Genomic DNA, 56,911 nt, shown 5'->3' with positions numbered 1-56,911 from the left:
ACGCGGCGCAGCGACCGCCCATACTGCCCCGGATCGGGCGAACCGAGGACGTAGCCCAGAATCTCGCCCTCAGATTCGGCCACCAGACAGGCGAACCCTCCGCCCCGAAAATAAGGCCCCACCCACAGGTGGGCAAACAGGCGTTCGTTGGCAAAGTACGCAGCAGCACTCTGCCCAAAAAACCCCGTCTGGTAGGCAATCCTTCCCACTGCCCTCTCATCGCTGGGCCGAATGGGACGAATCACCACGAGATCACTCACAGGGCGCAGTGTAGGTCAGCACTGGAAGGACGAACAGCGGCGTGTCCCAGCCCTGATGACCGTCCCGCGTCAGCGACCTGCCGTGTCAAGACAATTCTCTACAGGTACTCCTGCCGGTCCAGAGCGGAAAAGTACATCCTGCACATCTTTCTCAGTTATCACCGACTCATACCCGAAGTTCATTCAGCGGCTTGGCCTGTCGCTCAGGGTCACGAGTTCGTTTTCACGCACGAAGGCCTCCAGAAAGCGCGGCATCACCTCCATCTGGGTACGGTGGGCCTGAATCGCGGCCAGTTTGCCCTGTTGTTGCGCGGGAGTCAGGTCGGCCCGCAGCCAGTTCAGCCTGTGTCCTCTGGGCGGAATCAGCATGGGAAACCGGAGGTGCAGGCCCTTCGGCACAGGCCATTCCACGCCGCCGTGAACGATCCAGTAGCGTGCGCTCCCCAACAGGCCGCGCCGCGCCAGCAACTCCTGCATCACCAGACTGGTGGCGCGGTGATCGTGGTGAAAGTCGCTGGTGGTGGGGATCAGGGTCACGTCGGGCCGCACCTGATCCAGCACCCGGTTCAGGTCAAGCTCCAGGTTGGCCCGCGTGTAGGCCGCCCCCGGACGGAGGGCCTGCGGATACGGCACCTGGGTTGCGCCGGTATGGGGTGAGCGCACCGGGACGGCATTATTGGCCCGGAACATCCGGAGCAGTGCGCCGTCCGGGTAGCCCAGAAAGGTCAGGTGGCTGGCTGGTACGCCCAGAGCAGCGGCAGCGCGGGTGGCTTCTCCGATCCGGATGATCCCCAGACGCTCGGTGGCTCCGGCGCGGGGGCGGGGCGTGCGCTCCAGTAGGGCGGCGTCGAGTTCAAAGCCGTCGCCGCTGGTCAGCCACACGATAAACACCTGTGCGCCTGCCTCCACCGCCTGCTGAATTTGGCCCGCACAGTACAGACTTTCATCGTCGGGGTGAGGGCTGACCAGCAGGACCCGCATGCCCGCCGAGAACCCCGGCGCAGCAGGCAGCCGGGCCACCGCCGCCGACGCACGCGGATAAAACCACCGCAAAGCCGCTGGAGAATTGATGGCGAAGCCAGCCGCCACACTGAGCAAGACTGCGGCAGCAAAGGCCAGTTTCCTCGGCCTCGTCGCGCCCGACCGTCTAGAGAGGCCCAATCTCACGCCCCGCGCACCAACTCCTGCACTCCGTCCAGGCTCGCCACGAAGGCACGTTCAGCCATGCCCAGAAAGAACCCGGTTTCGATGACGCCCAGGGTGCCCTTGAGGGTGCGCTCCAGAGCCAGAACATCGCCTGAAGCGGGCAACTGCGCGTCGAAGATGTAGTTGCCGTTATCGGTCAGGTAGGGCTGTGCGCCGGGCTGCCGTAGCCGTCCGCCCAGGCCCAGCGCCCGTAGCCGTTCGATGGTGGACAGAAAGCCGAAACGGGCAATCTCTACTGGCAGCGGCGCTTTTTCGCCCAGCCGGGAGACGATTTTGGTGTGGTCGGCAATCACGACAAATCGCCGCGCCTGCACTTCAGTCAGTTTTTCGCGCAGCAGCGCCCCACCGAGGCCCTTGATCAGATTCAGATCGGGGTCGATTTCGTCGGCTCCATCGATGGCAAGGTCGAGCGGGCGGGGGTCCAGAGGCTCCACCGGAATGCCCACCTGCCGCGCCAGCACGTCGCTGGCCTCGCTGGTTGCCACACCCACGATCGCTGTCAGTTCGCCCGCCGCCAGCCTGCGCCCAATTTCTTCTATGGCGTATTTGGCGGTGCTGCCTGTACCGAGGCCCACGCGCATCCCGCTTTGCACCAGTGCCACGGCCCGGACCGCCGCCTCCCGTTTCAGGGCTTCGAGTCCGGACAGCTCAGGTGTTGGCCCGGATACCGACCCAGATGTTGGCTCAGGCATGGCGCACCCGGTCAGCTTCGATGGCGGCGGCAACGGCGTCGGCGTGGCCTTCCACCTTCACGGCCAGCCACGATTTCACCAGTTTGCCCTCAGGGTCGATCACGAAGGTCTGACGCTTCACACCGTCGCTGGTTTTGCCGTACATCGTCTTGGGGCCATACGAACCGATTTCCTTCATAAATGTGGCGTCCGGGTCGCTGAGCAACGGAAACGGCAGGCTGTATTTTTCAGCGAAGGCCGTATGGCTGCCCGCATCGTCGCGGCTCAGGCCCAGAATGGCCGCGCCCACCGCCCGCAAAGGCGCAGAGTCGCGGAAATCGCAGGCTTCTCTGGTGCAGCCGGGGGTGTCGTCTTTGGGGTACACGTACAGCACGACGTATTTGCCCGCGTAATCGGCCAGCGCGTGCGTTTTGCCGTCGGCACCGGGCAGCGCGAAGGCGGGGAAGGCCTCGCCGGGTTGCAGGCGGGCGACTTCGGGAGGCTGGGGAGCGTCGGGGGTGGTCATGGCCGTAGCCTAGAGCATCTGGCAAAAAGTGGAGGCTTGGTGGGGCGGAGTGACCAGGACAGCAGCGGCGCGACAGTCCTGTGTGGCAGAGCGCCTGCCGCGCCTTCCCGCCGCTCCACCCTCCCCCAGTCAGGGTAAGTCATTTACGTTTCTTAACCTCTGCCGCGTAACATGGGCAGTGTGAAGCTCGCCCCGTACATCGACCATACCTTGCTTAAAGCTACCGCCACCGCCGAAGACATCCGCACCCTGTGCGCCGAGGCCCGCGAACACAATTTTTATGCCGTGTGCATCAACCCCGTCTATGTGCCGATGGCCGCCTCGGAACTTGCAGGCAGCGGCGTGAAAGTCGCCACCGTATGTGGGTTTCCGCTGGGGGCAGTCAGCAGCGATCAGAAGGCGCTGGAAGCCCGCCTGAGTGTGGAAGCCGGGGCCGATGAAGTGGATATGGTCATCCATATCGGCGCGGCGCTGGAAGACAACTGGGACGCCATCGAGGCCGATGTGCGGGCAGTGCGGCGGGCCATTCCAGAACAGGTTCTGAAGGTGATTATCGAGACCTGCTACCTGACCGACGACCAGAAACGCGGCGCGACCGAGGCCAGCGTGCGGGGCGGCGCAGACTTTATCAAGACCAGCACCGGCTTCGGCACCGGCGGAGCCACTCCCGCCGACGTGCGCCTGATGCGCGAAGTCATCGCGGGCCGCGCTCAGATCAAGGCAGCGGGCGGCGTGCGCTCTCCTGCCGACGCTGCGGAAATGATCGAGGCTGGGGCGACCCGTCTGGGCACTTCAGGCGGTGTGGCGCTGGTGGCAGGCGAGAAAAGCGGCAGCGGGTACTAGGGTGGGACCGGACACTGAAATGACGCAGCGCACAGAAATGGCGGGGCCGAGAGTCATTCTGGCGTCGGGTAGCCCGCGCCGCCGCGAACTGCTGGGCAATCTGGGCGTGTCCTTCCAGGTGGTGATCAGCGGAGAGGCCGAAGATAGCCCCGAAACCGATCCGGCACGGCTGGCAGCGGAACTGGCGACACTGAAGGCCAGAGCAGTGGCGGCCCTCCACCCCGAGGCCGTCATCATTGCCGCCGATACGGTGGTCGCAGTGGACGGGCAGTTGCTGGGCAAACCCGCCGACGCCGCAGAGAACATGGCCTTTCTGCAAGCCCTGTCGGGCCGTACCCATCAGGTCCTGACGGGCGTGGCGGTGCAGTCGGCAGCGGGCCTGCGCTGCGAGGTCGAACGTACCGACGTAACCTTCCGGCCCCTGACCCCGCAAGAAATCGCCTACTACGCGCACACGGGCGAGGGGCTGGACAAGGCGGGCGGTTACGGCATCCAGAGCGTGGGCATGGCGCTCGTATCGGGCATAGAGGGCGACTATTCCAATGTGGTGGGCTTTCCGCTGACGCTGGTGATCCGGATGTTGCGGGCGGCGGGCATCTCTGTCTGGGGCCAAACGGGCCGCACTGATCTCGCTGCCGAATCCGCCGGGGTGTCTTCGGCGTGACCCGTGCGGGCTTTTCTTTCTCTGGACTGCTCTCTGGGCCGGGACTCTCTGAGCCGGAATTCTCTGGGCCGCACCTGGGCCAACCGGACACGGCGTGAAAAGCTGGCAGTCTCTGCTGCTGGTGTACGGCGGCCTGCTGCTGCTGAGCATGGTCGCGACCCGCTTGCAGGTGATCGTTCCCACCGCCATCTCTGGTTCGGTGGCTCCGGTCACGCGTATAGGCGTGGTGGCCGCCGATAACCTGCGCCGCGCTTACGTCACGGTGGTCAATGAGCGCAACCTGGCCGGGGAAGTCGGGAGCCTCCGCAAGCAAAACGACGTGCTGAGGCAGCGCAACGAACTGCTGACGCGGGAGGTGTCGCGCCTGCGTCAGGTGATGCAGATCACGGCCACACAGGCTCCCAACGCGCTGGGCATCGCGCAGGTGGTGGCCGTCGATCCGAGTCCTCTGCTGGCCCGCATCACGCTGAACCGGGGCACCGACGACGGCGTGCGCGTGCGGATGCCCGTCACAGTTCCCGGCGGTCTGGTGGGGCAGGTCACGGGAGTCAGCAGCAACCGCGCCACGGTGGTGGCCCTAGTAGATCCCGAAAGCAGCGTGGGCGTGACCTTGCAGGGCAATCGGGGCGGGCGCGGGCTGGCAGTCGGCGTGTCTCCAGACCGTCTGCGGGCGCAGTTTTCGCGCAGCGTGCCCGTCAAGGTGGGCGACGTGCTGGTCACCAGCAGTCTGGGAGGCGTATACCCGGTGGGCATCCGGGTGGGCACCATCGAAAGCGTAGTGCCGCTCGGCCCCAACGACGTGAACCGGACGGTCATCGTGAAACCTGCCATCGATGTGGGCGTCGTGGAAGACGTGACCATTCTGGAAGGACTATGAGCGCCGCCCAGAGGTCTGGAAATCGGCAGAGCTGTGCGCATGGATGCCCGCCTAGACCGCAATTTTCGGCGGCAGCGAGCGCTATCGTAGGTCAGATCTATGTTTGAGCTGCCTGTTCGGTCTGCCGTGGTCATCCGTGCCTCTTCTCCCCCCCTCTTCCACTCCCTGGCCGATTTACCCCGCACCCCACAGGCTCCCCGCACATGCTGAGACGTTCCGGCAGAAATACCGGATTGGCTTCCCGTGGGCCGGGACGCTGGGTGGGTGTGGTGGTCTACGTGCTGCTGCTGCTGATCGTGCAGGGCGTGTTGTCGCGGCTCCTTGACCCCCTGCGGATTCCTGCCCCCGACCTGTTTTTGCTGACTGGCGCGGCCCTGGCCTGGCGCTTACAGGCGGTGCGGGCGGTGGTGGCGGCCTACGGCGTAGGACTGATTCAGGACGTGTTGGGCGGCGGGGCGCTGGGACTACACGCGGCGGGCGTGGGGGCCGGAGCCTTGCTGGTGCTGTTGGTACGGCGCTACGTGGGCGATTCGGGCATCTTTCAGGCACTCTTCACGGTGCTGGCCGCCACGTTGGGACAATGGTTGGCCTTCCTATTCCTGACCTACTGGCTCCGCTCTGATCTGGTGACGGTCGAAACCCTGCGCCAGACCGTGCCCCTGGCGCTGCTCAGCACAATTCTGATCTATCCCTTCTGGAACCGTCTGGTGACGTGGGGCATGGGCGAGCGCCCCGGCCCCGAGGACGGCCTTTCATGAGTCGGGCACGGGCTGGAGACGTGATTGACCGCCGCAACCGCATTCGCAAAAAGGCGGGTGGGAGCGCGGTCGGGGCAGGCAGCAGCCGGGGCGGAGCAGCGCGGATCGGCACCAAGGCGCAGGTGAGCGGTGCCCCCGCCGTGCGCTGGGTGGCCTTCGGCTTCAGCGTGGCGCTGGCTGGGCTGGGCTTCCGGCTGTACCAGTTGCAGATCACGCAGCACAGTCAGTTTGCGGTGCAGGCCGCCAGCAACTTTCAACGTGACGAGGTCATTCCGGCCCTGCGCGGCGAGATCCGCACGCGGGACGGGGTGCTTCTGGCGACCAACCGGGTGGCCGTGGACCTGATCTATACCGGGCGGCGTGACCCCAAAGACCCGGTGCAGGCCATTCCGGCATGGGACAAAATCGTGTATCTGGCGGGCATCCGGCCGGATGTACTGATCGGCGGTCAGCCCCGCGAACCCGACCGAAACAAGGAAACTGAAACGATCCTGGCCCGCAATATCCCTCAGGAGAAGCTGTCGGCACTGTACGAATACACGGTGCTGATTCCCAGCCTGGAGCTGCGCGAACGCGTGGAGCGGGTCTACCCTGAGAACAAGTTGGCCGCCCACGCCCTGGGTTACGTACTGGAAGCCAACGAGGAACAGGTGAAGGAAGGCAACTACACGGTGGGCGATCTGGTGGGCGTCTCGGGATTGGAATACAGCCTCCAGCAGACCTTGCAGGGCAAGAACGGCCTGCGCCGCCGCGAGGTGACTGCCAACGGCAAACCGCAGACCGAGCGGGTGCTGAACCCCGGCCAGAAAGGGCAGGACGTGACCCTGACCATAGACAGCACCCTGCAACGTGCCGCCGAACAGGTGTTGCGCGAAGGGCTGGCCGACGTGAATGCGGGCCGACAGAAATACGGCCAACCCCCCGAACCCCTGACACGCGGCGCAGTGATCGCCATAGACCCGCGCACCAACGAGGTGCTGGCGATGGCGAGCAGCCCTACTTTCGACCCCAACTGGTTTTCCCGCGTACCCAGCCCCGACAACGCGGCCAAGACAGCGGCGCTGATGTCCAGCAGCGTGGACGCCGTGATGCAGAACCGCGTGGTGCAGACCTTCGATGCGGGCAGTGTGTTCAAGCCCGCCAGCACGCTGGCCTATATAGAACGCTGGGGCAACAAAACCTTCAACTGCCTGCCCAGCATCCGCTACGGTGGCCCCCGCTACAACTGGCACCGCAGCGGCAGCCTCGGCAATGTGGACGGTCGGCTGGCTATCGCCTTTTCGTGCAATACTTGGTACTACCAGGCGGCCATCGACGCCGACCCGATCACCTATGCCAACTATCTGGGCAAGAGGGCTGGAGAGCTGGGCTACGGGCGTCCGACAGGGCTGGAACTGGTGGGTGAAAAGAGCGGGTATCTGCCCACGCCGATCAATTTTGCCGAAATGTACAAGACGACCAATCTGCGCCGCGCCGCCGCCGGAGAAGAACCGCTGCGCTATTACCCCGGTCAGGCGCTCAGTTTTGCCATCGGTCAGGACAGCCTGCTCGTGACGCCTGCACAGGTCACATCGGTCCTGAGCACGATTGTCAATGAGGGCAAACGCCGCCCGCTGACGCTGGTCAAGGCAGTTGGCGGCAAGCTGTCACCCCACCCCCTGCCCGAACAGGTGCCCGGCAAACAGGCCGACTTCCGCATAGTCAAGGAAGGCATGAATATCACCACGGCTGGAACCACCCGCTGGGGCACCGCGCAGCACATTCTGGGGCCGCAGTGGTTCCCGGTTCGTACGGCAGGAAAAACCGGAACCGCCGAAAACGGCCTGAGTTTCCGCAAAGGCTACGCCTATACCAACGCCTGGTACGAAGGTTACGGCCCCATCGACAGCCCCAACTTTATGGTCGTGTCCTTCTTCCAGAACGGCGGCGAAGGCTCCGGCCCGGCCCTGAACGCCACCGCCAAGATGTTCGCCGCCCGCTGGTGCCTGACGCTGGATGAGCGCCACCACGCCACCGGGCCGCAGCAGCCCTGCATGGGCGAGCTGGAGAATATGCACAAGGTGATGAAGATTCGGGCACAGAGGGCCGCCGCCACCGCCGCGAAAGGAACCGATCAGTAAGAACCGGAACTGGGCGGGACCAGAAAGTGAAGCGGTAGGGCAACAGAAGCCCGCAAGCTTCATGCCCCACCGCCCCACTCCTGCACGACCGCCCAGTTGGAATGCTCAGCCAATCTGCGTTTCCAGCACAATATCGCTGCTGATGCTGGCCGCGACCGAGCAGTATTTTTCGTGGCTGAGGTGGGCCGCCTTGCTCAGCGCATCTTCGGTGACGCCCTCACCGCTGGCGATGTGGCGCACCGTGATGGTGGTGTAGCGCTTGGGGTCGGTGTCGGCCCGCTCGCCTTCAACCTCGATGCGGTAGCTGCTCAGCGGCGTGCGGCGCTTTTTCATGATCTCCACCACGTCGTAGGCGGTGCAGGTCGCCAGTGCGCCCAGCAGCGCTTCCATCGGAGAAACGCCGATCTTGGTGGGGCTGTTGTCGATCAGGAGTTGGTGGCCGCTCTCGCTGACGCCGAGGTAGCGTTGCTCGCCCAGCCAGGTCACGTTCAGGGTCTTCTTCATGGCCTCAGGCTAGCGCCTGGGCGGCGTAAGGCAAAACCGTCTGCCGAACCTTCAGAACAGAGCGGGGAGTCCAAACTTTTTTGTCAGTCTGGACTCCCCGCTCTGAAACAACTCCCTACAGCCCAGATAACGCTCCAGGCCTAGGCGTAACCATCGTCTTCTCCGTTGTCCTCATCGGGCATGGGCAGGCGCACGCGGAAAGTTGCGCCGCCGCCGGGAGTGTCCAGCACGTCGATGGTGCCGCCATGCGACGTGACCACCTGCTGGGCGATGGTGAGGCCCAGCCCCGCCGACCCCGCCTCCTTGCCCCGGTAGAACTTGTCAAAGATACGCGGCTTGATGGCGTCAGGCACGCCAGGGCCTTTGTCTACCACGCGCACCTCGATTTCTCCGGGACGAGGATTCACGGTGATGCTGACCAGATCAGCCGACCCGGACACGCGCACGGCGTTGCTGACCAGATTGACGAAAACCTGGGTGAGTCGGCCTGGATCGCCCACGATCTCCGTATCTGGCACCTCGGCCCGCACGCTGAAATCCCGGCCCACCTGCCGCAGCAGCGTACCCAGATTCATGAAGTGCATCTCGATGTTCTGCACCAGTTCGCCGCGTGACAACTGCAACAGGTCGTTTACCAGGCGGGTCATATTCTCGGCCACGCGCTGGGCATCTTGCAGCACCTGACTGCCGCCTGCCTCGCGCTCAGCGCGGCGCAGATAGCCCAGCAGGGCGGTCAGGGGCGTGCGGAGTTCGTGGCTGGTCTCGGCCAGAAAAGTCTTCTGAAGGTTCAGCGCCTCCTCCAGTTGCCGGGCCTGCACCTCCAGACGCTGGCTCTGGCGTTCGGCAGTATTCCGCAGCCGTTCCACTTCCAGCAGCCGGGCCTGCAACGACTGGTTCAGTTCATGGACCGCCTGCTCGGCACGGGCGCGAGAATCGCGGGCCTCGGCCTCGGCAATTGCGCGGCGCACACTGGGCACGAGGCGTTCCAGACGCTGTTTCAGGATGTAATCGGTCACGCCCTGACGCAGCGTATCTACCGCCACTTCCTCACCCATGGCGCCCGTGACGATAATAAAAGGCAGCAGCGGATCGCGGGCATGAACGGCATGAAAGGCGCTCAGACCGTCATAACCGGGGAGCGCAAAGTCGCTGAGCACCAGATGGGGCGGGTCGGTTTCCAGCGCGTGGATAAAGGAGGCCTCGTCTTCGACACGCTCCAGGCGCACCGTCCAGGGCAGGTCGTCGGCCAGATTCATAGCCACGAGTTCATGATCAAGTTCGCTGTCTTCGAGGTGCAAAATGTGCAGGATGTCACCGCGAGCAGGCATGGCACGTAGGGCGGGAATTGGCAGGGTCATTCGGTCTCCGGGCTGGGCAAGGGTGGGAAGGTGCCGCGTCAGGGTCAAGATTCAGAAGTGCTAGGAACGTGGCTTGAGGAGTGACTTAGAGGATGTGTGGGGAGAGGGTAGGAAAAGGGCAGCTGATTCTGTCAGATCGGTTCTGGGAAACTAGTTCAGGGGCGATTGTAGAGGCAGGGTCACCCGGAAAGTGGCCCCCTCACCGGGCGTGGACTCTGCCTGTACGCTGCCGCCGTGACGCATGACCACGCGGCGTACATTGGCAAGGCCGATGCCCGTGCCTTCAAACTCTTCGGCCCGGTGGAGGCGCTGAAAGACCCCGAACAACTTGTCGGCGTAGCGCCCATCAAACCCCACACCGTTGTCCTGAACCGTAATGATGGCGTGATTCTGGGTTGCCTTGCGGAGATCGACCCGGCCCGAATCGGCGGAACTGGAGGCCGAATGTGCAGTCTGCGGCCACTCCGCACTCACCTGAATCTGGGCATCAGGGCGGTTGCGCGTGTACTTGATGGCGTTGGACAGCAGATTCACGAACACCTGAGAGAGTAGCGCGGCGTCTCCGGGCACCGTGGGCATAGGGCCGACGGTCAGGGCGATGCTGCGCCCCTGACGGTCAGGTTCCAGCGTCTGCCACACGGTTTCCAGCAGTGGCCCCAGCGGAACCGGCCCGCTGCGGAGTTCTTGGCGGCCCATGCGCGAAAACTCCAACAGATCATCGATCAGGTGGCTCATGCGGCCAGCGGCGTCGGTCATCACGGTCAGGTATCGCTGGCTTTTTGGCCCCAGCGACTCTCCCGCATCCTTACGCAGCAGGTCGCCAAAGCCCACGATGTGCCGCAGCGGCGTTCGGAGGTCGTGGCTGACCGAATAGCTGAAGGCTTCCAGCTCACGGTTGGCCTCTTCCAGCTCCATCGTGCGGCGATGTACCCGCTCTTCCAGCGACTGATTGAGCACCTGTAAATCCTGCTGGGCGCTGATGGCCCGCACGCGCAGGGCGTCGTTATCGAGGGCGGTGGCAAAGCGTTTGGCGATTTCCTGTGCCAACTCCTGGTCACGGTCGGTAAGGGCCTGGCGGTAGGTCATGCCCAGCACGCCGCGTAGCGTTCCGTCACGGCCCATCAGCGGAAACAGCAGCACGCCCGTTGCGTTCACGGCATGCAGCAGGGGATGAGAAGGAATAATCAGGGCTTCTTCTGTGGCAGCCACCTGCTGCACGGCTGCAATGGCCGCCGCCCGCATATGGGGAGCTTCCCAGGCAGGCGCGACGCGGGACATCGCCAGCAGTTCGAGTTCGGGTGGAGCGCTCCACAGCGTCGCGCTCTCGGCCAACCGAATGGTCAGCAGATCCAGGGCCGCGTGATAATGCCCGGAGCGGGCCGCCAGCGGGTCTTCGGCGCGGGCACTGAGTTGCTCGGACACATCGGCAATCAGGCGCGAGGCGTTTTCGGCGTACACACTGTCGTCTACATCGGTGCTGGTGCCCACCCACTCGATGACTTGGCCCTGTGCATCATGAACGGGCAGGCCACGGGTCACGAAGGTTCTGTACCAGCCATCGTTTCCAAGCAGGCGGTGCTCGGCCTCAAAGGGGCGCGTGGCCCGCACTGCCGCCGCCCAACGCTGCTGATATTCGCCCCGGTCATCGGGGTGCAGCAGGTTCAGCAGGCCGGAACTGGCGCGTTCTCCTCCGACATATTCATCCCAGCGGCGGTTGAAATAGGTGGGCAATCCCGCTGGATCGGTGAGCCATACGATCTGCGGCATGCCTTCCAGAACGCCCCGGTAACGTTCCTCGTTGCGTTGGGCCAGCCGCTCGGCCTCCAGGCGGTCATGAATATCGGTGGCACTCGCCACCCATTCGGTCACGCTGTCCCCTTCATCCAGAATTGGGGCCACCCGCACCACGAACCAGCGGTAAGCGTCGCCCACATGCAGCCGCACCTCGCACTGAGCGCGGTCACGAATCTCATAGGCATTGCGCCACATGTTGTCGTAGGTCAGGAGATCGGAGGCCAACACCGCCTCACGCACACTGCCTTCCAGCAGACGTTCGCGGTGTTGTGCGTTGACGTAGGTCACGTCGCCCGCCGGACTGCTGGCCCACAAAATATGCGGGATGGCGTCCAGCACCCCCCGGTAGCGCCGCTCTCCGGCCTGTACAGCCCGCTCTGCCTGTACGCGGTCAGTAACGTCACGGATCACTTCCAGCAGGCCCAGCCGATCACCCCGCCCGTCACGAACTTCGCTGCGCTGGGCTTCACCCGAGAACACGCTGCCATCGGCCCGCTGATAGGGCGTGGTGATGGCCTGAAAGGTGGTGCGCCCCTCCAGGCGGCGGTCCAGATGCAGGCGGCTCAGCGGTTCTCCGATCAGGGCCGCGCCGTCCATCCGAAATTGCTCGGTCAGGGCGCGGTTGACCAGGCGTACACGTCCGGTATCGTCCGTGAAGGCGGCGGCATCCTGCATGGCCTGAAAAATCGCCTCAAATTCGGCCCGGTCACGCTCCTGGCGGGCCTGCACCAGCGTCAGGCGGCGGTTGATCCGCTCGGTGCTCTCGCGGGATTGCACCTGCACGTGGGTCAGCCGGAAGGCCAGCCCCGCCACCAGCAGTCCGGCCAGCAGCGTCAACAGCGGCAAATTGGCCGCCAGATCGCGCCCGAAGCCCATCGGCGCACCGTAATTCAGTGTCCAGACCTGTCCAGCTAACGTCAGCTTGGTATCCGAACGAAACGACAACAGGTCAGGCAAGGGGCGCGTTTCCAGTCGCTGTCCGGCCAGCAGGGTATTGATACTGAGGCCCGTGGGCGTACCGCCGTCATCCAAGCGGGTCAAAAACTCATCGGCGTGGGCCACCAGATAGATGAAGCCTGCCAGCGTGCCCCGGCCCCCCTGCGGATTCTGCTCGTCGTCTGTGGACTGTAATTCATTCCAGACGGGCAGAATCAGCAGGAATCCAGGATCGACAGGTTTACCCGGTGTACGCTGCAAATCCACACGGCCTGTGGCCTGCACCGTGTTGTTGAGCCGGGCCAGATCCAGTGCGGCGCGGCGGTCAGGGTCGCTGTAGAGGTCAAATCCCCATGCGAGCCGCGTAACATCGTTCAGCGGCGACAGGGTAATCACGGGCGCACGCATGGCCTGCGTGGACAGGGGCGGCGTGATCCGAAATTCGGAGCCTGCCCCAGCCCGGATGCCCGCTTCCAGATTGGCGGTATCGGCGGCAGGCACCCACGCGGCAAATCCCACCGCCGTGACCCCCGGATAGCGCCGACTCAGGTCGAGGCGGGTCACAAAATCACCGAACACAGACGGCAGTACCATGTCCTGATTGCTCATCCAGTAGGCGCGGGTGGCCCGCAACAGGTTCTCGTAATCACCGATCCTGTTTTTGAGGGCATAGGTATGCGCCGCACCCTCGCGCTCAAAGCGGGCTTCCTGTTGATCGCGCACAAAGCGGCCAATGGTGGACGCTGTCGCAACCGTCAGTAGCAGTACCAGCAACAACACGGCCAGCGGAATCCATCTGGACGTGCGGGCCAGCGTACTGCTGTCAGGATGATCGGTCAGCGTGTCCGTGACTGACACCGGTTCAGAAGGCCCACTCTCAGAAGACCTAGCCATGCTGCGCCGTTCCTTCCGGGACTGCGGCTTCAGGTTTCGGCGTCTGGGCCGCGTTCAGGGCGTCCAGAAATATTTGCACGGGAACATCTACTCCTGTCCAGGCCAGGAAGGCCAGCCGGGCCTGGTGGGCCAGCATGCCCAGTCCGTTTTCGGCCCGCAGGCCAGCGGCGCGGGCATCCCGCATCAGGCGGGTTTCGGCAGGTTTGTAGACCATGTCGTAGATCAGGGCTGATTGGGGCAACTGGGAAAAATCGAAGTCTGAGAGCGGGGATTCTTCAGGGGCGTTCAGTCCGGCGCTGGAAGCGTTGACGATCAACCTGATGTCGGCCCACTTGGAACCGTGCAGGTCGGCTGCCGTCCCTCCCAGATCGGCAGTGAGGCGCTCGGCTTTGGCACGAGTCCGGTTCACCACCCAGACCTCGCGCCCCTGTGAACGCAGCGCCCACACCGCTGCCCGCGCCGCGCCGCCTGCACCCAGCACCATTGCCGCGCCGTCCGGGGCCACTCCCGCATCTGCCAGAGCCGCCAGAAATCCCGGCGCGTCGGTGTTGTCTCCCTGCAACTGGCCGTGCCTGGAAATAATGGTATTGACTGCGCCGATGGCCCGCGCCGCAGGGGTCAGAGTGTCCAGAGACGCCAGGGCGGCTTCCTTGTGGGGCAGGCTCAGATTCGCACCCAGGATGCCCGGTTGCCTGAGTTCGGCAATCGCCCGGCCCAGATCGGTGGGGGGCACACGCACGGCCTGATAGTCGCCCGATAGCCCAGCCCAGGCAAAGGCGGCGCGGTGCATGGCCGGAGACAGGGAATGTGCGGCGGGGTCTGCATATAAAAAGGCACGCAGTGCGGCCTGCGCCCCGTCCGGATAGACGCCAGTGGAACTCACACTGCCAAGTGTATCCCGGCCCACGCCCAGGAAGACGAGGCGTTCTGAGAGCAGACACACCGAGATCAGACGGATCGGGACGAGGCCAGAGCAATTAGGGGCACTCTGGCCTCTCTAAGCCAATTGCGTCTGGCTGGCCCGTACCCCGTCTTTTAGGCTGAGTCCATGCTCATTCACGTTGACTTCTGGCTGCTGATCCCTCTGTGATGTTCTGACCGCTGTATATATTCTGCACATTCTGCCTTGAGAGTCTGCTGGCTCTCGTCCCAGAAACACCGCAGAATGTGCGGCGGGACACGCACCCTTCCCCTTTCCCGTCGGACAATGGGGCATCCGAATGACGAACCCACCCCTCTCCTCTCACCCGGACAAGTCGGGGAGAGCCTGCGCCTGTGCGGCGTGCTTGGAGCCAATCTCTTGACAGACCAGAAGCAAGGCCAGATGCCCGAACAGACGCCCGATTCTCAGAACCAGACTGCGGGCGCACAGGACGGCACACAACAGGGCGGAGTCACCCCCACCAGCAACCCAGTGACGGCCACCATTGCACTGACCAACCAGCGTGAAGCCTTTGCGCTGCTGGGCACGGGCGACGTGAATCTGCGCCGAATGCGTGAATTGACCCGTGCCCGCCTGATTGCACGCGGCGAAACCATGACCATCACGGGCGAGGAAGCCGACGTGCAGGCCGCCGAACGCATGATTAAAGACGCCCTGGACGTGGTGCGCGGCGGCGGAGAATTGACGCCCGACAGCCTGCTTCGCTCGGCCCGCATGAGCGGAGAAGGCCGCAGCCTCGCCGCCGAAACGCAGGTAGGTAGCCTGAGCCTGCCGCGCGGCATTCGGCCCAAAACACCGGGGCAAAAGGTGTATCTGGAGAAGGTCGAAAAGAGCGATATCACTTTCGGCATCGGCCCCGCCGGGACAGGCAAAACCTACCTCGCGGTGGCGATGGCCGTACAGGCGCTGCGAAATCGCCGGGTCAAACGCATCATCCTGACCCGTCCGGCAGTCGAGGCCGGAGAAAAGCTGGGCTTTTTGCCGGGAGACCTTCAGGCCAAAATCGACCCTTACCTGCGCCCGCTGTACGACGCACTTCAGGACATGCTGGATCAGGAAAAATTCGAGTCCTACCTGACGAGCGGCGTGATTGAAATTGCTCCGCTGGCCTTCATGCGCGGGCGTACGCTGAATGACGCTTTTGTCATCCTGGACGAAGCCCAGAACACCACGGGCGAGCAGATGAAGATGTTCCTGACCCGCATGGGCTTCAGCAGCAAGGTGGTCGTTACGGGCGACGTGACCCAGATCGACTTGCCGCGCCACATTTCCAGCGGACTGGCGGTTGCCAAACGCGTGCTGAGCAATATCGAAGGCATCGAATGGCACGAGTTCACCGACGTGGACGTGGTGCGTCATCCCTTGGTGGGCCGGATCATCAAGGCCTACGAAACTGCCGAAAACGCCGAGCAGGACAAGCGGGCCGCACGCCGGGGCGAGTTTGCCTCCATTCCGGAAGTGGACACTGACCCGGTGGGTGCAGACGACTGAGCGCAGACGGTTCCGTATTGGGGCCATAAGCTACGGGCGATGAGTCCCGAGAAACCAGGAAGGGCGTTGGGGAAGGATTCCCAGCGCCCTTCCTGTGGCGTTTCCAGGCAGCGATCCATTCATGACGGCGTTCAATCCACTCCTCCCCTCTCCGTGATGGGACTTGCAGAGCTGCACCGCAGAGAGGAGCGCTGAAAACCCGCTCCACAACTTGCTATTCTCCGGGGCGTGATTGACCTGATCGTTCAGAAAAAGCCGCCTGCTGGGTTGCGTCCTGCGCTGCGGGCCTCGCTGGAAGCGGTCATGGCGCATTTTGAGGTGCAGGAACGGGAAGTGACGGTGGTGCTGGTGGGCGACCGGGCGATTCGGGCGCTGAAGCTGGAGCATTGGGGCGAGGACGCCGCCACCGACGTGCTGAGTTTTCCGGCCTGGGAACCCGGCGACCCGTTTGTACCGCCGATTCTGGGCGACATCATCATCAGTCTGGATACGGCGGCGCGGCAGGCAGAGGCGCGGGGCCATTCGCTGACGCGCGAGGTGGCGCTGCTGGCAAGCCACGGTATGGCGCATCTGGTGGGCCATGACCACCCACACGCCGATGGTCTGGGCTTTGAGGAAGGCGCGTCGGGGCCAGAGTGGAAGGTGTTCCACGACGCCTGGGACGCGGCCCGCACTGCGCTACCAGACGCCACCTAGGCGCGTGCGTACCAGCGGCTCGGCCCTGAATCTGCGCCGCTGGTGGCGTTCAGCGGGCTTTGCCTGGGCCGGAATTCGGCAGGTGTACCACTCGCAGGCCAATTTTAGAATTGAGGTCTGGGCAGGTGTGCTGGCCCTGACACTCACCGTGTTGCTGCGTGCGCCGCTGCCACCGATCATGCTGTGCTGTGCGCTGGTGCTGTCTCTGGAGCTGATCAATACGGCAGTGGAGGCTGTGGTGGATCTGGTCAGTCCCCAATTCCACCCCCTGGCAAAAGTCGCCAAGGATGCTGCCGCCGCCGCTGTACTGGTCGCCAGTATCGGGGCCTTGCTGGTGGGTGCTGTGCTGCTGGGGCCTGCGCTCTGGCAGCTGTTGTGATTGAGTCCCAGGAATAGGGTTTCTGGGCAGATGTTGCCCGCCAACAGCAATCTTAACGGAGGTCAATCTTCGGATTCTACCCGCTTTGACCGCGTGCTATAGTATCTACTGCTATGGAGCCTCCGAGTTCTGGCTCTGAATCTACGCCCGGTGAACTCCGCCTCAGGGCGGCGTTTTTGCTGTGGCTACGCAAAAGCATCTGCAAAGATCCGTTTCAACCTGTGACTCGACAGTCACCCGAAGACCCTTTCCGGCGTCCGACGCTGCGTTCTGGTCGGCCCTCTGGCCTGACCCGGAGCAGCGGGCAGCATGTGCCTTGCGGAACGCCGGGGCGCGGCATGGAGCGCGCCCATTCATGAATGACATCCTTGGTATTGTTGCCCTTTTTGTTCTGGTTCTGATCAACGGCTTTTTCGTGGCCGCAGAATTTGCGCTGGTCGCCGTTCGTCACACCCGGATCGACCAGTTGGTCGAAGAGGGCAATTCCGTGGCCCGCGCCACCCAGAAGGCCCTGAAAAGCCTCGATCTGTACATTGCCGCCACCCAGTTGGGCATCACGATGGCCTCGCTGAGCATCGGTTTTGTGGCCGAGCCTGCCATCGAACACCTGATCCGGCCACTGCTGGAGGGCCGCTCTCTGTCGGAAGGGCAAATCACCGCCATTTCCTTCGGGATCGCGTTTACGGTCAGTACCGTGCTGCACATCGTCTTTGGTGAACTTGCACCCAAAACGTGGGCCTTGCAACGTAGCGAACAGGTGGCTCTGCTGGTCACGCGTCCCCTTCTGGCCTTCACGTTCGTGTTCAAGTGGGCCATTCGCGGCCTGAACGCACTGGGCAACGCCGTGGTGCGTCTGTTCGGGTTGCGCGGCGTGACTGGACACCACAGCGCCCACAGCGAAGAAGAAATTCGCATGATCGTGAGCGCCTCCAGTCAGGAAGGCGTGCTGGAAGAAGACGAGAAAGAACTCGTGTACAACGTGTTCGACCTGTCGGATACCACCGTGCGCGAGATCATGACGCCGCGCAACGACATGGTGGCCGTAGACGGCTCCTCGCCGCTGCGGAGACTGCTGGAACTGAACACCGAACACGGCTATTCGCGGGTTCCGGTCTTTCACGATATGGCCGATAACATCGTGGGAATCGTGCATACCAGCGATATGCTGCGTCACCTGGACGCCCTGGACGACACCGTGATTGCCGACGTGATGCGCCCCGTGTACTTTGTGCCCGAAGGCATGAAAATCAAGGACCTGCTTGCCAAGATGCGCGACAAGAAAAGCCACCTGAGCATCGTGGTCAACGAGTTTGGCGGCACCTCGGGCCTGGTGACTCTGGAAGACGCGCTGGAAGAAATCGTGGGCGAAATTTACGACGAAACCGACGAAGATGAATTGCCGATGGTGGAAGTGATCGCTGAGGGCGTGTATCTGATGGATGCCAGCCTGACAGTGGGCGAGGCTGAAGAACGGCTGGGCAGCAATCTGGAAGACGGTGAGGGAGAATACGACACCTTGTCGGGCTTTATGACCAACCATTTTGGTGATATTCCGGAAGTGGGCCAGAGCTTCGTGCATGAAGGCTGGGCCTTCACGGTAGAAGAAGCCGACCAGCGCCGCGTGGTGCGGGTACGGGTAGAGCGGGCGACCGAAGAGCATCTGCCCGAAGCTCTTGAGGAGAGTGTGCGTGAGTGACGTAATTTCGACGGCCCGAACCCCAGACCTGTCCAGTGACCGCCTCGGCATTGCGCCCGACGCCGAGCTACTGGCAGATGCTCAGGCTGCGTTTGCCAAGGCCTACGCGCCCTACAGCAAATTCCGGGTCGGCGCGGCCCTGAGAACCGCAGACGGGCAGGTGTTCCGGGGCGCAAACGTAGAAAACGCCAGCTATGGCCTGGGCCGCTGCGCCGAACAAAGCTCGATTCAGGCCATGGCAACGGCGGGCGGGCGCGACTTTACCGACATCGTGGTGTACTCGGAAGCCACGCCGCCTGCCAGCCCGTGCGGAGCCTGCCGCCAGGTGCTGTACGAATTCAGCCCCGACGCCCGAATCGTGTGCGTGAACCCGCACGGCGACGTGGTCAGCGGCCTCGTGCGTGACTTTTTGCCCAACGGCTTCCGGCTGGAGCAACGGGACGACGGGCATGGAGTGGGAACCGAATAAGCAATCCTTAAAACTCAGAAGAGATTCGGAGATAAGGGGCGGCATTCCGCCTCTTTTCCTTTTTGCGTCGTCACCGTCAATACCTTCAGAGCTGGCAGGGCGTAGCGGATGGAAGTCATGGTGGTGCGGTAAACGCCATTTACGGGAAACATTCGCCGCACCGATACACACAAGTCAGATTTGCCCAGGTTCGGCTGGGCCAGCCAAAGCCGCTGCACAGTTGACCCCGCTACAGGAGTCACCGCTGTTCTGACGCCGCCCACCAGATTCCACAGCCTAAGCGTGTTGGCCCCGGCTCCAATCAGGTACTTGCCGTCTGTGGCCCACAGCAGGCGGGATACATCTCCTCCGGATAATTTCAAAACAGGTTGACCCGGACGCGCCAAGCTGGTTTCGCAGCTCCCAAATTTCCCAATATCCCAGCAAAATCGCACAGCCGCCGCATTTTTGCTCGGTGCATACAAAATCTGGTCTAAAGTCCACGGCTGATCCACGACAGCTTGATCCGTATTGGCTGGCCCACTGATGATTTGTGGCGGCGAACCGGGAAACGTGAGCTGGGCTTTGGGAACCAGCGTGAGAGCGTAAGGGCTAACCGCCGCCAGCAGGAGGGCAAACATGGCCGAAGCTACCTTGCCAACCTGATCGGCACATCCAACCAAAGAGAGTGGGAAAGCCCGTTCAAGGCTCCCCCACTCCCCTTTTTGCTCAAAGCTCAAGCTCTTAAGCCATCACTCTTTTTCCACTACCCACTACCCACTGACGGCTTTCCTCAGTCGTGCGCGGCAGCCAGTTCCTTGTGCGACTTGCCGAACTGCTCGGCCTCGGTGCTGCCTGCGAGGGCGGTGGTGCTGCTCTGGCCGCCGCCTGCCGCCGTTGCCACCAGATCAAAGTAGCCCGTGCCCACTTCACGCTGATGCTTGACAGCGGTGAATCCGCGTGCCTGCGCTGCAAATTCGCGTTCCTGCAATTCCACGAAGGCGCTCATCTGGTTGCGGGCGTAGCCGTAGGCCAGATCGAACATGCTCATGTTGAGGCTGTGGAAGCCCGCCAGCGTGATGAACTGGAACTTGTAGCCCATCTTGCCCAGTTCCACCTGGTACTTGGCGATGGTTTCGTCGTCCAGATTCTTCTTCCAGTTGAAGCTGGGCGAGCAGTTGTAGGCCAACAATTTACCGGGAAACTGGGCGTGGACGGCCTCGGCAAACTTGCGGGCGTCTTCGAGGTTGGGAACGCTGGTTTCGCACCAGATCACGTCGGCGTAGGGGGCGTAGGCCAGAGCGCGGCTGATGGCCTGCTCGATCCCTGGCTTGACGTGGAAAAAGCCTTCGGGGGTGCGCTCACCGGTCAGGAAGGGCTTGTCATTGTCGTCGATGTCGCTGGTCAGCAGGTTGGCGGCGTCGGCATCGGTGCGGGCGATCAGAACGGTGGGCACGCCCGACACGTCGGCGGCGAGGCGGGCCGCGTTCAGCGTGCGAATAAACTGGCTGGTGGGAACCAGAACCTTGCCGCCCAGATGCCCACACTTCTTCTCGCTGGCAAGCTGGTCTTCAAAATGCACCCCCGCCGCGCCCGCTTCGATCATGGCCTTCATCAGCTCGAAGGCGTTCAGAGGGCCGCCAAATCCAGCCTCGGCGTCGGCCACGATGGGCGCGAAGTAATCGATGTCGTCTTTGCCCTCGCTGTGCTGAATCTGGTCTGCGCGGCGCAGGGTGTTGTTGATCCGCTTGACCACGTCGGGCACGGAGGAGGCGGGGTAGAGGCTCTGGTCGGGGTACATCTGGCCCGCGTTGTTGGCGTCTCCGGCGACCTGCCAACCGCTGAGGTAGATGGCCTTCAGGCCCGCCTTGACCTGCTGCATGGCCTGATTTCCGGTCAGTGCGCCCAGTGCGTTCACGAAGGGTTCTTCGGCCATCAAGCGCCACAGCTTCTGTGCCCCGTGTTTGGCAAGGGTGTACTCGATGGGCAGGCTGCCGCGCAGTTTCACCACGTCTTCGGCGCTGTAGTTGCGCTTGATGCCCTGCCAGCGACCCTCGGTTTTCCAAGTCTTGTCGAGAATTTCGGCGTGGGTGCGGGGGCTGCTGTGGCTGCTGGAGTGGGAAGAATCGTGGGTCATGTCGGCTCCTGTATGGAATGAAGATGTGGAATGAGAAAGCGAACCTCTGACGTGCAGAAGAGGTGGAAGCTTGCCTGATGCTGGGGCGCTTTGGCCCGGTCTTGAATAGCTGCATTGTGCGGCGGACACACTGTACTGAGGGGTGGTGTACTTGGAATATCGGTAGGTACACCACTGCGGCAGGTACACCACCGGGGCAGGTAGAGGAGGAAAGTGAAGCCAAAAAAAGCCGCCCCGGAGGACGGCTACGGCAACTGCTCTGGCCTGGAGTTTGAGCCTGAATTCAGCTTGTGCCGCCCAGCCAGGCAGCCAACTCTGCCTCGAATTGGGCGTGGTGGTCGTGGTGGTACAGAATGCCGTGAAAGCCAAAAGCGTTGGCCGCATCGATATTTTCCTGCACGTCGTCTACAAAAGCCACCGCCCCGGCGGGGTGCTGCATGGCCTGTTCGAGCGCCGCGAAGGAATCGGCGTGCGGCTTTTTCTGGCCCAGTTCGTTGCTGAAGACCAGTGCGTCAAAACGGGCAAAACGGGGGTCACGGCGCAGATGATCGCTGACCACCGGGTAATTGTTGCTGAGCAGGCCCACGCGCACGCCCACAGGCAGGGCCGCGAGCGTGGTGTACATGGGCAGATTGTCCAGAATGCTGCCCAGATACAGCGTCTCGAACTCGGCGTAGGGCAATTGCACGCCCGTTTCTTGCTCCATCACGCTCCAGAAGTGAGGCAGCGTCCAAGCGCCGACTTCCAACTGCCGCACATGCCGGAAATAGCTTTCGCGTACTTTGTCTACAGCTACGCCGCTGCGGTCAGCCACATTCTGGGTCGAGCGACCATCGAAGGTGCCGATGGTAAACACGCCGCCCCAATCGAAGGCGACGTGGCGGGTGGGCAGGTGGGCAGAATCGGTCATGGGGCGCACTATGGCGCAGACAGGGCGTTCAGGGGGGTGGGCTGTTCAGATAGGGGCTGCTCAGGGGGGTCATGCAGGGCAAGTATCACGCCCGCTCGCGTTCATCCGGCACAAAGCTCAGAAGCAGGCCCCGGCGCGTCCATGCGGCAACATTCAGCGCGTACACCGCCTGCCACGCCTTGCCCCACCCCTCGGCGGCATTCTCGGTGCTGGGTAGTTTCTGGCCGCGCCCATGCCTCAGCACATGCGCCCGGTGAGCTTCCAACAGGGCCGCAGCGTTCAGGTCGGGGTGCTGGTGCAGATCGATCTGCTCGCTGAGGGTCGGTGAGGGCGGCTGCGGCGCGGCGGTGGTCAGCACGCAGGCCACACCGCTGGCCCGGTCTTTGAGCCACGTCACGGCCTGCACAAAAGGCTGACGCGTTTGCCCGTGCGGCGCGTGGGTGGTATCGGGCGTTTCGCTCCAGCGCAGGGCCAGGGCTGTATCCGGCTCCAGCAAATAGGCCCGCTGGTGCCGCGCTCCACTGATCAGGGGCGCGTAATGCACGCCGAGTTCTTGCGCCCCCAATCCGCGCAGTGCGGCGTCTTCGGCAGCCAGCAACCGCGTCTGCTCGGGCGAGGCTCCCCAACCACGCTCAGGCAGGGGCGTAAAGGTCAGGGTGGTCTGAATCTCCGGCCCCGAGAGGGTTCGGCCTTCCAAACGCGCCCGGCTCACATCGGGCAGCACCGACTGGGCACCGTTGACGCCGTAAAGAACCTGAAGTTCTTCGGCAGTCAGGGCAGCCAAATTGAGTCGGGCGGACACGAGAATCAGGATAGCGTGAACGGCCCATCATCAGGAGCCGCGCACTCCAAAGAGCGGCCCCTGATCCGGGCCAGAGCATCTGTCATTACCTGATGCTGCCGACGACCAGGCAGTCTGACCAAGCAGAGCGGGTGAATGGAGACGAACAGGTTGCAGAAAGGAGCCACTGAAAGTCTGTTTTTCTGGTGGCGTCATCAGAAGAATTGCTCAGAAGCCCAACACTGCGGGACTTGATACGAATTTCATCTCACCCCGGACGCCTATACTTTTCTGATGACCACTCCGACCCATTCAGAGGCCAGTTATTCGCAGGGCGTGGCGGCCATTGTCAGTCTGTTGCGGGACCACAGCGGCCCGGTGGTGGTGCTGGCCCACGAAGGCCCGGACGGAGACGCCCTCGGCAGCGTGCTGGGGCTGACGCGGGCGTTGCGGAGCCTCGGCAAAGAGGTGATCGCGCCGATGAACGTGCCGCGCTACCTGTCGTTTCTGCCCGAACCCGGCGAACTCGGTGCCCCGCTGGAAAGCTGGCCCGCAGACGCGCTGGCCGTGGTGCTGGATGTGGATAACAACGATGCCGTGCGGGTGGCCGGGGCCGATCTGTCGGTGTTTGAGGGCAAAACCATCAATATTGACCACCACGGCACCAACCGCAGACAGGCCGACGCCCTGCTGGTCGATCCGGCCCGCCCCGCCGCCGCCATGATGGTGGCCGACGTGGTGGACGCGTTGGGCGTGCCGTGGACCGAAGCGATTGCCACACCGCTGATGCTGGGCCTGAACACCGATACCGGATCGTTCCGCTTTAACAGCGTGACGCCCCAGACCTTTGAGTGTGCGGCCCGCCTGCTGGCCCACGGCGCACGTCTGGGCTGGATCAATGATCAGATGGCCCAGAATCCGCGCACCTACTACCTGCTGCTGCGCGAGGTGCTGGGTACGATGGAATTTCTGCACGGCGGGCGCGTGGTCCTGGCCCGTGTAGACGACGCCATGCTGGAGCGGGCGGGCGGCAGTTGGGAAGATGTGGAATCGTATGTGGGCATGCTCCGCGCCTCGGAAGGAGCAGAACTCGCGGTGATGGTCAAAGATTTTGGCGAACGCGTGAAGCTGTCGCTGCGTTCTCGCGGCAAGGTCAGCGCCCAGAATATCGCTGTGGCTCTGGGCGGCGGCGGCCATGTGCCCGCAGCAGGCGCAACGGTGGCCGAGCCTTACGCTGCAGTGCGCCCGCAGTTAGACACCGCTATAGCCGCAGAGCTGGCACGGGCAGACGGCTTGAGCTGAGGCTCTGGGCCGAACCCCTGCACCCCTCTGAGCTTATTTCGCCTCCTTCTCCCCCACCTGCTCGCCCAGCACCGCGTCTATTCCAGCATTGATCCAGGCAAAGGCGCGGCGGGTGTTGGGCATGGTGTAGTTCTGGTCGGCCCCATGCTGCATGAAGGCGTACACCAAGTGCCGCCCGTCTGTGGTCTGGATATAGCCGCTGTAGGTCAGGATGCCCCAGCCGTTGCCGCCCTTGCCACCAAACCACGCCACCTTGCCCCGTTGCTGCAATTTCAGGGCTGAGCGCCCAAAGCCCTTGCCCATCACTTCGCGCTGCCACTGCTGGGCACGCGCAGAAAGGCCGGATCTCAGAAATTCGGAGGCCAGCAGGGTCCCCAGTTCATAGGGCGTGCTGAGGTTGTGAACCCGCAGATCGTCGTCGGGATTGGGGCGGGTATCAAAGTAGTCATTCAGTTTGCGCTGAAGGTAATCGGCGCGGTACTTGCGGGCATCGGCGTCGATCAGGACGGCCAATTGTTCGCGGTCTGCCCCGCGTGCGGCGGCCCAGCGGGTGGTGCTGTTGAAGGTCTGCGACAGACCCGACTGCGCCACCCACCAATCCCGAGTGGGCAGGATCAGGCGGGTATGACACAGGCCCAACTCGTCAGCGACATTTTGCACCTTTTGCAGCCCAACCCGGCGGTGCAGGATGTCGGTGGCCGTGTTGTCACTGTTCTGAATCATCCTCACCGACAGGTCTTTGAGGCTGGTTCCATCAAAGGGATAGCTGCCGAGGCTCTGGTTGTCGCGGGTCACGTTAAAGCGCTCGGTGGGCTGCAAGGTTCCGGCATCAAACTGCTTCAGAAGTGCCCACAGGACCGCCTGTTTGTAGGTGCTGGCGAGCGGAAACACACTATCCGCATTGGTGGCGACGGCCCGGATTGGCGCGAGCGTCAGCGGGTCGATTTCGGCCACCCACAGCCCCAAGCGCCCGCTGAGAGGCAGGGGCGGCGGCGGCGCTTTGGCTTCTGAGGGTGCCGCGTCCAGACACCCGTTGGGCAGGCGCAGCACCCCCAATTCGATCTGACCTTGCGGCGCAAGAACGATCTTTTTGAGGCTGACATTTTGTTCAGGGCCACTGCGGCAAGCCCCCAGCAGGCCCGCCAGCAGAAGCAGGCACCCCACGCGAACAGGGGCCCGTTGAAGGTAGTGACCCACGCTCAGGCAGTCAGGGGTTCCAGCGTTGCGCCCACCGTACCGGGGCCAGCGTGCGTACCCACCACCGCGCCGATGGTATGGTCGCCCAGATCGTCGAATTTGAGGTCGCTGAGGCCAGAACGCACTTCACGAATGTACTCTTCGCCGCCCACGGTTGCCATAAACGATACCCGTGCCCCGCCGTGTGTTTCCACGTACTTACGGACATGATCCATGATGTCCTGCATGGCCTTTTTGTGCCCGCGCACCCGTCCGCCCGATTCCACTTTGCCGCCCCGCACCACCAGAATAGGTTTAATGTTCAGCAGGCCGCCGAGCAGTGCCTGAGCGCCACCGATGCGCCCGTTAATCCTGAGAAAGTCCAGCGTATCCACCGTAAAGCGGATGTCGGCCACCGCACCCACGCGCTCCAGTTCGGCCACGATTTCGGGCACCGTTTTGCCTGCACGGGCCAGCTCTGCGGCGCGAATGGCCCGCATGCCAAGGCCCATGCTGACCGATTTGGTGTCCAGCACGGTGACTTTGTTGCCAAATTCCTGTGCGGCGAGCCTTGCGCTGCCCACCGTGCCCGAAAGCTGCCCGCTGATATGCACGCTCAGCACCTCGTCGGCGGTTTCCAGCGCCTTGCGGTACACCTCGGCAAATTCAGCAGGGCTAGGCTGGGACGTACTGGGCGTTTTCTTGCCCGCTTTGAGCCCCGCGAACAGTTCGGCGGGTTTCAGGTCAATGCCGTCACGGTGCATCTTGCCGTCAAACAGCACGTAGAGGGGCACACTGGTCAGGCCGTATTGCTCGCACAGTTGCGGGCTGAGGTCACTCGTCGAATCGGTGACGATGGCAATGGTCATGGCCTGATAGTAGCGTGACTCAACTGTTAAAACGATGCGGCGGGGCTGATCTGTGTATCAACCCCGCCACCAAACGCTCTATTCACATCAATATTTCAAATGAACAGATGGTCACTCGGTCTTTTTCTTTGGAACCCACTTCTTGCGTGCGCCTGCTTCTGGGGCAGATTCGGCGGGGGCGCTGGTGGCCTGTACGCCTTCTTCCAGCGCGTTTTCTCCCACCTGCTCCAGCTTGATGTGTTCGGTGATGGGCGCGGCTGTTTCTGGCGTTTCAGCCTGTAGAGTTGCAGCCACGGGTTCGGCGGCAGCTTTAGCCTTGGGCTGCCATTTCGGGCGGGCGGCGGCAACTGGGGCGGAAGTGGGCAGAGGTTCTGGGCTGACGACAGGTTCCACAGCAGCGGGCGCAGCGGCCTCCGGGGGAGCAGCCTCAGCCTGAGTCTGTTCCACTTGGATTTGCGGCGTAACTTCGGCCACTGGCGCAGATGCCGCAGCTATAGGCGTCCACTTCTTGCGCTCAGAGGTAGGGGTTTCGACGTTCGCGGCAGAACCAGCCTCCGTTAAAGCGGTCTGAGCGGACACGGGTACAGCTTCGGCAGGAGTAGTTTCAGCAGCAGCCACAGCCGGAGCCGCTCCCTTGGGCGTCCACTTTTTACGCTCACCTGTGGGGCTGGCTTCTGCCGCAGTCTGAGCAAGTTCAGCCGGGGCAGGTTCAACCGATGCAGGCTTGACCGGGGCAACTTCGGCAGGAGGGGCGACCTCTGCCACGTTTTCCGGCGCTGGCGCGGCAGCTTTGGGCTTCCACGCTTTGCGGGCGGGGGCAGCTTCGGCGCTGGGTTCAACGCTGGCTTCGGCAACGGCCTGCGCCTGAACAGCTTCGGCCACAGGCGCGGGGCTGACATCATCGCCCGTGCTGGGTTTGGGCTTCCACGCTTTGCGGGCCGGGGCAGCGGGGGTCGCTTCGCCGGAGCTGACCGCTTCTGCTACGACCGGAGCCGGGTTCACGTCGTCTGTGGGCTTGTCATTGGCGGGCTGGGCAGCGTCTCCCCCACTCTTGGGCTTCCAGGATTTGCGGGCTGCTGGGGCCTGCGCGGGCTGTGCGGCTTCCGGCTGTAGAGCTTCCGGGTGGGCGGCCTGCGCTTCGGGCTGGTTTCCGGCGTTGGCTGTCGGGCTGCCCGGTTGTGCGTTAGCAACGTCGGCAGCGGTCTGGCCCACCACCGCCGCAGGAGCACCCACAGCGGGCATCTCTCCAGTGCGCTCCATCGGCAATTGAGCGTTGGGCACGGCCACCGGCTCCGATACGGCAGGCTTGGGCACGCCGCCCGGAAACACACTCTCGAACATCAGTTCGGCCACGTCTTTCACCACGATGTCATCCCGCTTCTGCTTTTCAGGTGTGGAGGTCATCATGGATTTGCAGAAGGGGCAGCCCACCGCCAGCACCTTGCCCGCCGCCGCGTTTTCTTTGGCTACGTCCAAGCGGGCCTGAATCTCGCGGAAACGGTTGTCGCTGATGCGTTCGCGGCCTTCTTCCTCTTCTTTCCAGAACTGGGCACCGCCCGCACCGCAGCAAAACGAATTGTCGCGGCTGCGCTCCAGCTCCAGCACCTCGCCCGCCATCTGGGAAATCAGGCTGCGGGGCGCGTCGTACACGCCGTTATGGCGGCCCAGATAGCAGGGATCGTGGTAGGTCACGTTCTGGCCCAGTTGGGTCATAGGCAGTTTTCCAGCGGCCACCAACGTTTCCAGGTATTCGGTGTGGTGCACGGTGCGGTAATCGCCACCCAACTGCTTGTACTCGTGCCCGATGGCGTTCATGCAGTGCGGGCAGGTCGCCACGATCAGCTTGGGGCGCACGCTGTTCAGGGTTTCCACGTTCTCGGCGGCCAGCGTCTGATACAGGAATTCGTTTCCGGCGCGGCGGGCACTGTCTCCGGTACAGGCTTCCTTTTTGCCCAGTACCGCATAATTCACGCCCGCCTTGTCCAGCAGTTGCACAAAGCTGCGGGCCACTTTCTGGGCACCGGGGTCATAGCTGGCGGCACAGCCCACCCAGTAAATCACGTCTGGTTTGGGGTTTTCGTCGATGGTGGGTACGCGCAGGCCCTCGGCCCATTCCATGCGCTTATCGCGGGAGATGCCCCACGGGTTGCTGGTGCGTTCCATCCCCCGGAAGGCCGTCTGCAACTGCGGCGGGAATTCTCCGGCCACCATGACCTGATGGCGGCGAATGTCGATGATGTCCAGCATCTGTTCGTCCTGCACGGGGCACACCTGCATACACGCGCCGCAGGTGGTGCAGGCCCACACACTTTCTTCGTTGATGGCAAATTCCAGCAGTGGATGTGCGGTGCTTGCGCCCGATTCGAACGATGTGGGGCGCAGCGTAAAGGGGCTGGGGTGCGGTGCGCCCGCCGGAGCTTCCAGACCCTGTGCAGCAATGCCCAGCGTGGTCGGGCCGCCCGTCAGCACAGTGTTTTGGCTCTGCACACGCGGCCCACCCGTCAGCACGTTCAGCTCCATGCGCTTGTTGATCTCCAGCGCGGCAGGACTCAGGGCCTTGCCGGTGGCGTTGGCCGGGCACACATCCTGACAGCGGTTGCACTGAATACAGGCGTAGGCATCCAGCAGGCGCGGCCATTCCAAATCCTCAAGTTTTTCCGCGCCCAGCCGGGGTTCGTCGGCTTCCATCGCGGCTTCCAGACCCTTCATGGGGGGCAGCACGCCGCTCTTTGCCTCGCGCTTCAGGGCGTAGTTCAGGGGGGCCATGAAAATATGAATGTGCTTGGTGTACGGAAAGTAGGCGAGGAAGGCCAGCACGCTTCCCAGTGCGCCCCAGTAGCCAAAAATGCGCCAGCCTTCCAGCGCCGATTCGGACAGACCGCCGAACAGAAGGCGGCCCAGGCCAGAGGCGAAGGGCTGAAACGAGTCGAACTGTCCAAATTCGCGGGCTTCCTGCACCATCTTGGCGGCCTGCCCCACAGCGCGGCTGCCCACATGGAAGAAAATAAAGGCCGACACGAACAGGCTGTCGCGCAGGATGTAATTTTGCTTGAGCAGCGGGTGCAGCAGTGTTTTTTCGGTGAAGCGGAAGTCGCGTTTGCTGGGCGTATACAGGCGGCGCACCACCAGACTGACCACGCCGACCAGCACCAGAAAGCTGAGAAGATCGGCCAGGATGTTGTACACGGCCCCTAGCGGATTGCTGGACAGAATGTTGAAGTGCAGGTAGCCTTCCAGGCCGTCCACGACATTCACCAGCAGGTAATACACGAAGCCGTAGAAAATGAAGCTGTGCAGCACGCTGATCACGGTGCGGCGGCGGAAGGTGCGCTCCTGCGTCAGCGAGGTGCGAATGGCGTAGGCAAGGCGCTGAACGGGCCGGTCAAAGCGGGCCTCGTTGGAAGCCGCACCCCGGCGAACCCGCAGATAGAGGCGGTAAAAGCCCCACACGCCGTAGCTTCCGGCGATCAGGGCGAACAGGAAAAACAGGATTTTGTGGATGTCGGGCAGCACAGGCAGGGCCTCCGGGCAGGGCAAAGGTCAGGATGGAGAGTGGCGAAGAGGAATATTGAACTGAGTCAAAGTATAACGGGGTCGGCAGCCCAATATTCTGTTTGGCAGGGACGGGCCGTAAGTGCGTGCTGCACGGATCAGAGAGAAGGCCAGCATACGCCCCCGCACTGGCCTCAATGGTTCACCGGGTCGCTGTACGCCTCCAGCTATCCGGCAGGGACCCGGCCCACGCGCTACGCTCAGGCCCTGCGGCGTGTTCGGCTGCCGCGCCCATCCCATCAGTTTTTCCTACAACCGACAACCCACTTTCCACATTCCAAAGGAGCACTGCCTTGAGCCTCACCCCCACCGAACTGCAAACGTACCTCGCGGCCCTCACACGCGGCCAACTGAAACTCGCCACCATGATCTGGGGGCCGCCCGGCGTGGGCAAAAGCAGCGTGGTGGCGCAAGTGGCGCGGGCACATAATCTTGAGTTCGTGGATGTGCGGCTGTCTCAGCTGGCCCCCACCGACCTGCGTGGCCTGCCCGTGCCACAGGCCGACCCGGAGGGCAACGGCGGAATCAGCCGCTGGTTTCCGCCCGAATTTTTGCCGCGTGGCGGGCACGGCATCCTCTTTCTGGATGAGGTGAATATGGCCCCGCCGACCATGCAGGGCATGGCGCAACAACTGATTCTGGACAGGCGCGTGGGCAGCTACGAACTGCCCGACGGCTGGTTCGTGTGGGCGGCGGGCAACCGCAAAGAAGACCGCGCCAGCGTGTTCGACATGCCCGCGCCGCTTGCCAACCGCTTTCTTCACCTCACGGTGCGGCCCGATTTCGATGCCTGGCGGGCCTATGCACTGGGCCGCAGCCTGCACGAGCACGTCATTGCCTTCCTGACCTTCCGGCCCGAGTTGCTGCACCGTCTAGACCCTCAGCAACCCGCATGGCCCAGCCCACGCTCCTGGGAAATGGCTGCGCAGCTGCACCGCGCTGGGCTGGATGTTTCGCCCGCGATTGGCGAGGCCGCCGGAGCCGAATTCGGTGCCTTTGTGCGGCTGTTCGAGCAGTTGCCGGATCTGGGAACAGTGCTGAAGGGTCAGGGCGGCGGCCTGAAACTGCCCGACGAACCCAGTGTGCGCTACGCCGCCGTGGTGGGTCTCGGTGCCCGCGCCGCCGATGCAGACGAGGCCTATCACGCCTTCCGCTGGCTGAGCGACACGGCTGGCCCCGAGTGGCTGCAACTGTATGTGGCGACCTTGGTTACCAAATTTCAGGCGATTGGACAACTGGGCGAACTGGCCGGACTGCTGGGCCGGGACGAAAGATTGGCGGAACTGGTGGCCGGAACGCTGGCGCTGAGCGAGGGAGCGTAGTGGAACGTAGAGGCTGGATCGTGGATCGTGGTTCGGTCTTTTTCTACGATCCACGATCCACGTTCTCTCGGCCAAACGCACCGGAAACATCATGACTTCGCCCCCCGATTTCAACCGCCTGATCTCCGGCTCCCGCCTCCGCATCCGGGGCAAATCCGCTTTTTTTGCCACGCTGCTGCTGCACGCCGAATTTGTGCCCTCAGATGAAGTGGCCTCGGCAGGCACCGACGGCGAGCGGGTATATGTGAACCCCGCAGTGGCTGCCAGCTTGCCGCCCGATGTGCTGGACGGCCTGCTGCTGCACGAGGTCTTGCACGCTGCCCTGTCGCATGTGGGGCGGCGCGGCCCGCGTGAGAAAAAACGCTGGAACCGGGCCGCCGACCTGATCGTGAACGGCATGGTCATGGCCGCCGGGTTGCCCGTGCCGCCGCAGAGTTCGGGCGCAGGGGCAGGACGCGACGAGCATCTGGAAAAACTGAGCGTAGAAGAGGTCTATACCTCGCTGGAAGGCGAGGAACACCCCGGCGACGAAGAGGGCGATGACCTGATGGATGGCCCTCCCGGAGACGCACCGCCAAAAAATGGCAAGTCCGGGCAACAGGCGGCCAAGCAGTGGCAACAGGCGCTGGCACAGGCCCGCAGCGTGGACGCCATGAGCGGCGGCAAGGGCGACGACCCGCTGGGCATGCACCGCGAACTGATGCGGCTGGCCCCGGCGCGGCTGGACTGGCGGGCACACCTGTGGCGTTTTCTGGCCCGCACCCCCGTCGATTTTGGAGGCTTTGACCGCCGTTTCGTGGGGCGCGGCCTGTATCTGGAGGCGCTGGACGATGAAAGCCTCAGCGCACTGGTGGCCGTAGACACCTCGGGCAGCGTGGACGATGAGGCGGTGCGGGCATTGGTGGGCGAGGTCCAGGGCGTGCTGGGCGCGTATCCACACGTCCGGGCCACCCTGTACTACGCCGACACCGTAGCCTACGGCCCCTTCGACCTGCGCCCCGGCGACCCCATTCCCCCACCGCAGGGGGGCGGCGGCACCGATTTCAGGCCCATTTTCAGGCTGTTAGATGCCCACGAACCCGATGTGCTGATTTACCTAACCGACGGCTACGGTGATTTTCCAGACACGCCGCCGCGCATGCCCACGCTGTGGGTGGTGCCTCCGGGCGGGCTGGAAGACGAGGGTTTCCCCTTTGGCGAGGTCTTGAGACTGGAGGAATAGAGCGGAGAGAGGAGGAAAAGTCCTCCAGACCGCGCCATACAGCAGGAATATTGCTTTTATTCCTATCTATCTAGTCATTTATATCTCCTAGGAAAGGTAGGGGGTAGGGTGGCTTTGGGAGAAATACAAGGGAAAGACAGCAGGTTGAATTACACATAAATAATCTTTTGCGGGCGCTGGGGAAGAGATACACGGGTGTGGGTGCACAGGTTAACAGTGAGCGGCAATCGCAGCTCAGGCCTGCATTTACAATGCCGATGGGTGTCATTTCAGTGCATAAAGTTTTGATTTAAGGGGATTACTCTTGAAAAAGCTATTCATTATTTTGAACATCTTTTGCTTATCGACACTAAGTTTCGCTGGAAGCGCAAGTAATAATAACTCTCAAAGCTGTAAAATTCTAATCGCAGAAGTAAGGAACGGAAAAGTTAAAGTATTTCTAGATTTGAATAAAGAAGAGCTAATTTACTTTAAAAAAATGACTTTCAAAAGTTATTTCGGCAAAATACTATAGATATTCCCAAAAACCTTGCCGGATGAAGAAATAAAAAGGACTGCATCATGCTAAAGCCAATCAAAATCGCACTCGTCTCTTCACTTACCCTTGGCCTTCTTTCTTCTTGTTTTCCCGCCACATCGTCGATTTCTTCAAGTTATACCCTAAAAATATCAGATGGATTATCGGGTAGCAGCAATGTCAGCAGACAAAGCAGTTTTAGTATGAATCAGTACAACGATTATCCACTTTCATTTAATGCCCAACTCTTTGCCATTGATGAATTACCCCCGGAAAAACTAAATGAAACGCATACTATATCCTTTAGCTCTCTGGAATATAATATTTTTCCGTCCTCTGTTTCCAAAAAACTGACCGCAAAATTTTATGTCAGCGCATCGCTCAAAAACAAAGCATCATTAAATAAAACCAATCATATTTTAATTAGTGTCTATGATGAAAAGGGGGAGTTTCTCTTCTCCAATAGCATTAATATCAACATGGTTAAACGCTGAACCCCTGTTCTATGATCAGACCTGTAGACCACCCGCTGCCCCTTTCTCCGATCTGCCATAGTGCAGCCCATGACGTTTTCTGAACTCGATCCGCGCTCTCTGACGGCACTTGGCGTGGAGGGGGCGCTGGAGGCGGCGGGCCATGCACGGGCCACGTCTGACACGTTGTCGGGACTGTCAGCCCATCCAGACCTGCGGGTGCGGGCGCGGGTGGCGCGGCACCCCAATACTCCCCCCGAAATTCTGGGCACACTGGCGGCGGGCTTTCCGCGAGACCTGCTGGAAAATCCCGGCCTGCCCCTGATCCGGTTGGCGCGGCCCAGCTTTCTGAGTGTGTTTCCGCCGGAAGGAGTGGTGGCCTTGCTGGGCGTTCCCGACGCTCCCAACTGGGTGCTGGACGGCGCGGCGCGGCACGAAGATTTTGGGGTCAGAACAGCGCTGGCGGGGCGGGCGGGCCTGAGTGCCGAGCGGGTGGCATCGCTGGCCGCCGATGCAGGCTGGCAGGTGCGTGAGGCTGTTGCCAAGCGCCCGGAATTGCCTGAGCCGCTGGTACGCCAACTGGCTGCCGATGACGATTACGACGTGAGAAAAGCAGTGGCTGTGCGGGCCGATTTGCCCGATGAAACCCTGCGCGAACTGGTCAAAGACCTGCACGGGCTGGTGCGCTCCAGTGTGGCGCGGCGGCTGGATCTGCCGCTGGACTGCCTGCTGACCCTGACGCTCGACCTTGACCCAGACGTGTTGACCACCCTGGCTCGCCGTATGGATTTGCCCGGAAATGTGCGGGCCTGGCTGGCAGGGCACGAGCATCCCCTGGTGCGGGCCGCCGCTTTGCAGGCGTGGCGCGTGCCCGCCGAGTGGTTGGCCCGCGCCGAACTGGACGCCGACCCGGATGTTCGGGCCTCGCTTGCCCGCCGACCTGATGCCACACCGCACACCCTGACCACCCTGTCGGGCGATGAATCGGAAGGGGTGCGCCGTGCCCTGCTGGAGCGCAACGACCTGCCCGAAGCGGCGATTCTGGCCCTGCTGCGTTCGCCCGAGCAGGATATTCGGCTGCACATCGCCAGTGCCGAGGGTCTGACCGACGCCGTGCTGGATGTACTTCTGACCGACACCGACCCCAGCATCCGCACCCTCTTGGCTGTACGGCCTGATCTGGGTGCAGCGCGGCTGGCACGCCTGGCCGCCGACGACAATGCCGAGGTGCGCCGCGCCGTGGCCTATGCCGAAGCGCCGGGAGAGGCTGTGCTGACCGGGCTGGCCGCCGACCTCAATGCCGGAGTACGCCGCGCCGCCGCCCTGCATCCCCACTTGCCCGCCGCGCTGCTGCCTACGCTGGCCCGTGACACCGATGAAGGCGTCCGCATGATGATCGCCGGACGCGCCGACCTGCCGGACAGCTTGCGGACCGAGTTGCAGGCCGACCCCGACCCCAGCGTGCGGCTGGATGCGGGCGGCGCGGCATGACCGACTTTAACCCTGATCCGGTGGATATTCGCCTGCCGTTGGGCGGCCTGACCTTCAGCGTGCGGGTAGGAATTCTGTGCGTGCGGAACGCGCAGACGCCCGACGCCTGCCTGCTTGCCAATACCGAGGAAAACCTGGGATTCTGGTACCTCCCGGGGGGCGCTCTGAGCACCGGTGAGACCACCGAAAGCTGCGCCGCCCGCGAGTGGGCCGAGGAAACGGGCACACCGCCGGGCGGAATGCAACTGGTGGGCATCGTGGAGAATCACTTCGGCCCACCTGAAAACCGCGCCCACGAAATCGGATTTTTCTACCGCATGGAAGCGCCCGCCGAATTACCCAGCGAATCTTTTCCGGTGCTGGACAATCCCGCCGTGCGCTGCGAGTGGATTCCACTGACCGAACTGGAATCCCGGCCCGTGTACCCACTGGTCATAGATGAATTGTTGCGCGTGCCAGCGGGCGAACTCCGTCACCGGGTGATCTGGGAAGAATAGGGCCAACAGCTTCAGCAAAACTCAGTTCAGGCCGGAGTCAGGTTTGCAAATTTCACCAGCAGTTTTTTGGTGCCCACGCTGGGAAAATGCACCGTGACCTCCTGACGTTCGCCCATGCCTGCCACGGCCAACACCTGCCCCGCGCCAAATTTGGGGTGCGTGACCTTTTCGCCGCCCCGGTAGGCCATCTCGGCGGTCATAGAACTGGTGTTTTTGACGGCGCTGGGATGCGTAAAACTGGGCGCACTGGGGCGGCTCGGCACGGTGGGGCGGTACTCCTTCCACGTTTTGGCCCGGTACTCGATGACCTGCCCATACGGGTCAATGGTGTCAAAGTCGCCCTCGATTTCTTCCAGAAAGCGGCTGTCCTCGGCGGCGTTGGTTTTGCCGAACTGCATCCGGTTCTGCGCGGCAGTCAGAAACAGGCGGTCCATCGCTCGCGTGATGCCCACGTAAAACAGGCGGCGTTCTTCCTCTATGCCGCTGGCTTCCTGAAGGGCATTTTTGCTGGGAAGCAGCCCCTCTTCGGCGCCCACGATAAACACGGTGGGGAATTCGAGGCCCTTGGCGTTGTGCAGCGTCATCAGCGTCACGGCCTCTTCGGGCACGTCGCGGTTTTCCTTCTTGGCCCGCATGTCGTCCACGCTGGACAGCAGGGCCGCGTCATCCAAAAAGTCGCCAATCGTGCCGTCGTTCGTCTGAGACCATTCCTCGGCGGCGCTCACGAGTTCCTCCAGATTTTCCAGCCGCACCTGACCTTCCTGCCCTTCCTGACGCAGCAAATCCAGATACCCGCTGTTCTCGATCACGAAGCGGAAAAATGGCCCCGGCAGGTAGTTGTCGGCGGCGTCGCTCATGGCGGCCATCAGGTCGGCAAATTCCTTGGGCTTCTGTGCTCCCCGGTCCAGAATGCCCTGCTCGACGCAGTTGGCGCAGGCCGTCAGGATGGAGGTGTGATTCAGCCGTGCCCAGTCCATCAGCTTTTCTAGCGCCGTATCCCCAATCCCGCGCCGGGGCCGCCCGATGATCCGGCGCAGGGCCACATCGTCATCGGGGTTGATGGCAAGGCGGGCATAAGCCAGAATGTCGCGGATTTCGCGCCGATCATAAAAGCCCACGCCGCCCACGATCTTGGCCGGAATCTGCACCCGTCGCAGCGATTCTTCGATCACACGGGATTGGGCGTTGGTGCGGTACAAAATGGCCATATCGGTCAGCTTTTGCCCCTGCCCATGCAGCCGCGTGACCCACTCGGCCACGAAATCGCCCTCGGCGCGGTGGTCGGTGGCCCGGTGAAACACCACCGGATGCCCGTCATCTTTAACGGCCAATAGCGTTTTTTCCAGGCGTTCAGAGTTGTTTTCTATCAATCGGTTGGCGATGCCCAAGACTTTGGCGCTGGAACGGTAATTATGTTCCAACATATAGACTTTGGCATCCGCGTAATCTTTCTGAAAGTCCAGAATATTCTGGATGTCTGCACCACGAAACTTGTAAATCGACTGATCGGGGTCTCCCACGACCAACAAGTTGCGGTCTCTGGAAGCCAAGAGGCGCGTCAATTCATATTGCGCCTTGTTGGTATCCTGATACTCGTCTACGTGGATAAAGCGGGCGCGGTCCTGCACTCGGTCAAGCACACCGGGGACTTCCTTGAACAGCCGCACCGTTTCTGTAATCAGGTCGCCAAAATCAATGGCGTTCTGACCTTTCTTGCGGGCCTCGTAGCGGCGGTACACCTCGGCGGCGGTTTCACGGGGCAGGCCACTGATATACGGCTCGGGCCAGCGCTCCAGATCGGCGGGCACCTGAAGATTGCTTTTGGCCCGGTCCAAAATGCCGCGCAGCACGCGTGGATTGGTATCTGGTCCGATGCCGGGCACCGATCCCATGATCTCCTTCAGGATGTCCATCTGATCGTCGTCGTCGTAAATCACGAAGCCGCGGCGCAGCCCGATATGTTCCCCGTACGCCCGCAAAATCCGCACGCCCGCGCTATGGAAAGTACTCATCCACAGTTTGTCGGCCCCTTTCACGAGGTGCTTGGCCCGCTCGCGCATCTCGGCGGCAGCCTTGTTGGTAAAGGTCACGGCCAGAATCTCGCCGGGGTCCACGCCGTAATACTGAATCAGGTGGGCGATCCGGTAGATCAGCGTGCGCGTTTTGCCGCTGCCCGCGCCCGCAATGACTAGCGCGGGGCCGGTGTAATGGTCGGCGGCCTGCGCCTGATTGGGGTTGAGCTGGCTCAGCAGGTCAGGGGTGTGTAAATCAGAGTGGGGCAATTCCGGCACAGTCACCGAACAAGTGTATCAGGCTGCGTTATGTGGGGAACGTAACACGTCCTGCTCAGGCTGTTCCCCCCTCGGGCACGGTTTTCGCCGCGCCTAACCCTGTTAGCCTGTGGCGGATGACCTCCGGCCCACTTCCTTTGCCCCCCAAACTTCCCACCTCTCTCGTCCGTATCGCGGCGTTCAGCGTGGTGGTGGCCCTCATCGTGCTGGGCCTCAAATTCGTGGCCTATTTCATGACGGGCAGTGTGGCTCTGTACTCCGATGCGCTGGAAAGCGTAATCAACGTGGTGGCAGCGGGCGGGGCACTGCTGGCGCTGTGGGTGGCCGCGCGTCCGGCCGATGCCAATCATCCTTACGGACACACCAAAGCTGAATACCTGAGCGCCGTGGCCGAGGGCGTGCTGATCGTACTGGCCGCCATCAGTATCTTGCGGGTCGCCATTCCCGATCTGATGAATCCCAAACTGGTCGATGCGCCATTGATCGGACTGGGAGTCAACCTGATCGCCAGTGTCATCAATGCGTTATGGGCGGGCGTGCTGCTGCGCGTGGGCCGTACTGCACGCAGCCCCGCGTTGCTGGCCGATGGGCGGCACGTCTTCAGCGACGTGATTACCAGCGTGGGTGTGCTGATCGGGGTGCTGCTGGCAAAGTTCACGGGCTGGCACGTACTTGATCCAGCACTGGCCGTATTGGTGGCCCTCAATATTCTCTGGAGCGGCTGGAACCTCATGAAGGAGAGCGTGGGCGGTTTGATGGATGCGGGCGTCAACCCCGCCACAGAGCGCCGCATCCGTACCGTGATCAGCGAGCAAGCCGAGGGCGCACTGGAAATCCATGATCTCCGCACACGGCACGCAGGACGGACGACGTTCATCGAATTTCATCTTGTGGTGGTCAGTGATATGACCGTCAGCGATGCACACGCCATCTGCGATCGCCTGGAGGAAGCGATCCAGACTGAAATGGAAGGCGCACACGTGACCATTCATGTCGAGCCACAGGACAAGGCCAAACATCACGGCGTATTGGTGCTGTGAGAAGTCAAGTCGTTCGGTCTGAACAACAAAAAAGCCCAGCACCTAGGTCTGGGCTAGGTAACTTAAGCTCATTCAGTCGTGGCTGGAAGAAGGCTGGGTACCCTGCGTCAGATCTGCGCCGTCCTCGGGCGAGAAGGTCATGCAGTGGGCCATCTGTGTACCCATATCGCCCATGACCATCTGGACTTCGATCTGTCCGGCATGGCACTGCATATCTTCGTTATAACGGCAAGAAGTGGCGTCGCATCGGCTGACCAGAGAGTTGGAAGTGTCATTCATGGGAATTCTCCTGTAATGCCAGAATGAACTGACCGCACAGGAACCATCGTGACCTGGCTTGCAAAATGAATACCAGACTACAATTCCGACTGTCCCGCGTGGAGTTCTACAGAAGACAGGGAAAAAACTGTTCTGTACAGGTTTTCCCTAATCTCAGTCTTTATAGATCACCGAATTGGATGAGGTGAGCATCAAGCCCGCCAGCTTGACACAGCCGCATTTCTGGGAGGTCATTGCAGTCACTCCGCCTCGCAGCCTTGAGGGTTCGTTCGATTTATCCAGAAAATGTCATCTAGAAGATAAAAGCGACCTATTGGAGTCAATTCAGCAGCGTTCCGCGAATGCTCTGGGCGCAGGCGATTCGGTGGGCCACATCGCGGGCGTCGAGCTGGCCCAGTTCGCGCAGACCCGCCGCCACGACTTCTACCTCTGCCCAGGAACGGCGCAGCAAGGCCCGTGCTCGCGCTTCCAGCACCGATAAATAAGCGGGCAAGACTTCTTGTTCTTCAGGTTCAGTCAGGGCCAGAGCCAGCAACTCGGCTGCATCACGCGCCGATCCTGCATTGCCCCTCGCAATTCCCAGCAACGCGCCCGCTCCCGCCTGTGCCGACGCTACCAGCACGACTTCTTCAGCCAGGGCGCGGTTCAGGCGCAGCGCATCGGTATTGGGCGCAGTGACGTAGCAGACGCCGCCTTCCAGCGTGACCTGTGCCAGACGCAGCGGTGCGCGTGGATGCAGATGGGCCAAGACCGCCTCCGACGCCAACAACAACGAACGGGTGTGGATGTCGAGGGGAGCGTGAGCAGTGGGAATGGTCTGGAGTTGAGTCATTAATCCTGAGTCCTCTGGTCAGATTAATCGGCCACCGCTCACCACGCAAGGGCGAATGTCAGACAAGTGGACCTTCACTTTGGCTACTGCTCCAGAGACAGCCCGAGTTTGGCAACCAAAAACACGCGCCCCAGGCCGAAGCCGGGGCGCGTGCTTAACGAATTTCTCTGCTTACTTCCGCATGCTGGGGTTCAGCACTTTCTTACGCAGACGGATGCTCTGGGGCGTCAGTTCCACGAGTTCATCGTCGCTGATGTATTCCAGCGCGTCTTCGAGGCTCATGCGCTTGGGCGGAATAAGGGTCAGGGCGTCGTCGGCACCGCTCGAACGCACGTTGGTCAGCTTCTTGTTCTTGCAGACGTTGACGTTCATGTCCTGCTCGCGGGCGTTTTCGCCCACGATCATGCCCACGTACACATCAGCGCCAGCGTCGATGAAGAAGTTGCCACGGTCTTGCAGTTTCCAGATGGAGTAGGCAAACGCAGTGCCGTCTTCCATGCTGACCAGCGAACCGTTCTGACGGGTCTTGAGTTCTCCGGCCCAGGGCGCATAACCGTCGAAAATGTGGCTCATGATGCCTTCGCCCTGCGTCATGGACAGGAACTGGGTACGGAAGCCGAACAGAGCGCGGCTGGGAATCTTGAATTCCACGCGGGTCCGGGTGCCCTGCGGCTCCATGTTCACCATCTGGCCCTTGCGGGAACTCAGGATGCCGATGACGCTGCTGGAGTGATACTCCGGTACGTCGATCACGAGATGCTCGATAGGCTCATGCTTCTCGCCGTCGATCTCGCGGATGATGACCTGAGGCGATCCGACCTGCACTTCGTAGCCTTCACGGCGCATGGTTTCCAGCAGGATGCTGAGGTGAAGCTCGCCGCGCCCGCTGACCTTGAATTCGTCGGGGCGGAGTTCTTCGACCTTGAGCGACACGTTGGTCATCACTTCGCGCTTCAGGCGGTCGTTCAGGTGGCGGGAGGTGACGTACTTGCCTTCCTTGCCTGCAAAGGGGCTGGTGTTGGGCTGGAAGGTCATCGACACGGTGGGTTCGTCCACGGTGATGATGGGCAAGGCTTCGGGATCCGCGAGGTCGGCCACAGTTTCGCCGATCTGCGCGTCTTCGATACCCGCCAGAGCCACGATGTCGCCTGCGCTGACGCTGTCGGCCTCAATGCGGCGCAGACCCATGTGGGTAAACGGCTGCACGATGCGCGACTTGGTCATGGTGCCGTCTTTGTGAATCAGTTGGACAAATTCGCCCTTCTTGACGGTACCGCGCTGAATGCGGCCCAACACGATGCGCCCGAGGTATTCGGAGTAGTCGAGGTTGGTGACGACCATCTGGAACGGCTCGTCCACTTTGACGGGAGGGCTGGGGATGTACTCCAGCACCATCTCGAACAGCTCGTGCATGTCTTCCTGCGGGCTTTCCAGATCCTTGTAGGCCTTGCCGTCACGGGCCACGGCGTACAGGATGGGGAAGTCGAGCTGATCGTCGCTGGCACCGAGTTCGGCCATCAGGTCGAAGGTCAGGTTGACAACTTCTTCGATACGGGCATCCTGACGGTCGATCTTGTTGATGACCACCACGATCTTCAGGCCCAGTTCGATGGCCTTACGCAGCACGAAACGGGTCTGGGGCATGGGGCCTTCGGCAGCGTCCACCAGTACCAGTGCGCCGTCTACCATGCCCAACACGCGCTCCACTTCTCCGCCGAAATCGGCGTGTCCGGGAGTGTCTACAATGTTGATTTTGATGCCCTTGTACTCCACGGCAGTATTTTTCGCCAGGATGGTGATGCCGCGCTCTTTTTCAAGGTCGTTGCTGTCCATGGCGCGTTCGGTAATTTCTTCGCCGTGGCCGAGTTTCAGGGTCTGCTTGAGAAGTCCGTCTACCAGCGTGGTTTTGCCGTGATCGACGTGTGCAATGATCGCAATATTCCGGTATTCCATGTTCATTCTCTCCCCCGCCCGCGAGCGCACCAGCAACGGGCTGGAGGCGAGGGCGGAACTTGGTGCATGTCCGGGGCTGGCCTGACAATCTGGTCAGGAGATGAATGGCCCCGGCATGAAAAGGCTCGCCACACATCACTGGTGGGCGAGACACCCAAACATAGATTCTAGCAGATGAGTCGGGGGTTGGGGTCAGATTGGGGTCAAGGCCAGAGACTCCATGCCCCAGAACCTATGGTCAAGGGTGGAATAGAGGCAGCCACGACCAGCCGCCAATGTCAGTTCGCCCCGCCTGCAAAGCGGCTTGCCGTGCGCCCCAGTTGTCTGCATGAATCGTACCCAACAGCACGCGGTCTGGTTCTGGCAGGGCTTGGGCCAACAAGGTCGTCAGGGCCGCACCGTAACCGCGCCCCCGCCAGGCGGGAGACAGGATCAATTCCTGTACCGAATAGGCATTCAGCCCGTGCTTGAGCTTGGGCAACACGCCCACATATCCGGCCCACTGGCCCCCGTGCAGCACATCAAACATCGTTCCGGCCTCTATAGTTTCCAGCAGATCTTCTTCAGACAGGAGGCGGGCCTGACCGGGATGGGCGGGATGCAGGCGGTCTACATCGGCGTAAGCTTCACGCGCCGCTTCCAGTTGGGAGGTGTCCAGCGTGGGCCGCAACGACAATTCTGGCGGAGTGGAACGGCGTTGCAGGTCGGCCAGAGGGGCAGCCAGCACCCGCAAGTCGGGCCGCGTGCCCGCGAAGGCTCCCGCCGGTGCCGCCGACCAGAAGCGCAACCGCTGGGGGCCAAAGCCTGCATACGTCCGCTGGGCCAACGCCGCCAACGCGGGCAAATCGGCGGCCAGCACGGGCCGAGAAGTAACGCTGGCGTCTACAAAAGGCTTGCCCGGATTCGCACCCTCGAACCGGATGCTGAGCAGGGCTTCAAGGTCGGGCAAGACCGGAAGCCACTGGTTCAAAAACGCTTCTGGCGGCTGGGCTGGTTTCATCCTCTGGGCACGCACTGCGGCCAACTCCAAATCTGTCGCCAATTGCAGATCAAAGGCGTGTTCATCGGCAAAATTGGCGAGGCGCTGGCCTTCCGAACACCAAGCGAGGCTCGCCGAATGCTGTGCAGCAAGACTGAAGCGGGCAAGGGCCGAGGCGGTGGGCAAAGTGGAAGAAGGCACTGGCCTGAGCCTAAGGGAGCGGGCAGAGCGGCGGCATAGGCTGAATGGCTGAGGCTCCGGTCTGCTAGGCTAGAGGCCACCTAACGAGCGTTTGTTTTCTCCATCTTTCCCACCCCGGAGGTTTTCCCATGACCCAGCCGCCTAATTCCCGCCGCACCAAAAATGAATGGCTGAGCAGCGTGTATCAGCCTGCCGTTGCCAAGCACCCTGAGCGCAAATACAACCATAAAAACCTGTCGGATATGGAACCTGATCCGATCTATACGGAAGACGACCTGCATGATTGGGATTCAGAGCGTGATCTGGGTTATCCGGGCGAGTTTCCCTATACGCGGGGCGTGCAGGCCAGCGTCTACCGGGGCAAACTCTGGACAATGCGAATGTTTGCAGGCTTTGGCAGCGCTGAACAGACCAATGAACGCTTTCACGCACTTCTGCGGGCTGGACAGACAGGCCTGAGTACCGCCTTCGATCTGCCCACGCTGATGGGTTACGACTCCGATCATCCCTTCAGCAAAGGCGAGGTGGGCAAATGCGGAGTGGCCGTTGCCAGCCTCGCGGATATGGAAATCCTGTTCCGGGGCATCGATCCCGAACAAGTGACCACTTCTATGACCATCAACAGCCCCGCAAATGCAATCTGGGCCATGTACATTGCCAATGCCCAGAAACAGGGCAAAGACCTGAGCAAAATCGGCGGCACCATTCAAAACGATATTCTCAAAGAATTCATTGCCCAGAAAGAATTTATTTATCCGCCCGCACCCAGTGTAAAACTGGTCATCGATACCTTTGAATGGGGGCCTAAGATCGTGCCGAAGTGGAACTTTATTTCGGTCAGCGGCTACCACATCAGAGAAGCGGGCGCGACAGGGGTACAGGAACTGGCCTTTACTCTGGCAGACGGCTTTCATTATGTAGAAAAGGCGCTGGAACGTGGGCTGGATATAGATGAATTTGCGCCCCGAATCAGTTTTTTCTGGGACATCCACAATGACTTTTTTGAAGAGATTGCCAAGTTGCGGGCCGCTCGCCGCATCTGGGCGCGGCAGATGCGGGACCGCTACGGCGCAAAAAACCCCAAGTCATGGATGCTGAGAACACATTCCCAGACTGCCGGAGTCAGCCTGCCCGCGCAGCAGCCATTGAACAACATTGCCCGGGTGGCAATTCAGGCGCTGGCCGCCGTGTTGGGCGGCACGCAAAGCCTGCACACCGACGCCTTCGACGAAGCTCTGGCCCTGCCCACCGAAGAGGCCGCGACCATCGCCCTCAGAACGCAGCAGATCATCGCCTATGAAACGGGCGTGGCAGGCGTAGTCGATCCACTGGCAGGCAGCTACTACGTGGAAAAATTGACCAACGATATAGAAGCCGCTGCACTGGGCTATATAGAACAGATTCGGGCGATGGGCGGCGTGGAAGTGGGCATAGACAACGGCTTCTTTCAGCTGGAAATGGCCGAAGCTGCCTACCGCTACCAGCGTGAGGTCGAGAAAAAGAACCGGATTATCGTGGGAGTCAACGACTTTGTGCAGGACGCCGTACAGGTGCCGCTGCAACTGATTGACCCCGAAGTCGAGCGCGTGCAGGAAGCGAGGCTGGCCCAGGTGCGCCGCGAACGCGACCCGGCCCGCACACAGGCGGCGTTGGCAGCCCTGCGTGACACTGCCGTGACGGGCGCGAATTCCATGCCCGCCTTCCTGGAGTGTGCCCATGCCTACGTGACGCTGGGCGAGCAGATGGACGTGCTCAAGGGCGTGTATGGGGAATATGTAGAACCAGCAATGGTTTGAGAATAGGAAGGGGGCTGTAGGAACGGCCCGAAGAACGTGGATTGTAGAGCGTGGTCAAACCACTGGCTACGATCCACGTTCTCTGTTTTTCTGCACCCTTTCCTGAAGCCTACAACCCACGTCTCACACCCGCTCTACGGCCTCACTCCAAACACAGTTACCGTATTCAGGGCGTCCAGTAGACCCGCACCCACAGTCAGTCTGGCATTGTCAGGTGACCAAGACAGGAAGGCAGGCGCATTGGCGAGAGGAGGCGTGGTGGCCGCAATTGTTCCGGTGGCAACATCTACCAGATCGACACGGAAGCCGCTCTGATCGGCGTTGACGAGGGCCAACAGGGTGCTGTCGGGACTGAATCGGTGCAGATTCTGGCGGGTGGCGTCCGCGTTGGCCCTCAGTACCGCGTAGGGTCGCGGTTCGCCGGAGCGGTACAGGCCGATCTCTGCCGGATGGGGTTCGGCGCTCTGGTTCACAGAATCTAGGCGCAAGACTCCCAGCGCCAGTACGCCTTTGCCGCTGATCTGAAGTGAGGCGTAAGACTGGTTGGTGGGCGGGGCAGATACGTTCAGTGCCGCACGTTGGCGGGTGGCAACCGTATAGACGAACGGTGCGGCGTCGGCGGCAGCGGGCAGCACGAACAGGCGGGTGGCATCGGGTGAGAGGGTCAGGGTGGAGGCAGCCAGCACCGCCGGGGCCAGATTCAGAGCAGTGGCCTTGAGGGTCGCCACGACCTTTCCACTGGTCTGCGCCACCACCGTAACGCCCGCGCTACTCCAGGTCAGCGCGTGGTTTCCCCAGTGGTTCACACCCAGGCGGACCTCTGCACCCTCGGCGGCATTGACGGCAGTCAGCACGCGCACCGCGCCGCCCATGAGCAGGCCCACTTCCTGCCGCTCCTCGGAGAGAACCCCAAGTGTCCAGGTGCTTTTATTCATGGTCTGCACCGCCGCAAACCCGCCAGCAACCGTTTTTGCGCCGAGCCGCAATTCGCCGGAAGGCAGCAGCGCCGCGCCCTCTCCCCCGCCTATCAGGGCAGCGGGCAGGGCCATACGCTGCACTTCACGGAAGGTAGGGTCGGCACTGAGGAGATCGCCGCTGTCGGTGAGGGCAGAAATCCTTCCCTGCGGCGACAGGCTGACAGGCTGGGCCAACACACCCTGGATGGGCAACAGTCCCTGCTTGCGCCCCGTTTGCAGGTCGCGGGATTCCACATTGCCGTCCAGAAAGGCCAGCACCGAGGAATCTGGCAGAGGAAACCCGGACGCCGGATCGGAGGCAGGCAGGCCACGCGCCACGACAGAACTGGGGTAGCCCTCGCGCAAGGACAGCAACACAGACCCCGCCCGCACCACCGCCGTCCGGCCAGAGATGCCGAACTGGGCGTTCTGGGGCACACACAGGGCGTCGCAGACGGTTCCAGACAGCACGGCCTGCGTGGTCGTATCGATCAGTTGCACCCGTCCGCGCCCGGCAGCGACTGTACCCACCACCGCCCGCAGGCCGTCTGGAGCCATAAACAGGGCGTTCACTGGGGTGATCTGCACCGTCTGCCGCGCTCCCGTGAGCACATTCAGGCGATCCAACCCGGTCGGTGTCGCCAGCAACAGATCGGTGTCGGACACGAATCCAGACCCCTTCAGAGGCCCGGTCACACGTTGGGCCAGGCGCACGCCGTCACCCAGACGCCAGACGTTCAGGGTGCCGCCCGCCGAGGTCACCGCCAATGTTCCCGCCTGATTGACGCTGAGGCTCTGGCAGGCCGCCTCTCCGGTGGGAATCAGGCGCGAAGTCTGGCCTGTCCTGTCCAGGACAAGGAGCCGGTTCCCCAGACACAGGGCACGCGAGCCGCCCGGTAGCCACACCAGACTACTCACCAGTGCGGGTCCAGTCACCCTGGTCTGAGCTTCCACAGTGAGGGTCAGAGCCTGAGTGGAGGCCGACCCCAGAGCAGAAGTCAGACAGGAAAGGGTGATCACCGTGCGAAAATTCACGCTGCACAGTGTACGGCGCTTTCGGTGCAGGGAGGGCTACAGCCGAGCTTGAGTAGCTGGGAACTGGTAGAAGCGGCGGCAGGCACGACCATTTCGGTGCGCCTGTCGCCGCTATCAGGACAGATTCAGTTCAGGTCCGGCTCAGAAGGTATAGCCTTTGGAAACCACCACGACGCCGCTGTCGGTGACCGTGAAGCCCCGTGCCAGATCGTCGTCGCGGTTCAGCCCGATCACCGTTCCGGGCGGAATGACCACGTCTTTATCCACGATCACGCGCTTCAGGCGGGCATGGCGGCCCACCTCCACATCATCGAACAGCACGCAGCTTTCTACCACCGAATAGCTGTGCAGGCGCACGTTCCGGCCCAGCACGCTGTCTCTGACCGTGCCGCCACTGATGATGGTGCCCCCGGCCATAATCGTGTTGAAGGCCTGTCCCTTGCGCCCCTCGGATTCGTGCACGAATTTGGCGGGCGGCGAAAACTCGCTGCTGGTTCGCAGCGGCCATTCGGGGTTGTAGATGTCGAATTCTGGATTCACGGTAACCAGGTCCATGTTGGCGTCAAAGTACGCGTCCAGCGTGCCCACATCGCGCCAGTACAGGTTGGGGCCAGACTGACCGGGAATGGGATTGCGGTGGAAGTCGTAGGCCATGACGTTGTAGCCGTCCGACAGGGCACGCGGGATCACGTCGCCCCCGAAGTCGAAGCCCTCCTCGCCGCCCGACATGCTGGTTTCCAGCAACTCGTCAAGGGCTTTGCGGCTGAAAATATAGTTGCCCATGCTGGTCAGGCTCACGCCCTCCTGACCGGGGATGCTGGGCGGGTTTTTGGGCTTCTCCAGAAAGTCGGTGACCTTCCAGCGCTCATCAACGTGCATCACGCCGAATTGATGCGCCTGACTCTGGGGCATCGGGTAGGCGGCAATGGTGATGTCGGCGCGGGAATCGATGTGCGTCTGGAGCATGTGCTCCACGTTCATCTTGTAGATGTGGTCGCCGCTGAAGATCGCCACGTAATCGGCGTCGTAATTGTCGATCAGGTGCATGTTCTGATACACCGCGTCGGCAGTTCCCCGGTACCAGACCGGGCCGAGTTCTTCCAGGCGGTACATCTGCGCGGGCACCAGCGTAATGAAGTAGTCGCTGAGGAAGGTGCCGAAACGCCAGCCCCGCTGAATATGTTCGGTGAGGCTCTGGGCCTTGTACTGGGTCAGCACGTAGATGCTGAACATGCCAGAGTTCATAAAGTTGTTGATGGCGAAATCGATGATGCGGTATTTGCTGCCAAACGGCACGGCAGGCTTGCTGCGCTTTTGCGTCAGCGGTGCAAGCCGTGACCCCTGCCCACCCGCCAAAATCATGCCCAAAACTCTCGGCTTCATGTGCTTTCCCCCTAATGCGAGTGCTGCTGCTAGTGCTGCCGGAACACGGCCCCGGATCAGGCCCGCGTAGGCGAATCAGAGACGGATGACCGAAAGACCAGTTGGCCTCCCGGTTCCGATACCGTACCGCCCAAGAATGAGGTGTAACTCACTTCTGAGTTTAGCCTGTGCTGCGGGAGGACGGGGCACACGCTTAGGCAGGGCTTACAAACACTGAACAAGGTGTAAAGATTACTGCTGGCTGCTGGACTATAAGGAGTGTCCTGCACGCAGAACAGACCGCAATTCTGACAGTTGCGCGGCCAGCGAATCTGCGGCCTGTGAGGGTGTAACGGGCGAGGCGGCCAACTGGGTGCGTGTCCAGGTCAGCTGGCGTTTGGCATATTGACGGGTCGCCAGCGCAATCGCCTGTTGTGCGGCCTGCACAGTCAGCTTGCCCTGAGCCACAGCCAGCGCCTCGCGGTAACCCAGGGCTTGCCAGGCGGTTGGCCTAGGCATGGTTTCTGGATCAAGGCGGGAAGCCAACCACGCGGCTTCCTCGGGCCAGCCCTGCGCCAGCATCGCGCCCACGCGCCTGCCGATGCGCTGCTCCAGTTCGGCGGCGGGGCGGGTAAAGGCGGTGATTTGGTAGGAGAAAGCAGGCTCGGTGCGGCCAAATTCGCCGGGAAAGCGCCCGGTGCGGCGGTAGACCTCCAGCGCCCGGACGACGCGGCGGGGGTTGCGTTCCATGCGGACGGCCTCGGCAGGGTTGGCGGCGGCCATGTCGGCCAGCAGCGCGTCCAGCCCGCGTGCGGCAAGGTCGGCTTCCACCTCGGCCCGCAGATCAGGCTCCGAGGGTGGCGTCAGCGGCAGCCCCCGCGTCAGCGCACTCAGATAAAATCCGGTGCCTCCCACCACCAGTGGGATATTTCCCCGCGCCAGCACACCCCGAATAGCCGCTTCCGCCTCGGCCACATAACGGGCCACATCGTATTCCTCATGCACGTCAGCCACATCCAGCAGGTGGTGCGGTACGGCCCCACGTTCGGCAGGGCTAGGCTTGGCGGTGCCTACATCCAGTCCCCGGTACACGGTAAACGCGTCTGCGGCGATGATTTCCAGCTGGCCCGGCTCCGATTGCCCCGATTTTTCCTGGCCCAATTCAGTCTGACCCAGTTCTGCCCGGTTCAGCGCAGCCAGTTGAAGTGCCAGCGCAGTTTTTCCGGCAGCAGTGGGGGCGGTCAGGAGGGGCAGGGCAGGAAAGGTGCGGGCAGGCGTGGCAGACATCACGCCCAGAAGTTTAGAACAGCACGCCAAAATCTGCGGACAGACAGGGAAATTTTGCCAGCTCCGTCCCTCAGACTGCTCAGGTCACAGGCCGCTCGATCACATCTCCTCTCCTGGCCCAGACAGAGAATCTCAGGCTGCTGTAGTAGCGTGATATGGATGAACGAGCCTGTCCTTGCCCGACTGCAACAGCTGATGAACCTGCGTGAAGAGGTGGAGACGCTGGGAAGCGCCCGCCCGTGGACACCCGCCGCCGATTGGATAGACAACGATTCTCACCTGACCCTGCTGCTGGACGTGCCAGGCGTGAATCTGGATTCGCTGGCCCTGTCGGAAGAAGACGACACTGTGACCATTCAGGGAGAGCGGCCCACACCGGACCAAACGCTGGGCCACGTGCTGAGCGCCGAACGTGCCAGCGGAAAGTTCACCCGAACCCTGGTGTTTCCCGAAGCCGTGTTGCCCCAGAGCGGCGAGGCCCGCCTGAGCGCCGGAGTGCTGACCATCCAGTTTGAAAAACGTCATCCCACAATTGACGCCACCGCGCAGGAACTTGGAGATGAGACAGAGGAAAGCTGAAGCACCTGTTTTGGAGGTCGCCTGCCAAGGTGACTTAGCGTGAAGATGCTACGTCTGGCACGCCTTTCTTACCCTTTACTGCCCATACTTTATTTTCTGGGTACCCACTCGCCGTCCGTGGGCCACACGCTGCGGGGCTGCTCGCCGTACTTGAGTTCCAGAAATTCCAGCCGCACCCGCGCCTGATCGCGCTGGTAGCGCAGGTCGTGATTCTGCTGCGCCAGCTTCAGTACACGTTCCTCGGCCACCTCAAGGCGGGATTCCGCTTCGGCCAACTGCTGCTGCGTATCGTGTTCTTTCTGTTCCGATACGCTTCCGCCGCGCCATTCCCGAATCACATGCGACAGGCCGTACAGCAACGCGATGACGACGGTGGCCGCTCCACTTTTGGCGATCAGCGGCAGGACGGCGGTGAGATCTGTTCCAGTCATGGATGGCTCTCCTGTGGTGGATGGGGTCAGGCGGTAAAAGTTATTCTTGATTTGTTCCCAAGTCAGCATCGGAAACGAGCGACTTGTTGAAGCGTTCTTTCAGAAGCCCTCCCTGTAGACGACAGTGTTTCGGTTGATCGGCAACTTCTGGTACCAGTTTCCGGCCTTCGAAGGCCATTTTTGCTTGTGCAACAGCACTGAGGATCGTCAGGAGAGTTGTTCTCCAAACGGAGTCAGATGTGGGAATAGAATAAGACTGATTCCCAAGAATGTCAATCTCAGTTCTGATACAGTCCCAGATTGGGCGTGACCCCTACCCATTTTTCGGGGAATGGTTTACAATCCAGGCATGACAACACCAGACTGGATTGGGAACAGATTCGGTGTTCGGGTGGCCTCAGATGACGACTGCTAAGGTTGCCACAGCAGCCAGAGCTGTAAAAGAAGCTGATCCGCGTGCTAAGCAACACGGACAGCTCGTTCAACAGCGGCGTCTGGAGTTGGGGCTGAACCGCCCGGCGTTCGTGGCTCAGATGGAAAAGCATGGTCAGCACATCACGCCGGACTACCTGAACAAACTGGAACGCGGAACGGCGGCCCTGTCGCGTGCATCGTTGGAGGTGAGAGAGGCGGTGCGGGCAGTACTGGGCTATTCGCCGGAAGAATGGTCTGCCCAGACAGGACTGTTTACGCCCACCGCCTCCCCCACCGGGCCTGCACGGGCTTTCAGCGCGGCGGCGCGGGGTTACGGCAACAGCAGGGTGCCTACATCTCAGCCGGAACCCTTGCCGGAGGCGCTTCAGGAAGCGGTGCGCCTGTACGGCGGCCAGCCTGAATTCGCGGCACTGGCCGAACCGCGCTGGCCCCGTTATCTTCACCGCCTGCACCACAAACACCGCCCCACCACGCCCGATGGCTGGCTGGCCCTCTTTATTCGCTACCGCCACGAATTCGATCCGCCGGACACCGGGGCCGAATAATGGATGACGTGCTGCACGACCTGTTCGCGTATCACGTTGCCCGCCATGCCGAGGCGGAATTTACCCGGGAAATGCCCGAGCTCGCCCGCCGCCTGGGCATGAGCTACCGCGTCGGGACCGACAGTCTGGCCACGCCCGAGCGGGTGATCTACGTGCGGGCCGACGCCTCTGCGCCCCAGCGCCGCAGCGAGGCGGCCCATGAAATCAGCCACCTGCTGACGGCAGAAGCCCAGCCCGGCGACCCCAGTTATGAAGATGTCATCCGCTGGTATCACGCCAGCGTGCCCGATATGGACGCACATCTGGAGGTATTGGCCGATCACGGCGCAGACCGCCTACTGATGCCCGAAGCGCTGGTACAGGCCATCCTGACGCACTGTGGTTATTCCGGACGGGCCGTGTGGGAACTGAGCCGCTTTGCCGACGTGCCCACCGAGGACGCCCTGCGCCGCCTGGTGTACTTCGACGAGTCGGTGCGAATCGGCGGCTTTATCTCACATGGCGGCTTCATCCAGTCGGCCTTCTCCAAGCGCTGGCATCTTCCCTTCTGGCGTGGCGACCGTGTACCGGAACCTCATGTTCTGCTGGATGGAGGCGTGTCGCTGTTTGCCATACCCCACAAAACCCGCCAATGGATCGGGGTCATGACGGTGGGAGAATTCGATTCGGCCTGAAGGGCTTATCTGCCGTGCAGGTTGTTATCAACCAAAGGAAATACATCCTGGAGGGCGTCTGGTAGAAGAAAGGGATCAGCAATTCTTTGCATCGCCAGATCCCATCATGGTTTTTCAGTATTCCGATTCGCCGGGCCGGGTCGTCAGGCGAGCCTGTGTCCAGAACACCACGAAATCTTCAATCTGGGTCAGAAAGGTCTGAAACTCCACCGATTTGACCAGGTAGGCATTGGCATGCAGCGTGTATGCCTTGCGAATGTCCTGCGGCGCGGAGGAACCGCTGAGCATGACCACCGGAATGGGACGCAGGTGCGGCTGCGCTTTCATTGCTTCCAGCACATCGAAACCGTCCATACCAGGCATGTTGATGTCGAGCAGCACCACATCTGGCCGAATGCCGTTTTTGTCCATCAGGGCACTCAGCGCGTCGTCGCCACTTTCCATCATGGTGACCTCGCAGGGCTGCCCGGACAGAGAGAACGCTTCCTCGGCCAGCCCCCGCGCCGCTGGGTTATCGTCGACCAGCAAAACCTGAAGAGGGCGCATCAGACCCCAGCATGGCGGCTGGAATGAAGCCTGAAAAGAGGGTAAACGGGCATATCCGCAGTCTAACGCGGGAGCCTCGGCAGGCGCTGTCAGAATGTGCAAGGGATTAATTTGATGATGAGGCGCAGAACTGAGGCGGAGCAACCCGACGTGAAGTGAGAGCCAATAGCCGCGTCCCACCTGCCTCTCTTACACTGCCGCATGCCAGCCTCAGAAATGCCGACCCCCAACCTCAGTGCAGCAGCAGGCCAGATCCTGGATTTTCTTCGTCAGGAAGGCAACAAGCAGCACAGCGCCGACGAACTGACAGCCCTGCTTTCTCTGGAGCAAAACCAGGTGGATCAGGCTCTGGCAGAATTGCAGGCCGCTGGGCTTGCCTCACCGGAAGTGGTCACCGGGTACGGCGGCAGCGCGACCATGTGGGGCCTCAACGCCAACTGATCAGCAATGACGTTCAGAGGCTCAGGCCGCAGTCAGCCGGGTCTGAACGGTCATCAATTTGCTGTTCAGCTCGGTCAATTCTACGCGGGCCGCCCTCTCTTCCAGCCGGTCGTTGCCCCGACCAACCGCACTCCTGAGCCGCGTCTCGGCCTGAACGATCTGCCGCCCCAGGTCTTCCTGAACTGCCTGAAGCCCTGGCAGATCAACGGGCAACGACGACAGCCAGCGCTGCCACTCTGCTGCCTTCACAACATACCTCCAGATGACCGTTCAGCACGAACTCCGAGCATACTCATGGTTCTCAGGCTAAAACCACAAACCTGATTCCAGTCGTCTGAAAGCTAAACGGCAGCTTGAACAAAGAGGGGCAGCACCCATCATCTGAATATGATCTTCATGTCCAGGAGAACCACGGGTGGTCCTATTGAAACACCTTTTTCATCAGACGTAGGCTCCTTAGAAAACTGCAGTTTTATGAAGAAAACAGCAGGTCTTCCTGGGAGTGACGCCGTTGTGAGAGGCCTGAAGCTAGAGTCGAAGAATGACCTTTCAAGAAGGGTTCGGACGGCACGCGGTACGGCTCAAGGAGTGGGCCGAAGTCCAGGAAAGTGCGCTGGACGACAACGGACCAGCTTCCGCACCTGCACCAGAGTCGGCGAGCAATCCCGACCGACCACAGGCCAATCCAGCCTTCTGTCTGGAAGAAGATGAGGAAAAGCGTAAGCCGATGCTGGGCTGGCAGGTGCGTTTTTCAGGCGTGGCCGCTCTGTTCTTGTGCATGTTGGTAATGATGAGTTTTGTACTTGCACACTGAGAGTCAATTGCCGGGAATCTCAGTGTGGAGAGCAATCTGTAATTTAAAGAGAAAAATGCAATCAATGGACACATAAAGCATAAACGATTGTAGAAACCTATTTTGGATGCTCTATTGGATAGTGCGCATTTCATCTGTTGATCGAATCAATGCAGCAGGTATTCACGAAGAGATGAAAGCTAGATGACGAACCTAGAAATGTAAGGAGCAGGCCCCAAGAGTTACGAACCCAAATATGTTGGATACCTATCCAGATCTGTGGCTGGGTCAGATTCTTTGTGCATGAGCAGGTCAACAGTCAACGCTTCAGGCAAAGTTCAGGGACACCCGCAGCAGATCGCCAAGCAAAAGTGGACGGTTCTCATGGCCGCCAGAATTAGCCTTCGCCTTATGAAGACCAAACAAGAAGCTATAGGGTTCTGGTTGGCAATCGGCGTGGCGATCGGCACGGGCCTGGGAATCGCCTTCGATAACATTGGAATGGGTACAGCTCTTGGGATAAGTCTGGGGTTGGTTATCGGTGCGGTCACAGGTAAAAAACTGCCCTGATCGCCTGGGGCTTCAGCAGCACTCTGGTGGACGCCTGCGTTCTTCAGGCAGCATGACTCTCCATTACCACAGCTCATCTCCGAGGAGTTACAGCCTCATTCGGAGAAAAAGCACCCTGCACCATGAGAATCAGCTTTCTTAGAGGGAGTGGGCGCTTAGAGAGACGTGCGACATAACGCCTCAATAACGCCTCTTCTGTCTAAATAGGTCAAGAGTGAAGGTAATCCTGAACATTGGAAACTCGGCATGATGCTTCCAGACGAGCGGACTACGATGACCGTTTTGTCTGCCCTCACCTGGGGAGTCAGCCTACTGGTGTCGCTCATCATCATTACAGTCTCATGGCTGCGGCCTTCTTACCCTGGTTGGCGGGGTTGGGCTGTAGGACAGACAGCACTTGTCCTGGGGGTGCTGGTGGACAGCCTGAGGACTCCGGAAACCCTGCTGATCTCGGTCGTGCTGGGTAACAGTCTGCTGATGGCTGGATCGATCCTGTGCCTGAGGGCCTTCCAGCGCTTCAGTGGAGAGTTGGTCAGTCCAAGAACCAATCAAGTGGCCTGGGCCGTGTGCGCAGGCATCGTGATCGCACTGATTCTGCTGACCACCGTCTGGGACAATACGGCACTCCGGTTTATTCTGGTCACGGGCTATACCTCCACGGTGTCCCTGATGCTGGTGGCTCTGATCGTCAGGCAAATGCGCCAGCACCAGGCGTTACGGGCCGCCTATGGCCTGAACCTGGGAGTGTTGTTGGGAGGCACGCTGTTGACCCTGCCCCGCCTGCACATGATGGTCGGTCACGACGCCAGCCTGGGCTTCACGCTGAATGGACCCAATATCTTGCTACATACCGGGGCGCTGCTGTTGTCGGTGGGCGGCAGTTTCGTGTTCTGGCTGTTGCATGATGACCGCCGCCGCCAGGAGATGCAGCGCCTACATCACGAGCTACTTGTCCAGGCCACGCTGGATCCCCTGACGACCCTGCTCAACCGGCGGGGACTGTCGCAGGCCTATGAGGTCTGCCAGGATCAGGCCGCCAATGCAGTGCTGGTGCTCCTGGATGTCAATGAGTTTAAGAGCATCAATGACCAGCATGGACACGCAGAAGGAGACCGCTGTCTGGTGCGGCTGGCTGGCACTCTGCGGACCATCGCCCAGCCGGGAGATCTGGTCAGCCGGGTAGGGGGAGATGAATTTGTGCTGCTGCTGACGGGCAGTGAATGGCAGATTGCAGAGCAGCTTGAAGGGCTGGAAGTTCAATTGGCCGGAGGCCAGCAGGGAACGTTGGGCTTCACCGTGAGTTTTGGGGTCACGCGGATCGGGGCGGGAGAGGATCTGGCGAGAGCCATGAACCGAGCGGATCAAGCGATGTACAGCGGTAAAGCCCGCGGCATACATGTTCAGCAGCCGGGCAAAACAAATGCATTCTGAGGAATTCACGGCGCATCCGCACACAGCGTTTCAGTAAGCAGCCTGATCTGCACCAGGGTCTGACCACCTGGCTGCACTGGGGACAACCCACACAACAGGACAACCTCTGCTCACGCTCATCAGGAACGCCTCCGCCCAGGCAGAAAAGAGGCAGGTTCATCGGTGCTGGCCTTTGTCAGAGGGCTGTGCCACCTCAACCTGCATGCTCGCCAGGTGTCCCGAAACCAACTCACTTCAACCTCCAGGCGTTCGGTCAGGCAACAATGGCGTGAACTGCCCCTGAGTTTTAAAGCTTTCTGGATCATTGGACTGGTCATTATTCTGATCGGCCTGGCACTGCAAACCCTGCTGCCCGACAGCTCTCTCCCGGCCAGTTGGGGGTCGCCTCTGGTGCAGAGTGGAACGCTGATTGTTTTTCTGGGGTCGGCAGTGGAAACGCGCCGGGTAGGAGGGCCGTACCAGATCGTCGCGCTGATGGCTGTGGCCCTGACCCTCTTGACCGTCTGTTTGATCTTGCGAGATACATCGTTCTGATCAGTCAACAAAAACACTTTTGACGACTGCTCTGCGCCACCCTTCCTGACAGGTAAAAGGGTGGACACTGGCAAGGGCGAGAGGTAGCACGGTCATTGACCCACGGTCTGAGGCAGAATGAAGAGATGACGTGCCGTGACGAGATTCTTGCTGTTGCCCGCAAGCTGAGCCAACAACAAACCGACGGAACGTTTTCCGCTCAGGATGTGGTCGCTGCTATGCGTGCCAAAGGCACCCAACACCTCGATACCACCATTCGGCGGCATGTCGCCAGCGAGATGTGCCAGAACGCGGTCGGTCAAGGTGCAGGCAAATATCCAGACCTCGAACGGGTAGCGCGGGGCCGTTACCGCCTGCTCTAGTGGAGCGTTTTGCAATTGAGTAGAGTTATTTATGCCTCGCCCTCTGCTGTACAAAGTGGAATTGAGCCCTGAGCAGGAACAGACGCTCAAAGCCATCACAACGAAAGGGACCCACAAGGCGCGGGTCATGACCCGCGCTCAGATCTTGCTGATGGCCCATCGGCAGCTGGGTGATCTGGCGATCAAGGAAGCCCTGGGGATCAGTGTGCAGATGGCGCAGTCGATCCGAAAACACTTCGTGCTCGG

At 61.6% G+C, this 56,911-nt stretch carries 53 protein-coding genes and 1 pseudogene (1 of these 54 cut by a window edge); 28 read left to right on the top strand and 26 right to left on the bottom strand.

Features of this window, described 5'->3' with window-relative positions; all coding sequences use genetic code 11:
• The 4 genes from F561_RS0113665 to prxQ all read right to left on the bottom strand — a co-directional run.
• Positions 1–260, bottom strand: the 5' end (the start) of a protein-coding gene (locus F561_RS0113665; protein WP_019010535.1) for a GNAT family N-acetyltransferase. Its footprint begins 412 nt before the window's first position; the window shows 260 of its 672 coding nt (coding positions 1–260); it begins with the start codon at positions 258–260; its stop codon lies beyond the left edge, outside the window.
• A gap of 183 nt (positions 261–443) precedes the next feature.
• Positions 444–1,349, bottom strand: coding sequence for a PIG-L deacetylase family protein (locus F561_RS0113660; protein ID WP_245556523.1), 906 nt, complete (start codon positions 1,347–1,349; stop codon positions 444–446).
• Positions 1,350–1,423: 74 nt separating this feature from the next.
• Positions 1,424–2,158 (bottom strand): ribose 5-phosphate isomerase A, encoded by a 735-nt coding sequence (gene rpiA / locus F561_RS0113655; protein ID WP_051096920.1) that lies wholly within the window; start codon positions 2,156–2,158, stop codon positions 1,424–1,426.
• On the bottom strand, positions 2,151–2,663 hold the full coding sequence (prxQ, locus tag F561_RS0113650; RefSeq protein WP_019010532.1) for a thioredoxin-dependent peroxiredoxin PrxQ: 513 nt from the start codon (positions 2,661–2,663) through the stop codon (positions 2,151–2,153). Before prxQ ends, rpiA begins: the two co-directional genes overlap by 8 nt.
• 171 nt (positions 2,664–2,834) lie before the next feature.
• Between prxQ and deoC the strand changes: the two genes are divergently transcribed.
• From deoC to F561_RS0113625, 5 genes are all read left to right on the top strand, one after another.
• Positions 2,835–3,506, top strand: coding sequence for a deoxyribose-phosphate aldolase (deoC, locus tag F561_RS0113645; RefSeq protein ID WP_019010531.1), 672 nt, complete (start codon positions 2,835–2,837; stop codon positions 3,504–3,506).
• Positions 3,507–3,525: 19 nt separating this feature from the next.
• Positions 3,526–4,170 carry a Maf family nucleotide pyrophosphatase gene (locus F561_RS0113640; RefSeq protein ID WP_019010530.1) on the top strand — a complete coding sequence of 215 codons (645 nt, stop codon included), beginning with the start codon at positions 3,526–3,528 and terminating at the stop codon, positions 4,168–4,170.
• Between the two features lie 94 nt (positions 4,171–4,264).
• Entirely contained in the window at positions 4,265–5,047 is a 783-nt protein-coding gene (gene mreC, locus F561_RS0113635; protein ID WP_019010529.1) for a rod shape-determining protein MreC, read from the top strand.
• A gap of 203 nt (positions 5,048–5,250) precedes the next feature.
• The gene (gene mreD / locus F561_RS0113630) at positions 5,251–5,805 is read left to right on the top strand and encodes a rod shape-determining protein MreD (RefSeq protein WP_019010528.1); all 555 of its coding nucleotides are present in this window, start codon (positions 5,251–5,253) and stop codon (positions 5,803–5,805) included.
• Complete coding sequence (locus F561_RS0113625; protein ID WP_051096919.1) at positions 5,802–7,925, top strand: peptidoglycan D,D-transpeptidase FtsI family protein; 2,124 nt, start codon at positions 5,802–5,804, stop codon at positions 7,923–7,925. Before mreD ends, F561_RS0113625 begins: the two co-directional genes overlap by 4 nt.
• 105 nt (positions 7,926–8,030) lie before the next feature.
• Here F561_RS0113625 and F561_RS0113620 read toward each other — a convergent pair whose 3' ends face one another.
• The 4 genes from F561_RS0113620 to aroE all read right to left on the bottom strand — a co-directional run bounded on the left by F561_RS0113620 (position 8,031) and on the right by aroE (position 14,294).
• The gene (locus tag F561_RS0113620) at positions 8,031–8,429 is read right to left on the bottom strand and encodes an OsmC family protein (RefSeq protein ID WP_019010526.1); all 399 of its coding nucleotides are present in this window, start codon (positions 8,427–8,429) and stop codon (positions 8,031–8,033) included.
• A 140-nt stretch (positions 8,430–8,569) separates the two neighbouring features.
• Positions 8,570–9,787: a hybrid sensor histidine kinase/response regulator gene (locus F561_RS0113615; protein ID WP_051096923.1), complete on the bottom strand. Its 1,218-nt coding sequence runs from the start codon at positions 9,785–9,787 to the stop codon at positions 8,570–8,572.
• 150 nt (positions 9,788–9,937) lie between these two features.
• Positions 9,938–13,375, bottom strand: a complete 3,438-nt coding sequence (locus F561_RS0113610; RefSeq protein ID WP_019010524.1) for a CHASE domain-containing protein — start codon at positions 13,373–13,375, stop codon at positions 9,938–9,940.
• Positions 13,376–13,403: 28 nt separating this feature from the next.
• Entirely contained in the window at positions 13,404–14,294 is an 891-nt protein-coding gene (aroE, locus tag F561_RS0113605; RefSeq protein WP_051096921.1) for a shikimate dehydrogenase, read from the bottom strand.
• A gap of 441 nt (positions 14,295–14,735) precedes the next feature.
• Here aroE and F561_RS0113600 point away from each other — a divergent pair, with 441 nt between their 5' ends.
• The 5 genes from F561_RS0113600 (at position 14,736) to cdd (ending at position 19,085) form a co-directional block, all read left to right on the top strand.
• Positions 14,736–15,845, top strand: coding sequence for a PhoH family protein (locus tag F561_RS0113600; protein ID WP_019010522.1), 1,110 nt, complete (start codon positions 14,736–14,738; stop codon positions 15,843–15,845).
• Positions 15,846–16,073: 228 nt separating this feature from the next.
• Positions 16,074–16,541, top strand: coding sequence for an rRNA maturation RNase YbeY (gene ybeY, locus F561_RS0113595; RefSeq protein WP_019010521.1), 468 nt, complete (start codon positions 16,074–16,076; stop codon positions 16,539–16,541).
• 4 nt (positions 16,542–16,545) lie between these two features.
• The gene (locus tag F561_RS0113590) at positions 16,546–16,920 is read left to right on the top strand and encodes a diacylglycerol kinase (protein WP_019010520.1); all 375 of its coding nucleotides are present in this window, start codon (positions 16,546–16,548) and stop codon (positions 16,918–16,920) included.
• A gap of 355 nt (positions 16,921–17,275) precedes the next feature.
• Positions 17,276–18,616 (top strand): hemolysin family protein, encoded by a 1,341-nt coding sequence (locus tag F561_RS0113585; RefSeq protein WP_019010519.1) that lies wholly within the window; start codon positions 17,276–17,278, stop codon positions 18,614–18,616.
• On the top strand, positions 18,609–19,085 hold the full coding sequence (gene cdd, locus F561_RS0113580) for a cytidine deaminase (RefSeq protein WP_019010518.1): 477 nt from the start codon (positions 18,609–18,611) through the stop codon (positions 19,083–19,085). The genes F561_RS0113585 and cdd overlap by 8 nt, the downstream gene beginning before the upstream one ends.
• A 14-nt stretch (positions 19,086–19,099) precedes the next feature.
• On the opposite strand, the gene F561_RS0113575 is transcribed toward cdd, so the two are convergent.
• The 4 genes from F561_RS0113575 to F561_RS0113560 form a co-directional block, all read right to left on the bottom strand.
• On the bottom strand, positions 19,100–19,804 hold the full coding sequence (locus F561_RS0113575; RefSeq protein WP_211214820.1) for a hypothetical protein: 705 nt from the start codon (positions 19,802–19,804) through the stop codon (positions 19,100–19,102).
• Positions 19,805–19,857: 53 nt separating this feature from the next.
• Positions 19,858–21,201 (bottom strand): isocitrate lyase, encoded by a 1,344-nt coding sequence (aceA, locus tag F561_RS0113570; RefSeq protein ID WP_019010516.1) that lies wholly within the window; start codon positions 21,199–21,201, stop codon positions 19,858–19,860.
• Between the two features lie 283 nt (positions 21,202–21,484).
• On the bottom strand, positions 21,485–22,111 hold the full coding sequence (locus tag F561_RS0113565; protein WP_019010515.1) for an HAD family hydrolase: 627 nt from the start codon (positions 22,109–22,111) through the stop codon (positions 21,485–21,487).
• An 85-nt stretch (positions 22,112–22,196) separates the two neighbouring features.
• Positions 22,197–22,913, bottom strand: a complete 717-nt coding sequence (locus F561_RS0113560) for a hypothetical protein (protein ID WP_019010514.1) — start codon at positions 22,911–22,913, stop codon at positions 22,197–22,199.
• A gap of 273 nt (positions 22,914–23,186) precedes the next feature.
• Here F561_RS0113560 and F561_RS0113555 point away from each other — a divergent pair, with 273 nt between their 5' ends.
• The gene (locus F561_RS0113555; protein WP_019010513.1) at positions 23,187–24,194 is read left to right on the top strand and encodes a DHH family phosphoesterase; all 1,008 of its coding nucleotides are present in this window, start codon (positions 23,187–23,189) and stop codon (positions 24,192–24,194) included.
• 33 nt (positions 24,195–24,227) lie between these two features.
• Here the strand turns inward: F561_RS0113555 and F561_RS0113550 are convergent, their stop codons facing one another.
• The 3 genes from F561_RS0113550 to F561_RS0113540 form a co-directional block, all read right to left on the bottom strand.
• Complete coding sequence (locus F561_RS0113550; protein ID WP_157451861.1) at positions 24,228–25,250, bottom strand: serine hydrolase; 1,023 nt, start codon at positions 25,248–25,250, stop codon at positions 24,228–24,230.
• A 143-nt stretch (positions 25,251–25,393) separates the two neighbouring features.
• A complete protein-coding gene (locus F561_RS0113545) occupies positions 25,394–26,239 on the bottom strand; it encodes a DegV family protein (protein WP_019010511.1) in 846 nt (281 codons plus the stop codon).
• A 111-nt stretch (positions 26,240–26,350) separates the two neighbouring features.
• Positions 26,351–29,752, bottom strand: coding sequence for a (Fe-S)-binding protein (locus tag F561_RS0113540; protein WP_019010510.1), 3,402 nt, complete (start codon positions 29,750–29,752; stop codon positions 26,351–26,353).
• A gap of 332 nt (positions 29,753–30,084) precedes the next feature.
• Between F561_RS0113540 and F561_RS0113535 the strand changes: the two genes are divergently transcribed.
• The 5 genes from F561_RS0113535 (at position 30,085) to F561_RS0113520 (ending at position 35,313) form a co-directional block, all read left to right on the top strand.
• Positions 30,085–31,113 carry an AAA family ATPase gene (locus tag F561_RS0113535; RefSeq protein WP_019010509.1) on the top strand — a complete coding sequence of 343 codons (1,029 nt, stop codon included), beginning with the start codon at positions 30,085–30,087 and terminating at the stop codon, positions 31,111–31,113.
• A 91-nt stretch (positions 31,114–31,204) separates the two neighbouring features.
• The gene (locus F561_RS0113530) at positions 31,205–32,335 is read left to right on the top strand and encodes a vWA domain-containing protein (RefSeq protein ID WP_019010508.1); all 1,131 of its coding nucleotides are present in this window, start codon (positions 31,205–31,207) and stop codon (positions 32,333–32,335) included.
• Positions 32,336–32,896: 561 nt separating this feature from the next.
• Complete coding sequence (locus tag F561_RS28880; protein WP_157451853.1) at positions 32,897–33,346, top strand: hypothetical protein; 450 nt, start codon at positions 32,897–32,899, stop codon at positions 33,344–33,346.
• A 69-nt stretch (positions 33,347–33,415) separates the two neighbouring features.
• A complete protein-coding gene (locus F561_RS0113525; RefSeq protein ID WP_019010507.1) occupies positions 33,416–34,816 on the top strand; it encodes a hypothetical protein in 1,401 nt (466 codons plus the stop codon).
• Complete coding sequence (locus tag F561_RS0113520) at positions 34,813–35,313, top strand: NUDIX domain-containing protein (protein WP_019010506.1); 501 nt, start codon at positions 34,813–34,815, stop codon at positions 35,311–35,313. The genes F561_RS0113525 and F561_RS0113520 overlap by 4 nt, the downstream gene beginning before the upstream one ends.
• 26 nt (positions 35,314–35,339) lie before the next feature.
• Here the strand turns inward: F561_RS0113520 and F561_RS0113515 are convergent, their stop codons facing one another.
• Positions 35,340–37,610: an ATP-dependent helicase gene (locus tag F561_RS0113515; RefSeq protein WP_019010505.1), complete on the bottom strand. Its 2,271-nt coding sequence runs from the start codon at positions 37,608–37,610 to the stop codon at positions 35,340–35,342.
• A gap of 110 nt (positions 37,611–37,720) precedes the next feature.
• Between F561_RS0113515 and mntE the strand changes: the two genes are divergently transcribed.
• Complete coding sequence (gene mntE, locus F561_RS0113510; protein ID WP_019010504.1) at positions 37,721–38,644, top strand: manganese efflux transporter MntE; 924 nt, start codon at positions 37,721–37,723, stop codon at positions 38,642–38,644.
• A gap of 72 nt (positions 38,645–38,716) precedes the next feature.
• On the opposite strand, the gene F561_RS0113505 is transcribed toward mntE, so the two are convergent.
• The 4 genes from F561_RS0113505 to F561_RS25495 form a co-directional block, all read right to left on the bottom strand.
• Complete coding sequence (locus tag F561_RS0113505; RefSeq protein ID WP_019010503.1) at positions 38,717–38,923, bottom strand: DUF1540 domain-containing protein; 207 nt, start codon at positions 38,921–38,923, stop codon at positions 38,717–38,719.
• A 319-nt stretch (positions 38,924–39,242) separates the two neighbouring features.
• On the bottom strand, positions 39,243–39,755 hold the full coding sequence (locus F561_RS0113500) for a hypothetical protein (RefSeq protein WP_019010502.1): 513 nt from the start codon (positions 39,753–39,755) through the stop codon (positions 39,243–39,245).
• 171 nt (positions 39,756–39,926) lie between these two features.
• A complete protein-coding gene (gene typA / locus F561_RS0113495; protein ID WP_019010501.1) occupies positions 39,927–41,708 on the bottom strand; it encodes a translational GTPase TypA in 1,782 nt (593 codons plus the stop codon).
• Between the two features lie 238 nt (positions 41,709–41,946).
• Positions 41,947–42,888, bottom strand: coding sequence for a GNAT family N-acetyltransferase (locus F561_RS25495; protein WP_026298899.1), 942 nt, complete (start codon positions 42,886–42,888; stop codon positions 41,947–41,949).
• Between the two features lie 128 nt (positions 42,889–43,016).
• On the opposite strand from F561_RS25495, the gene F561_RS0113485 reads away from it, so the two are divergent.
• A complete protein-coding gene (locus F561_RS0113485; protein ID WP_019010499.1) occupies positions 43,017–44,684 on the top strand; it encodes a methylmalonyl-CoA mutase family protein in 1,668 nt (555 codons plus the stop codon).
• A 134-nt stretch (positions 44,685–44,818) separates the two neighbouring features.
• Here the strand turns inward: F561_RS0113485 and F561_RS27245 are convergent, their stop codons facing one another.
• The 3 genes from F561_RS27245 to miaA all read right to left on the bottom strand — a co-directional run bounded on the left by F561_RS27245 (position 44,819) and on the right by miaA (position 49,324).
• Positions 44,819–46,675: a hypothetical protein gene (locus F561_RS27245; RefSeq protein ID WP_019010498.1), complete on the bottom strand. Its 1,857-nt coding sequence runs from the start codon at positions 46,673–46,675 to the stop codon at positions 44,819–44,821.
• A gap of 141 nt (positions 46,676–46,816) precedes the next feature.
• On the bottom strand, positions 46,817–48,058 hold the full coding sequence (gene glgC / locus F561_RS0113475; protein ID WP_026298898.1) for a glucose-1-phosphate adenylyltransferase: 1,242 nt from the start codon (positions 48,056–48,058) through the stop codon (positions 46,817–46,819).
• A 249-nt stretch (positions 48,059–48,307) separates the two neighbouring features.
• Positions 48,308–49,324, bottom strand: coding sequence for a tRNA (adenosine(37)-N6)-dimethylallyltransferase MiaA (gene miaA / locus F561_RS0113470; protein ID WP_019010496.1), 1,017 nt, complete (start codon positions 49,322–49,324; stop codon positions 48,308–48,310).
• Between the two features lie 159 nt (positions 49,325–49,483).
• Between miaA and F561_RS0113465 the strand changes: the two genes are divergently transcribed.
• A complete protein-coding gene (locus tag F561_RS0113465; protein WP_019010495.1) occupies positions 49,484–49,903 on the top strand; it encodes an Hsp20/alpha crystallin family protein in 420 nt (139 codons plus the stop codon).
• Positions 49,904–49,992: 89 nt separating this feature from the next.
• Here F561_RS0113465 and F561_RS0113460 read toward each other — a convergent pair whose 3' ends face one another.
• A complete protein-coding gene (locus F561_RS0113460; protein ID WP_157451852.1) occupies positions 49,993–50,334 on the bottom strand; it encodes a hypothetical protein in 342 nt (113 codons plus the stop codon).
• Between the two features lie 401 nt (positions 50,335–50,735).
• Here F561_RS0113460 and F561_RS0113455 point away from each other — a divergent pair, with 401 nt between their 5' ends.
• Positions 50,736–51,314, top strand: a complete 579-nt coding sequence (locus F561_RS0113455) for a hypothetical protein (protein WP_157451851.1) — start codon at positions 50,736–50,738, stop codon at positions 51,312–51,314.
• Positions 51,314–51,988 carry an ImmA/IrrE family metallo-endopeptidase gene (locus F561_RS0113450; protein WP_019010492.1) on the top strand — a complete coding sequence of 225 codons (675 nt, stop codon included), beginning with the start codon at positions 51,314–51,316 and terminating at the stop codon, positions 51,986–51,988. The genes F561_RS0113455 and F561_RS0113450 overlap by 1 nt, the downstream gene beginning before the upstream one ends.
• A gap of 114 nt (positions 51,989–52,102) precedes the next feature.
• Here the strand turns inward: F561_RS0113450 and F561_RS0113445 are convergent, their stop codons facing one another.
• Entirely contained in the window at positions 52,103–52,534 is a 432-nt protein-coding gene (locus F561_RS0113445; RefSeq protein WP_019010491.1) for a response regulator, read from the bottom strand.
• 201 nt (positions 52,535–52,735) lie between these two features.
• Here F561_RS0113445 and F561_RS0113440 point away from each other — a divergent pair, with 201 nt between their 5' ends.
• Positions 52,736–52,975 carry a cytochrome P450 gene (locus F561_RS0113440; RefSeq protein WP_245556521.1) on the top strand — a complete coding sequence of 80 codons (240 nt, stop codon included), beginning with the start codon at positions 52,736–52,738 and terminating at the stop codon, positions 52,973–52,975.
• Between the two features lie 21 nt (positions 52,976–52,996).
• Here the strand turns inward: F561_RS0113440 and F561_RS0113435 are convergent, their stop codons facing one another.
• Positions 52,997–53,224: a hypothetical protein gene (locus F561_RS0113435; RefSeq protein WP_019010489.1), complete on the bottom strand. Its 228-nt coding sequence runs from the start codon at positions 53,222–53,224 to the stop codon at positions 52,997–52,999.
• A 292-nt stretch (positions 53,225–53,516) separates the two neighbouring features.
• On the opposite strand from F561_RS0113435, the gene F561_RS0113430 reads away from it, so the two are divergent.
• From F561_RS0113430 to F561_RS0113405, 6 genes and pseudogenes are all read left to right on the top strand, one after another.
• Positions 53,517–53,789, top strand: a complete 273-nt coding sequence (locus tag F561_RS0113430; protein WP_019010488.1) for a hypothetical protein — start codon at positions 53,517–53,519, stop codon at positions 53,787–53,789.
• Between the two features lie 390 nt (positions 53,790–54,179).
• Positions 54,180–54,338 carry a glycine zipper domain-containing protein gene (locus F561_RS25485; protein WP_211214819.1) on the top strand — a complete coding sequence of 53 codons (159 nt, stop codon included), beginning with the start codon at positions 54,180–54,182 and terminating at the stop codon, positions 54,336–54,338.
• 273 nt (positions 54,339–54,611) lie between these two features.
• Positions 54,612–55,769: a GGDEF domain-containing protein gene (locus F561_RS27240; RefSeq protein WP_157451850.1), complete on the top strand. Its 1,158-nt coding sequence runs from the start codon at positions 54,612–54,614 to the stop codon at positions 55,767–55,769.
• 213 nt (positions 55,770–55,982) lie between these two features.
• Entirely contained in the window at positions 55,983–56,303 is a 321-nt protein-coding gene (locus F561_RS0113415) for a hypothetical protein (RefSeq protein ID WP_157451849.1), read from the top strand.
• A gap of 125 nt (positions 56,304–56,428) precedes the next feature.
• A complete protein-coding gene (locus tag F561_RS0113410) occupies positions 56,429–56,665 on the top strand; it encodes a DUF7669 domain-containing protein (protein WP_019010484.1) in 237 nt (78 codons plus the stop codon).
• Positions 56,666–56,696: 31 nt separating this feature from the next.
• Positions 56,697–56,911 (top strand): annotated as a pseudogene (locus F561_RS0113405) (hypothetical protein); the annotation flags it as partial.

Origin of the sequence: Deinococcus aquatilis DSM 23025 (genome assembly GCF_000378445.1) — a bacterium.
In the GTDB taxonomy this organism is placed as follows: Bacteria; Deinococcota; Deinococci; order Deinococcales; family Deinococcaceae; genus Deinococcus; species Deinococcus aquatilis.
This window is presented reverse-complemented; position numbering and strand designations above follow the sequence as displayed.

Excerpts from the sequence above, each read along its gene's own strand:
- F561_RS0113445 (WP_019010491.1), bottom strand. The coding sequence starts at position 52,534 with ATGCGCCCTCTTCAGGTTTTGCTGGTCGACGATAACCCAGCGGCGCGG.
- aceA (WP_019010516.1), bottom strand. The coding sequence starts at position 21,201 with ATGACCCACGATTCTTCCCACTCCAGCAGCCACAGCAGCCCCCGCACC.
- F561_RS0113485 (WP_019010499.1), top strand. The coding sequence starts at position 43,017 with ATGACCCAGCCGCCTAATTCCCGCCGCACCAAAAATGAATGGCTGAGC.
- F561_RS0113555 (WP_019010513.1), top strand. The coding sequence starts at position 23,187 with ATGACCACTCCGACCCATTCAGAGGCCAGTTATTCGCAGGGCGTGGCG.
- F561_RS0113615 (WP_051096923.1), bottom strand. The coding sequence starts at position 9,787 with ATGACCCTGCCAATTCCCGCCCTACGTGCCATGCCTGCTCGCGGTGAC.
- F561_RS0113625 (WP_051096919.1), top strand. The coding sequence starts at position 5,802 with ATGAGTCGGGCACGGGCTGGAGACGTGATTGACCGCCGCAACCGCATT.
- F561_RS25485 (WP_211214819.1), top strand. The coding sequence starts at position 54,180 with ATGAAGACCAAACAAGAAGCTATAGGGTTCTGGTTGGCAATCGGCGTG.
- miaA (WP_019010496.1), bottom strand. The coding sequence starts at position 49,324 with ATGTCTGCCACGCCTGCCCGCACCTTTCCTGCCCTGCCCCTCCTGACC.
- F561_RS0113440 (WP_245556521.1), top strand. The coding sequence starts at position 52,736 with ATGCCAGCCTCAGAAATGCCGACCCCCAACCTCAGTGCAGCAGCAGGC.
- F561_RS0113520 (WP_019010506.1), top strand. The coding sequence starts at position 34,813 with ATGACCGACTTTAACCCTGATCCGGTGGATATTCGCCTGCCGTTGGGC.
- prxQ (WP_019010532.1), bottom strand. The coding sequence starts at position 2,663 with ATGACCACCCCCGACGCTCCCCAGCCTCCCGAAGTCGCCCGCCTGCAA.
- F561_RS0113450 (WP_019010492.1), top strand. The coding sequence starts at position 51,314 with ATGGATGACGTGCTGCACGACCTGTTCGCGTATCACGTTGCCCGCCAT.
- mreD (WP_019010528.1), top strand. The coding sequence starts at position 5,251 with ATGCTGAGACGTTCCGGCAGAAATACCGGATTGGCTTCCCGTGGGCCG.
- F561_RS0113565 (WP_019010515.1), bottom strand. The coding sequence starts at position 22,111 with ATGACCGATTCTGCCCACCTGCCCACCCGCCACGTCGCCTTCGATTGG.
- deoC (WP_019010531.1), top strand. The coding sequence starts at position 2,835 with ATGGGCAGTGTGAAGCTCGCCCCGTACATCGACCATACCTTGCTTAAA.
- F561_RS0113620 (WP_019010526.1), bottom strand. The coding sequence starts at position 8,429 with ATGAAGAAGACCCTGAACGTGACCTGGCTGGGCGAGCAACGCTACCTC.
- F561_RS0113530 (WP_019010508.1), top strand. The coding sequence starts at position 31,205 with ATGACTTCGCCCCCCGATTTCAACCGCCTGATCTCCGGCTCCCGCCTC.
- typA (WP_019010501.1), bottom strand. The coding sequence starts at position 41,708 with ATGGAATACCGGAATATTGCGATCATTGCACACGTCGATCACGGCAAA.
- F561_RS0113460 (WP_157451852.1), bottom strand. The coding sequence starts at position 50,334 with ATGACTGGAACAGATCTCACCGCCGTCCTGCCGCTGATCGCCAAAAGT.
- F561_RS0113410 (WP_019010484.1), top strand. The coding sequence starts at position 56,429 with ATGACGTGCCGTGACGAGATTCTTGCTGTTGCCCGCAAGCTGAGCCAA.
- F561_RS0113585 (WP_019010519.1), top strand. The coding sequence starts at position 17,276 with ATGAATGACATCCTTGGTATTGTTGCCCTTTTTGTTCTGGTTCTGATC.
- F561_RS0113465 (WP_019010495.1), top strand. The coding sequence starts at position 49,484 with ATGAACGAGCCTGTCCTTGCCCGACTGCAACAGCTGATGAACCTGCGT.
- F561_RS0113430 (WP_019010488.1), top strand. The coding sequence starts at position 53,517 with ATGACCTTTCAAGAAGGGTTCGGACGGCACGCGGTACGGCTCAAGGAG.
- F561_RS0113640 (WP_019010530.1), top strand. The coding sequence starts at position 3,526 with ATGACGCAGCGCACAGAAATGGCGGGGCCGAGAGTCATTCTGGCGTCG.
- F561_RS0113505 (WP_019010503.1), bottom strand. The coding sequence starts at position 38,923 with ATGAATGACACTTCCAACTCTCTGGTCAGCCGATGCGACGCCACTTCT.
- F561_RS0113500 (WP_019010502.1), bottom strand. The coding sequence starts at position 39,755 with ATGACTCAACTCCAGACCATTCCCACTGCTCACGCTCCCCTCGACATC.
- mntE (WP_019010504.1), top strand. The coding sequence starts at position 37,721 with ATGACCTCCGGCCCACTTCCTTTGCCCCCCAAACTTCCCACCTCTCTC.
- F561_RS27240 (WP_157451850.1), top strand. The coding sequence starts at position 54,612 with ATGACCGTTTTGTCTGCCCTCACCTGGGGAGTCAGCCTACTGGTGTCG.
- rpiA (WP_051096920.1), bottom strand. The coding sequence starts at position 2,158 with ATGCCTGAGCCAACATCTGGGTCGGTATCCGGGCCAACACCTGAGCTG.
- glgC (WP_026298898.1), bottom strand. The coding sequence starts at position 48,058 with ATGAAGCCGAGAGTTTTGGGCATGATTTTGGCGGGTGGGCAGGGGTCA.
- F561_RS0113525 (WP_019010507.1), top strand. The coding sequence starts at position 33,416 with ATGACGTTTTCTGAACTCGATCCGCGCTCTCTGACGGCACTTGGCGTG.
- F561_RS0113455 (WP_157451851.1), top strand. The coding sequence starts at position 50,736 with ATGACGACTGCTAAGGTTGCCACAGCAGCCAGAGCTGTAAAAGAAGCT.
- F561_RS28880 (WP_157451853.1), top strand. The coding sequence starts at position 32,897 with ATGCTAAAGCCAATCAAAATCGCACTCGTCTCTTCACTTACCCTTGGC.
- F561_RS0113545 (WP_019010511.1), bottom strand. The coding sequence starts at position 26,239 with ATGACCATTGCCATCGTCACCGATTCGACGAGTGACCTCAGCCCGCAA.
- F561_RS0113600 (WP_019010522.1), top strand. The coding sequence starts at position 14,736 with ATGCCCGAACAGACGCCCGATTCTCAGAACCAGACTGCGGGCGCACAG.